Here is a 57,671-nt window from a genome sequence, read left to right on the forward strand (position 1 = left end):
GCAGGGGGGACCCTGTGGGAGAGTAGGACGCCGCCGAACAATTTTTCCGGGAGACCCCCGTGCCTTTGGGCACGGGGGTTTTCTGCGTTCACGGGCAATGGTTCCGCTACACTGAAGGCCCTCAGGGCATCGCCCCCACCGAGGACTTGTACACGTCCAGAGCCGATCGTGGCGTCCGCCCCAGGAGGGTGCGCAGGGCGTTCTGCTCGATCCCCGTACCGTCGAGGAACCCTCCGGCGACGGCCGAGTAGGTGCCGACGAGCATGGGCACCTGGAAGGGGAGGGCTTCACCGGCCGAGTGGAGCTCCGCGCGAGTCGCCGCCAGGGAGCGGGGCCGGTACACCCCGCCGACCGCCTTCGCCAGATCGGCGCCGGTGAGGGGCCGCTCGCCGACGAGTTCGTAGATCTTCCCCGCGTGGGCGCCGGGGGCGGCCACCACCCGTGCGGCCACCTCGGCGAGGTCCGCTCGGGCCACCGCCGCCATCCCGCCCTCTCCCATGGGGGCCACGATCGTGCCCTCCGCGGTGGGGGTCGCGATCGCCGCGAGGAACTCGGCGTAGAGTCCGTTGCGCAATATCGTCCACGTCAACGGGGAACGTGCCAGCCGTCGTTCGGTCCAGCGGTGGGCGAGGGCGAATGGCAGGTGGTCGCCGTCGCCGCTCAGGCTGGTGTAGACGACGTGCTGGACGCCGGCCTTCTCCGCAGCGGCGATCACGGTCTCGTGGCGGGCCAGGACGACGTCGTCCTCGCCGTATCCGGCGGAGATCAGCAGGAGCGTGGCCACCCCGGTGAGATCGAGTGACTCCGGCTCGTCGAAGTCGATGCGCCGCTCGGCCGCGGAGCGAGGGGTGCGCGTGCCGAGCACGACATCAGCGAGGTCGGCCAGTTCGCGGACGACGAGCTTGCCGAGAGCGCCACTCGCTCCGGTGATGAGGATCATGGAAATGCCTTTCCTGTGCAGTGTGTTCTCATCCTCGGGAATGAAAGCGAATCACGTAAGGAGGCACTTCGATGTCAGTGGGGCACACCGGGGTAACCACGTCCGAGCGGCAGGAGCCGGTGATCGTGTGCGAGACACCGCAGGACGAGTGCGGTGTGCGGGACGTGCTGGACCGGCTCGGCGACACATGGTCGGTCTACGTGATCGTCGAACTCGCCTCCGGGATCCGGCGCTTCAAGGAGTTGCAGCGCTCGATACCCGGCAACATCTCGCAGCGGATGCTGACCCTCACCGTCCGGCGCCTCGAGCGCGACGGCCTGGTGACCCGGACCGTGTACCCGACCGTGCCGGCCCGGGTCGAGTACGAACTGACCGAGCTCGGGCACAGCCTCACCCACCTGGTCAGGACGCTGGCCGACTGGTCCATCGCGCACCGTCCGGTCATCGCCGCCGCCCGTCGGGCCTGGGACGAGGCCGACGGGGTGGCCGCTCCGCCGCCGTAAGGGGTGCGGGTCCAGACTCATGGGTGCATGCGGGCGCCCTTGAGGACCTTGTCCACGGCGTTGCGCGGCCCGTACACCGCAAGGCCCACCAGGTCGAGCGCGTCCGCGCCCACGGCCCGGACAGCCGCCCGGTTGTCCCGGTCGTTGCCCGTGGTGAAGAGGTCCGACGTGAACAGGGACGTCGGCAGTGAGCGGGAGAGGGTGCGGGTGTGCGCCGAGGTCATTACCTCCTTCGTCCCCTCGAAGACCAGCACGGGCTGGCGGAACATCGGCAGGTACGGGGTGCCGTCGGCGTCTTCGTACGGATCGCCGACCACCTCCGGCGCCACCGTGCCGAGTCCGCTGACCAGGAAGGCGGTGACGTTCAGCCGCTGCCAGGTCTCCAGGTCCTCGCGGAGCAGGACGGCGATCCTCGTGTCGAAGCGGACGGGCGCGTTCTCGTACGGGGCGACGGCCCCGGCGGCGATCTCGTTCTCGGTGTTCATGCTCCGAGACTCCACGACGCCCGCCCGTCCGGTCTTGTACGTTCTTGGCGTGCCGTCCTCGCAGGAGCAGGAGATCTCTGTGTGGCGCCCGCACGTCCCGGGCGTCGTGGAGGTCCTGCACGCCCACTTCACCGAGCACGCCTACCCCATGCACGTCCACGACGCCTGGACTCTGCTGATCGTCGACGACGGGGCAGTCCGCTACGACCTCGATCGGTACGAGCGCGGCACCCCGCGCGACACCGTGAGTCTGCTGCCCCCGCAGGTCCCGCACAACGGCTCGCCCGCCACGGCGCACGGCTTCCGCAAGCGTGTCCTCTACCTCGACATGACGCAGCTCGACGCGACTCTCATCGGGCCCGCGGTGGACCACCCGGACTTCACCGAGCCGCTGCTGCGTGCTCGCGTCGGGCAGCTGCACGCGGCCCTCGCGCACTCCGGTGACGCGTTCGAGGCGGAGAGCCGGCTGGCCTTCGTGGGGGAGCGGCTGCGCGTGCTCCTGAGCCCCGGACCGGATCGGGGCGATGTGGTGCCCTGCGGCCGGGGCGTGGCCCGTGACCTTCGCGACCTGCTCGACGAGCGGCTGGTGGACGGCCTCACCCTGGCGGAGGCCGCCCGCCTGGTCCACGCCCACCCCACGCATCTGGTGCGGGCCTTCAGCGGCGCGTTCGGCATCGCCCCGCACCAGTACGTGACGTCCCGCCGTGTCGATCTGGCCCGCCGCCTGCTGCTCGACGGGCGGCCGCCGGGGGAGGTGGCGAGTGCCGCCGGTTTCCACGACCAGTCGCACCTCACCCGGCACTTCAAGCGGATCCTGGGCACCACCCCCGGCCGGTACGCCCGCGCCGGGAATGACGCGGCGAGCGGACGGACGGGGGGGCCCGCATGACGTGGCAGACGTGGATCGCCGTCGCCGTGGGCGTCGTGTCCCTCGCCGCGGCCGGGTCCGGATGGGTCAACCGGCCCGGCGGATCCGGCCACGCGGTCCGTCGGCATCGCCTTTACCGTGTCGTCCTCCCTCTGTTCGCCGCCTGGTTCTGCCTGGTGGGCCGGCTGCCCCAGGCGTTCCACGCCTCCTGGCTCGTCTCGGACGTCTGTCGCCTCGTCGCGGTGGCGCCGGTCTTCCTTGTCTTCCTCGCCGCACGGAGCCGAGCTCGCTGAACACCGGTCCGCGCATGAGGACGCGCGCGCCGGGAAGCCCGGACCGGATGGTCCAGGCTTCCTGGCGCGGCAGGGGTGGGGCAGCCGGTCAGGCCGGGCGGAACCAGACCGTGGCCAGCGGAGGCAGGGTCACCGTGATGCTGGCCCCACGGCCGTGCGCCGGTACATCCTCCGGCTTCAGCGGTTCCTCGTTCCGTACGTCGCTGCCGCCGTAACGGGCCGAGTCGGTGTTCAGGACCTCCACCCAGCTCTCGGCCGACTCCGGTACCCCGAGCCGGTAGTCGTGCCGGACCACCGGGGAGAAGTGGCTGACCGCGAGGAGCGGGGAGCCGTCCGCGTCGAAGCGGAGGAACGCGACGACGTTGTCCTCCGCCGCGCCGCCGTCCACCCAGCTGAAGCCGCCCGGGTCGGTGTCGCGCTGCCAGAGCGCGGGCACCGCGCCGTACACCGCGTTCAGGTCGGCGACCAGGTCGCGTACCCCGCGGTGGTCGACGGATGCCTCGTACGCCGGGTCGAGCAGCCACCAGTCGGGGCCGTTGCCCTCCGACCACTCGGCGCCCTGCGCGAACTCCTGACCCATGAAGAGGAGTTGCTTGCCGGGGTGGGCCCACATGAAGCCGAGGTACGCGCGGTGGTTGGCGCGCTGCTGCCACCAGTCACCGGGCATCTTCGAGACCAGCGCCTGCTTGCCGTGCACCACTTCGTCGTGCGAGATCGGCAGGACGTAGTTCTCGCTGTACGCGTACACCATCGAGAAGGTCATCTCGTTGTGGTGGTACCTGCGGTGCACCGGCTCCTTCGCCATGTAGGTGAGGGAGTCGTGCATCCAGCCCATGTTCCACTTCAGCCCGAAGCCGAGCCCGCCGAAACCGTCCGGGCCGGTGTGGTGGGTGGCGCGGGTGACGCCGCTCCAGGCGGTGGACTCCTCGGCGATCGTCACCACTCCGGGGTTGCGGCGGTAGACGGTCGCGTTCATCTCCTGGAGGAAGGCCACCGCGTCCAGGTTCTCCCGGCCACCGTGCTCGTTCGGCGACCACTGACCTTCCTCGCGGGAGTAGTCGAGGTAGAGCATGGAGGCGACCGCATCGACCCGCAGGCCGTCGATGTGGAACTCCTCGCACCAGTAAGTGGCGTTGGATACGAGGAAGTTGCGGACCTCCGTGCGGCCGTAGTCGAACTCCAGGGTGCCCCAGTCGGGGTGCGCCGCACGGGACGGGTCGGAGTGTTCGTACAGCGGGCGCCCGTCGAACTCCGCCAGCGCCCACTCGTCGCGCGGGAAGTGCGCGGGCACCCAGTCCATGATCACACCGATGCCCGCCCGGTGGAGCGAGTCCACCAGGTACCGGAAGTCGTCGGGGGTGCCCATGCGGGAGGTCGGCGCGTAGAAGCCTGTCACCTGGTAGCCCCAGGAGCCGCCGAAGGGATGCTCGGAGACCGGCATCAGCTCCACGTGCGTGAAGCCCAGGTCCTTGACGTACGCCGGGAGTTGCTCCGCGAGTTGACGGTAGGTCAGCCGGGGTCGCCAGGAGGGGAGGTGGATCTCGTACACCGAGAACGGCGACTCGTGCACCGGGCGGTCGCCGCGGTGCTCCATCCAGTCGTCGTCCTGCCACGCGTAGTGCGAGGCAGTGACCACCGAGGCGGTGGCGGGCGGGATCTCGGCGGCGCGGGCCATCGGGTCCGCGCGCAGGGTGTGCGAGCCGTCCGGGCGGCAGATGTCGAACTTGTAGAGCGCGCCCTCGCCGACCCCGGGGAGGAAGAGCTCCCACACCCCGGTCGCCCCGAGCGAACGCATCGGCAGGCCGGTGCTGTCCCAGTAGGTGAAGTCGCCCGCGATCCGTACCCCGCGCGCGTTGGGCGCCCACACCGTGAACCGGGTTCCGGCGACGCCCTGGTGCTCCATGACCCGCGCGCCGAGCGCGGTCCACAGTTCCTCGTGCCGGCCCTCGCCGATCAGGTGCAGGTCCAGCTCGCCGATCGCGGGCAGGAAACGGTACGGGTCCTCGATCTCGACCTCGTTGTCCGCGTAGGCGACCAGCAGCCGGTACACCGGTACGGCCCCGAGCGGCAGCACTCCGGAGAAGAAGCCGTCGCCGTCGTCGAGCAGTTCGGCCCGGAGACCCTGGGCCAGTACCGTCACGGCCCGTGCGTGCGGGCGCAGCGCCCGGACCAGGACCCCGCCGTCGTACAGGCGCGCCCCGAGCAGGTCGTGCGGGGCGTGGTGCTCGCCGGCGAGCAGTCGGCCCCGGTCGGCGTCGTGCAGGGCGGGCGCGGGCCGGACGCCCTCGTCGGATCCGCCGCGCCGGGGACGGGGCGGCACACCGTTCTTCTTCTTGGTCTTGGAGCGCTTCGCCTGGGGCGCAGTGGTGGTGGCCGTGGCGGTGGTGGCGGAGGCCACCGGCTCCGGCCCGGCGGCCGTCTCGGTCGTCACCTGCTGCGGGGCGGGTACGGCCTCGATGGGGTCGGGCGTGTCGCTGGACGGCTTACGGGCGGTCACGGGGAAGGCCTCCTCGGGGTTCGGTCGGGGCGCGGGCGGGGCGGGCGGAAGGGGGAAATCCGTGCGGGCCGTGCGGTCGGGGGCCGGGGGAGGACCCCGTGCGGGCCGGGGCGCCCGCGGGTCCTGCGGGCCGCGCGGCAGGGAGCCGCGCGGACCCGGATCAGGTGGACGCGGCCAGCCGCTGGATCGCGGCCATCGGGACGGGCAGCCAGTCGGGGCGGTGCCGCGCCTCGTACAGCACCTCGTACACCGCCTTGTCCGTTTCGTGGGCGCGCAGCAGCTCGGGTTCGCTGCGGGGGTCGGTGCCCGAGACGTCGGCGTACCCCTCGCAGTACGCGGAGCGGCAGCGCTCCGCCCAGGCATCGCTCCACGGCCGGTGGGAGCGGGCCGCGTAGTCGAAGGAGCGGAGCATTCCGGCGACGTCGCGGACCGGCGGTTGCGGGCTGCGGCGTTCGGCGAGCGGCCGGGCGGGTTCGCCCTCGAAGTCGATCAGTGACCAGAACCCGTCGGCCGCGCGGAGCGTCTGTCCGAGGTGCAGATCGCCGTGGACGCGGTGGGTGGCCCAGGAGCGGCCCCGGTGCCCGAGCTCCGCCACCGCGTCGAAGGCGGCGCGCAGCGCGGGGACGTACGGCAGGAGCGCGGGGACGGCCTGTGCGGTCGACTCCAGCCGCTGGGTCATCCCGGCGACCAGCTGTTCGATTCCGACCAGGCGCAGGTCGGGGCCCGGCAGGGCGGAGGCGAGCGCGGTGTGGACCTCGGCGGTGGCCCGGCCGAGCGCACGGGATTCCGGGAGGAAGTCGCGTCCCTCCGCGAGCGCGCCGAGGGCCAGTTGCCAGCCGTCCTCGGCGCCGCGCAGGAAGGGTTGCAGCACTCCGAGGGTGAGCGGTTCGGGGGTGGTCGCCTCGAACCAGGCGACGGGTGCGGGCACCCGTCCGCAGCCCTCGCCGACGAGGGCGAGCGGCAGCTCCAGATCCGGGTTGGTGCCGGGGAAGACTCTCCGCAGGATCTTGAGGATGTACGCGTCGCCGAAGACGAGCGAGGAGTTGGACTGTTCGGTGTCCAGCAGCCGGGGCGCGAGCCCGGCCGGAATCGTTTCCGCGCGTTCGAAGCGGAGCGCGCCGAGGGGGCCGGGGCGGCGGAACCGCTCCAGCAGGAGACCGGCGAGCCGGGGGTCGTGGAGGCCCTCGTAGACGGTGCGGCCGGCCAGCGGGCCGTCCGCCACCCGTCCGATCAGGGCGGGGGCGAGACTCGGTGGCAGGTCCGCCCTCACCCCCAGCAGGAGTTGGTAGCAGTCACCGGTGGGACGGGCGGGCAGTCCGGGCTGGTGGACCCGGACCAGGAGGTGCAGCAGTCCGGGGCCTGCCGCGGGGGAGTCCACCGGCAGTATCTCGGTGGCGGAGACCAGGGTGAATCCGGCCACCGGGTGGCCCTTGCCGGCGAACCATCGTTGCCGGGGGAGCCATTCGTGGAGCAGTGGGGCGAGGGAGGGCAGCAGTGCGGTCGCTGCCGCGGTGCCCCCCGGCCGTGGGTGGGGTTGCGGGTGGGGGGCTTGTTCGGTGGTGCTTTTCGCCAGGGCGATGTGAGTGGATGCAGCCTCCGACATGGCATCGCGTCCTTTCCCCGGGCACACGGATGCGAGGAGTGTCCCGGATTGCGGCAATGGCTGTCCGGCTGTGCGGGACGTGTCGGCTGAGGATGGTGCGTACGGACTCGAATGGCTCAACAGCCGTCCGGGTCCTCCGGGCGGTGTCCGGCGGATCATGGCCGGGGCACGGCGCCCGATGTGGGTGAGGGTGCCCCGTGCGGGACGGTGGAAACCGTCCCGCAGGAGCCGTGCGTACCTTTCGTCGGGGCACAACGCCCCGGCGGCGTCGCTCAGATGGCGGGAGCTTCCTTCCGCAGGCGGAACCAGTAGAAGCCGTGACCGGCGAGAGTGAGCAGGTAGGGCCACTCGCCGACGGCGGGGAAGCGCACCCCGCCGATCAGTTCGACCGGGTGACGGCCGTTGAAGGACCGCAGGTCGAGTTCGGTGGGCTGTGCGAACCGCGAGAAGTTGTGGACGCACAGCACGAGGTCGTCCTTGTACTCACGGGTGAACGCGAGCACCGCCGGATTGGACGACGGCAGTTCGGTGTACTCGCCCAGCCCGAAGGCCGGATTCTGCTTGCGGATCTCGATCATCCGCCGGGTCCAGTGCAGCAGCGAGGAGGGCGATGCCATCGACGCCTCGACGTTGGTGACCTGGTAGCCGTAGACCGGGTCCATGATCGTGGGCAGGAAGAGCCGGCCGGGGTCGCTGGAGGAGAACCCGGCGTTGCGGTCCGGCGTCCACTGCATCGGGGTGCGCACCCCGTCGCGGTCGCCCAGCCAGATGTTGTCGCCCATCCCGATCTCGTCCCCGTAGTAGAGGATCGGGGAGCCGGGGAGCGACAGCAGCAGAGCGGTGAAGAGCTCGATCTGGTTGCGGTCGTTGTCCAGCAGGGGGGCGAGGCGGCGCCGGATGCCGATGTTGGCGCGCATTCGCGGGTCCTTGGCGTACTCCGCGTACATGTAGTCGCGCTCTTCGTCCGTGACCATTTCGAGGGTGAGCTCGTCGTGGTTGCGCAGGAAGATGCCCCACTGGCAGTTCTTCGGGATGGCCGGGGTCTTGGCCAGGACTTCGGAGACCGGGTAGCGGCTCTCCCGCCGTACCGCCATGAAGATGCGCGGCATCACCGGGAAGTGGAACGCCATGTGGCACTCGTCGCCGCCGGCCTGGTAGTCGCCGAAGTAGTCGACGACGTCCTCGGGCCACTGGTTGGCCTCGGCGAGCAGGACGGTGTCCGGGTAGTTGGCGTCGATCTCCTTGCGGACCCGCTTGAGGAAGCCGTGGGTCTCGGGGAGGTTCTCGCAGTTGGTGCCCTCGCGCTGGTAGAGGTAGGGCACGGCGTCCACCCGGAAGCCGTCGATGCCGAGGTCCAGCCAGAAGCGGAGGGCGGAGATGATCTCCTCCTGCACCGCCGGGTTCTCGTAGTTGAGGTCGGGCTGGTGCGAGAAGAACCGGTGCCAGTAGTACTGCTTGCGCACCGGGTCGAAGGTCCAGTTCGAGGTCTCCGTGTCGACGAAGATGATCCTCGCGTCGGGGAACTGCTTGTCGTCGTCGGCCCAGACGTAGTAGTCGCCGTACGGCCCCTCGGGGTCCGACCTGGACTGCTGGAACCACTCGTGCTGGTCGCTCGTGTGGTTCATGACGAAGTCGATGATGACGCGCATGCCGCGCTGGTGCGCGGCGTCCACGAACTCCACGAAGTCGGCGAGGTCGCCGAATTCCGGAAGCACGGCGGTGTAGTCCGAGACGTCGTAACCGCCGTCTCGCAGCGGCGACTTGAAGAACGGCGGCAGCCAGAGGCAGTCGACGCCCAGCCACTGGAGGTAGTCCAGCTTGGCGGTGATGCCCTTGAGGTCTCCGATGCCGTCGCCGTTGGAGTCCTGGAAGGACCGGACGAGTACCTCGTAGAAGACGGCGCGCTTGAACCAGTCGGGATCGCGGTCCTTGGCGGGGGTGTCCTCGAAGGTGTCGGGAACAGGCTCATTCACGATCATGGTGTGGGTGACCCTCCGGTCGGCGGGGACGGTCGCAGAACGACGATGTGCGCGGGCGTGATACCCGGCTCTAGGCGCACATAGAAGGCCCTGCCCCAGTGATAGGTGTCGCCGGTGAGCTCGTCGCGCACCGGCACGCTCTCGTGCCAGTCGAGGCCGAGGTGCGGCATGTCCAACGAGACCGTGGCTTCCTGGGTGTGGTGCGGGTCGAGGTTGACGACCACCAGAACGGTGTTCGATCCGGAGCGCTTGCTGTAGGCGATCAGCGCGTCGTTGTCGACGGAGTGGAAGTGGACGTCACGCAGCTGCCGGAGCGCCGGGTGGCGCCGCCTGATCCGGTTGAGCGACGTGATCAGCGGAGCCAGCGAGCGTCCCTCCCGCTCGGCCGACTCCCAGTCCCTGGGCCTGAGTTCGTACTTCTCCGAGTGCAGGTACTCCTCGCTCCCCGGGTGTGCCGGGGTGTTCTCGCACAGCTCGAATCCCGCGTACACGCCCCAGGACGGGGAGAGCGTCGCGGCCAGCACGGCCCGGACCTCGAACGCGGGCCGGCCGCCGTCCTGGAGGTAGCCGGGAAGGATGTCGGGGGTGTTCACGAAGAAGTTGGGGCGCATGTACGAGGCGGCGTCGCCGGAGACCTCGGTGACGTACTCGGTGAGCTCCTGCTTCGTGTTCCGCCAGGTGAAGTACGTGTACGACTGCTGGAAACCGATCTTCGCGAGCGTGTGCATCATCGCCGGGCGGGTGAACGCCTCGGCGAGGAAGACCACGTCCGGGTCGGTGCCGTTGATCTTCTCGATCACCTGCTCCCAGAAGACGACCGGCTTGGTGTGCGGGTTGTCCACCCGGAAGATCCGCACCCCCCGGTCCATCCAGAACCGCAGTACCCGGACCGTCTCGGTGACCAGCCCGCGCATGTCCTTGTCGAAGGCGATGGGGTAGATGTCCTGGTACTTCTTCGGCGGGTTCTCGGCGTACGCGATCGAGCCGTCGGGGCGGTGGTGGAACCACTCCGGGTGTTCCTTCACCCAGGGATGGTCCGGGGAGCACTGAAGCGCGAAGTCCAGCGCGATCTCCATCCGCAGGGTGCGGGCGGTCTCCACGAAGTGGTCGAAGTCCTCCAGCGTGCCGAGGTCGGGGTGGACGGCGTCGTGACCACCGTCCGCCGAACCGATCGCCCACGGCACGCCCGGGTCGTCGGGGCCCGCCGACAGGGTGTTGTCCGGTCCCTTGCGGTGGGAGGTGCCGATGGGGTGGATCGGTGGCAGGTAGACGACGTCGAAGCCCATCGCGGCCACCGCCGGCAGCCGTTCGGCCGCCGTCCGGAAGGTGCCGCTGACCAGCCGGGTCTCCTGAGCGGCGGGGACGGGTGCCCCCTTCGGGGAGGTCACCCGGGCCACCGGTTCGCGGCGGGCGCCCTCGGAGCGCGGGAAGAGCTCGTACCACGCGCCGTACAGCGCACGCGGGCGCTCGACGACCAGCGGGAGGGGGCGCGAGGCGGTGACCAGCTCGCGCAGCGGGAAGCGCGCGAGCGGGTCGGCCACCGCCGGGGTGAGGGCCGCCGCCAGCCGCGCGGCGGGCGGGCGGGAGGCGTCCCGCAACGCGTCGACGGCGGCCAGGACCGCCTCCCGGCCGTCCTTCTTCGGGACGCCCGAGGCGGCGCGCTCGTACAGTGCCGCGCCCTCGGCAAGCACCAGTTCGGTGTCGATCCCGGCCGGAACCTTGATCTGGGCGAGCCGCCGCCAGGTGGTCAGCGGGTCGCTCCACGCCTCGACCTTGTACGTCCAGCGCCCTTCGGCGTCCGGAGTGACCTCGGCGCCCCAGCGGTCCGTCCCGGGAGCCAGTTCCCGCAGCGGCACGAAGGGGCCGCGCCGTCCGCTCGGGTCGCGCAGTACGACGTTGGCCGCCACCGCGTCATGGCCTTCGCGGAAGACGGTGGCGGAGACCTGGAAGGTCTCGCCCACCACCGCCTTCGCCGGGCGTCTGCCGCAGTCGACGAGCGGAAGGACGTCCAGGACGGGAATACGACCGATCATGACATCACCTGAAGGCTGGAGCGGGGCGTGCGGGGACGACGGCACGCGCGGCGAGGGCCGCATCCGCGTGCCGCGAGGGTGGGGATCAGTCCTTTGTAGCTGCTCAGCTGTCTGCTGACGGGCTGTGGGCATGGCCGCTCCTGTCCGCGTTCACTCGAATGGCACTCGAATGGCTGGCGTGCGCGGGAATGACGCGCACGCTGCGGGGGTGTGCGCGAGGGCGTGTGCCGCCGGGTCGGTTGTGTATGCCGGTAGGGCGTGTCTGACCATTCCCGCCGGGCGGGCGGCGCCCGGCACGGCACCTCGCGGCGTTGTCGGACTGCCCGAGTACACCCAGTACACGGGCACTCCTCCGCCTTGCGATGCACCGCGCCGGACACCGCCCGCTGATCCGACGCGAATTATCCGACACGCCCTAGCCTTCCCACCGATTTCGCGCGGTCAACCCGGTGCCGTGTTAACTACTGGGTCGTAATCGGATGCCGTGCGCACCCCGCGCCCGGCACCGGGCGTGTGGCGTCACACGAGTCACCGGGTACCCGCGCTCCGGCGACTCGCACCTCCCGGTGGGGTCGCCACCCCGGAAGCCTCTCCCGGCCGGCCCATGCCCACAAGGTCGCCAGAGGTGGTGAATCAGCCATATCGACTCGGCGCGCCCGGGGTTGCCGGGACCACCGGGACCTCTGGGGCGGCCCCCACGCGCACGGTCCGGGGGGCGGCACGCGCGCGCGCCGGACCGCGCGGCGCCCCCGTGCGCCGTGGCCGTAGGGGGCGGTAGGGCGTTACCGTCGTCAGTGGTGGAGCGGCGCACACCGTGGTGCGGCGTCCCCTCGGATTCGCAACTCCCCTGTAAAGGTGGAACGCGTGAAGGCCATTCGTCGGTTCACCGTACGTCCCGTCCTCCCCGACTCCCTGCGACCCCTGCACGACCTGGCGCGCAATCTGCGCTGGTCGTGGCATACCGAGACCCAGGAGCTCTTCCGGTCCGTCGACCCCGAGGGGTGGCGGCCGGAGGATGCCGACCCGGTGCGGCTCCTCGGCTCCGTCTCCGCCTCCCGGCTGTCCGAACTCGCCCGCGACGAGGAGTTCCTCGGCCGCCTCGGCGAGGCCGCCGACGAGCTCGACGGCTACCTCACCGGCCCCCGGTGGTACCAGGACCAGCTCGCCCGGGGCAGCCAACTCCCTGCCTCCATCGCCTACTTCTCGCCCGAGTTCGGGGTGACGGCGGCCCTGCCGCAGTACTCCGGCGGACTCGGCATCCTGGCCGGCGACCACCTCAAGGCCGCCAGCGACCTCGGTGTCCCGCTCATCGGGGTCGGCCTGCTCTACCGGCACGGCTACTTCCGCCAGTCGCTTTCCCGCGACGGCTGGCAGCAGGAGACCTATCCGGTACTCGACCCCAACGAACTCCCGGTCACGCTGCTGCGCGAGCACGACGGCACCCCCGCCCGGGTGGTGCTCGCCCTGCCCGGCGGACGCTCCCTGCACGCCTGCGTCTGGAAGGCCCAGGTCGGCCGGGTGCCCCTCCTCATGCTCGACTCCGATGTGGAGGAGAACGCACCGGGCGAACGCGACGTCACCGACCGGCTCTACGGCGGCGGCAGCGACCACCGGCTCCTCCAGGAGATGCTGCTCGGCATCGGCGGGGTGCGCGCGGTGCGCACCTGGTGCCGGCTCACCGGCGCGCCCGCCCCCGAGGTGTTCCACACCAACGAGGGCCACGCCGGCTTCCTCGGCCTCGAACGCATCCGTGAACTCGCCGGAGGGAAGGAGACTCCCGGCCGACCTGACGGCGAGGGGCTCGACTTCGACGCCGCGCTCGAAGTCGTCCGGGCCGGCGCTGTCTTCACCACCCACACGCCCGTCCCCGCCGGCATAGACCGTTTCGACCGCCAGCTCGTCGCCCGCCACTTCGGCGACGACGGGGAACTCCCCGGAGTCCCCGTCGACCGGGTGCTCGCCCTCGGCGAGGAGACGTACGAGGGCGGCACCCCCGGCATCTTCAACATGGCGGTCATGGGACTGCGGCTCGCCCAGCGCGCCAACGGCGTCTCCACCCTGCACGGTGCCGTCAGCCGGGAGATGTTCTCGGGGCTCTGGCCGGGATTCGACCCGGCGGAGGTGCCGATCACCTCCGTCACCAACGGCGTGCACGCCCCGACCTGGGTGGCCCCCGAAGTGCTGAGCCTGGGCGCCCGGCAGGTCGGCGACGCCCGCGCCAGGGACGCGCTCGCCGGCGGCGAGGTGGCCACCGGGAACGACACCGGCCGCACCGGCACCCCCCGCCGCTGGGACGCCGTGGCGGCCATCCCCGACCGCGAGATCTGGGACCTGCGCCGCGTCCTGCGCGAACAGCTCGTCACCGAGGTCCGCAAGCGGCTCTACGCCTCCTGGCGCAGGCGCGGCGCCGGCACCGCAGAACTCGGCTGGATCGACGGTGTCCTCGACCCGGACGTCCTCACCATCGGCTTCGCCCGCAGGGTCCCCTCGTACAAGCGGCTCACCCTGATGCTCCGCGACAAGGAGCGGCTGACCCGGCTGCTCCTCCACCCGACCCACCCCATCCAGATCGTCGTCGCCGGCAAGGCCCACCCCGCCGACGACGGCGGGAAGCGGCTGATCCGGGAGCTGGTCAGGTTCGCCGACGAGGCGCGGGTCCGCCACCGGATCGTCTTCCTGCCCGACTACGGCATGGCCATGGCGCAGAAGCTCTATCCCGGCTGCGACGTCTGGCTCAACAATCCGCTGCGCCCGCTGGAGGCGTGCGGCACGAGCGGGATGAAGGCCGCGCTCAACGGCAGCCTCAACCTCTCCGTGCGCGACGGATGGTGGGACGAGTGGTTCGAGCCGGACTTCGGCTGGGCGATCCCGACCGCCGACGGCTCCGCGGTGGACGACGACCGGCGCGACGAACTGGAGGCGGACGCCCTCTACGCGCTGATCGAGGACCGGGTCGCGCCCCGCTTCTACGACCGGGGTGAGAACGGGCTGCCCGAGCGGTGGATCGAGATGGTCCGGCACACCCTGGTCGCCCTCGGCCCGAAACTCCTCGCCGGACGCATGGTCCGGGAGTACGTGGAGCGGCTCTACGCCCCCGCCGCGGTGTCGCGCCGGGCCCTCGACGCCCCGGCCGCACGCGACCTCGCGGCGTGGAAGTCGAAGGTACGGGCGGCCTGGCCGCAGGTGGCCGTCGATCACGTCGAGACGGTCACCGACACCGCCGCCACCGGCTCGGCGGAGCTGGGCGCGACCCTCGACCTGCGGGTGAGGATCGCGCTCGGCGGCCTCGACCCTGAGGACGTGGAGGTGCAGGTCGTCGCGGGGCGGGTGGACTCGGGCGACGCACTCGTCGACGCCCAGATCTCCCCGCTGAAGGTGACCGGCACCGGCGACCTGGCGGACCACCGGGTCTACGAGGGGCCGCTCTCCCTGGACCGTACGGGCCCGTACGGCTACACCGTGCGGGTTCTGCCCTCGCACCCGCTGCTGGCCTCCGGGGCCGAACTCGGCCTGGTGGCCCTGCCGGACGCGAGCGTCGGGGAGGAGGCGGGCGGCCCGGTGCTGCGCTGACCGGCGGCACCGGCGGGGGACGCGTGGACGGCCCGGGAAGAGGTGATCTCTTCCCGGGCCGTCCGGTGTTTCTGAGGTGACCCGGCCGGTCCGGAGCCGGTCCGGAGCCGGCCCGGGTCATCCAGGGGCGGAGCGCGTCAGAAGGTGAGCTTGAAGCTGTTGATCTTGCCGGTGTCGCCCGAGGCGACGTCCTGCACCTTCAGCTTCCAGACACCGTTGGCGACCTGCGCCGAGGCGTTGACCGTGTAGGTCGCCACCACGTTGTCGGCCGAGTCGCTCGACGAGGAGTTCTTCAGCCGGTACGAGGTCCCGTTCGGGCCGACGAGGTCGACGACCAGGTCACCGCGCCAGGTGTGGGTGATGTCCACGCCGACCTGGAGGGTGCTCGGGGCGTTGCCGGTGATGCCGGAGACGGTGATCGAGCTGGTGACGGCGGCGCCGGCGTCCGGGATCGAGACGGCGGTGCTGTTGGTGAAGACCGTCCCGGTGGGGGGCGTGGTGCCACCCGGGCGGGTACCGACGTTGATGCCGGCCCAGGCGTTGGCCACCGCGGTGTACTCGGCGCTCGTCGTGCCGTAGAGCTCACCGGCGGCGGCGAGGGTACCGGTACGCGCGGAGGCGTAGTTGGTCGTGGTGGTGAACTTCGTGGTGAGCGCCCGGTACCAGATCTGCAGGGCCTTGTCGCGGCCGATGCCGGTGACGGGGAGGCCGTCCGAGGTCGGGGAGTTGTACGAGACGCCGTTGACGGTCTTGGCGCCGCTGCCCTCGGAGAGCAGGTAGAAGAAGTGGTTCGCCGGGCCCGAGGAGTAGTGGACGTCGGAGCTGCCGATGCCCGAGTACCACGAGTCGTACGAGCCGCCGTCCTTGCTCGGCTTGTCCATGTAGCGCAGCGGGGTGCCGTCGCCGTTGATGTCGATCTTCTCGCCGACGAGGTAGTCGCCCGGGTCGGCCGCGGTGTTGGAGTAGAACTCCACGCCCGCCGCGAAGATGTCACTGGTCGCCTCGTTGAGGCCACCGGACTCGCCGCTGTAGACCAGCCCGGCGGTGGCCGCGGTGACGCCGTGCGACATCTCGTGGGCCGCGACGTCCAGCGAGGTCAGCGGGGCGGCGTTGCCCGACCCGTCGCCGTACGTCATGCAGAAGCAGCTGTCGGTCCAGAAGGCGTTGACGTAGTTGTTGCCGTAGTGGACGCGGGAGTAGGCGGCGACGCCGTTGCCCTTGATGCCGGTGCGGCCGTGGACGTTCTTGTAGTAGTCCCACGTCTCGGCCGCGCCGTAGTGGGCGTCGGCGGCGGCGGTCTCGGTGTTCGTGCCGACCCCGTTGCCCCAGACGTCGTCGGCGCCGGTGAAGAGCGTTCCGGTGCCGGACGAGGTGGCGTGGTTCAGGTTGTACGTCTTGTGGCTGCCGCGCGTGGTGTCCGTGAGGTTGTACGAGCCCGTGGTCCCCGAGGTGCCGAGGGTGACGGTGCCGCTGTACTGCGTGTTGCCGGTACCGGTCTCGATGCCCTGCCACTCGAAGAGCTTGGCGCCCGAGGTGGCGTCCGTGACGACGTGCAGCTCGTTCGGGGTGCCGTCCTCCTGGAGGCCGCCTACCACCGTCTCGAAGGCGAGCTTCGGGGTGCCGTCCGCCAGCCAGACGATCTTGCGCGGGGCCTTGCTCGCCGCGGTGGCCTTGGAACCGTCCGCCGAGGCCGCGCCGAGAGCCTGCTTCTCGGCGGCGGCCGGGGCGATGCCGGCGACCGTGTTCACGGCCTTCAGCTGAGCGGTGGTGGCACGGGAAGCCTTGGTGACCGACTCGGTCGCGCCGGCCGCGCTCTCGGAGACGACGAGGTCGCCACCGAGCACCGGCAGCCCGTCGAGGGTGCGCTCGTAGCGGGTGTGCACCGTGCCGTCGACGTCCTTGACGACGTCACGGACGACGAGCTTCTCCGTGGCGCCGAGCCCGAGTTCCTTGGCTGTGGCGGCCTTGCCGGCGTCGGCCTTGGCGATCAGGGCGGCGCGGGCGGCGGGGGAGAGGGCCTCCGGCAGCGCACCCGGATTGACCTTGCCCGCGACGGGTGACGCCGGGGCCGAGGCGGGGGTGGCGATCGCCGAGGGGGAGGTGACTCCGACGGCGACCAGGGCCGCCGCGGCTATCAGGGCGCCGGTCGCGGTGGTGCGACGGCTGTGCGTGAGTCTCACGCGGACTCCTTCTGCGAGGGGGGTACCGGCGGGCGGTGGCCCGGTCGGCGGTGCAGGCGGTGCGCGGAACGACGGAAGAGTGTCAGTCGCAGCGTGTCCCTGTCAGGAGCGCGTCAATGAATTGGCCAGAATTCGTTCGTTGCCGGGTGGTCGGTGTTCGTTAAGCGGACGTTTCGTCGATCTTGCCCGCGAGTACACCCGCCGACCGCCCAGCGCCGTAACCACCGAGAATGGCGGTCTGCGGCCGCATACGGGGTGTTCGAAAATTTCGGGGGTGGAGGGCGTCGGCTCACGTGGTGAGACGCGCGGGGCGCATGGCTCATAACCGGCCATGCGAAACCCGGCCGGAGTCGTCGGACGGAGCGGTCGGACGGAGCGGTCGGGTGGAGCGGTCGGGTGGAGCTGTCGGGCGGAACCGGCGGACGGAGCCGGCGGAGTCCTCGGACGGAGCGGTCCCGTGCGGGACGGGCCGGGGGCGCCGAAGCCGCGCGACGTCGCTACGGGTGGGCGCGTCTTCCGCGGTGCGCGGTAGCGGCGGGACGGCGGGGCGCGGTGGGGCGCGGTGGGGGCGTGGCCGGGAAGTGCCGTGTGGGCGTGTGGGTGTATGGGCGTGTGGGCGTGTGCGAGTGTCGCGCGGGTGCCCGCATGTCGAATGCCTGGTGTCGCGCGGTCGTACGCACTTTCCACAGCCGAATTCCTGTGGCACGAAGGTGAATTCCCCGTCACGCGATGTCCGGGGAAAGGACGCCACCCCGATCGTGCTGTCGTGCCGTGTCCGTCCCTGTCTTTCGTGGTGGATCGTGCACGATTCCTTGAGTGGTGACAGGAGAACAACAGACCCCGGTCGAACCGGGCGCGCCCCCCGGCCCGGAACATCCGACGCCCCTCGCCTCGGCGGAGGGCGTTCCCGTGCAGGGGCGTACCGAATCCGACCGGATTTCCTCGACGCCCGCTCATTCGGCGGAAGGTCCAGGCCGGGCGGCACCGCCAGGCCCCTTCGGATCGGCGGACGACGACGCTCCGCTCCGCCTCCCGATGTCCCGGGCACAACGTCACGGACGCGCCGTCGCCGTGATCGGGCTGGGGTACGTGGGCCTGCCGACGGCCCTGGCGCTACGGGCGTCGGGGGTGCGGGTGATCGGGATCGACATCGGCGCGGACCGGCTGCGCGACATCCGCGCGGGCGCCGTGGACCTGGGGCCCCGGGACCGGGAACGGCTGACGGACGCGCTGCACGACAGCGCCTTCCTGCTCACCGACGACCCCCGGGCTTCGGCCTGGGCGGACACCGTGATGATCTGCGTTCCCACCCCCGTCGACCGCCATCAGGCACCCGACCTCGGGATGCTCGCAGCGGCCTGCGCCTCGGCGGTCGCGCACGCAGTGTCCGGGCAGCTGCTGGTACTGACCTCCACCAGCTACGTGGGGACGACCCGTGACCTCCTGCTCGCGCCACTCGCCGCCCGGGGGATGAAGGCGGAGACCGACGTCTTCGTGGCCGTCGCCCCGGAGCGGACCGACCCGGGGAGCGCCGGCCACGGCCAGGACCTCACTCCGCGCGTCGTGGGCGGCGCCGGGCGCCGCAGTACCGCCTCGGCCGCCTCGGTGCTCTCCCGCATCTCCCCCTCGGTCCACACGGTCGGAAGTCCGGAAGCCGCCGAGATGACCGCGCTCTGGGAAACCACGTTCCGGGCCGTCAATATCGCTCTGGCGAACGAATTGGCCGACAGCTGCGCCGTTTTCGGACTGGAACCCCGCGCGGTGATCGACGCTGCGGCGACCAAGCCGTACGGCTTCATGCCGTTCTATCCGGGACCCGGGGCCGGCGGTCACCGCATTCCGTGCGATCCGCATTACCTGCTCTGGCAGTTGCGGGCCGAACGCATTCCCTCGCCGGTCGTCGACGCGGCCATGCGAGCCCTCGCGGAACGCCCCGGCCGTATGGCGGGGCTCATCACGGCAAAGCTCGCCGCACGGGGAATTCCGGTCGCCGGAGCGCGTGTCCTGCTGGTCGGGGTCGCGTACGAGCGGGGGGTGGCGGACGTCCGCGAGAGCCCCGCCCTGGAGATCATGGAACTGCTGGCGGACTGGGGGGCGACGGTCGCCTTCACGGACCCGCTGGTGCCCTCCGTGGAACTGCGCGGCGGGACGCTCTCCGGCGTCACCGACCCGTGGGAGCAGCGGTGGGACCTGGTGGTGCTGCACACCGTGCACCCCAGCACCGATCTGAGCCTGCTCGGCCCCGAACACATCGTGCTCGACATCTCCCAGAACCGCAGGGGACACGGAGGCGGCGGGAGGTACCGGGCGGCGCCCGGAGCCACCGGGGCTTCACCCGCCGGAGACGGTGCCGCGCCCGGGGCCGGTGTGCACGGGGCGGAGGCGCACGGGCCGGGCACGGCTGTGCCTGGAGCCTCGCCCACCGGATCGACCACCCCGGCGACACCCGGGGGAGGTACCGCCCCCTGAGGAGCCTGTTCTCCTCGGTGGCCCCGGTCCGGCTGCTCCCTGCCAAGGTCAACCGGACGTTGGTCGAGCTGGGCCGTGCCCTGGTGGCTGACCGTTACCGACAGAGGCGCAGAGCACTCCGGCGCAGAGCACTCCGGCGCTGCGCGCCTCCGGTCTCAGGACCGAATTCCCTCCCGGTCTGAAGACTGGGATTCCCTTCGAAGATGAGGGATGGCGCCCACGATCCCGTTTCGGTCGGTTCAGCGGCCTGTTCCGACCAGCCAGTCGGTGAGCTGAGGGTCGTCGCTCAGAGCGATGAACTGCACCAAACCCCAGTGGTCCTGATGGTTGGGGGCGGCGCGCAAGCGGTCCTGCCAATCCTCCGCATATGCACGCAGAGCGTCGACCATTTCACTGATGGCCTCGTCGAAGGATGCGCCGTCCGCTGCCACCGGGAGCCCGGGGACGAAGATCGACCAACCTCCGGACTCCGCGACAGCCTGTGTCTTCGCCGAGCAGGCCAGTGACAGGCAATGGCGCAGCCGCTCGACGTCCACGATCGCTGCGCGGCCAGTATCCCGGCGCACCGTCGCCACTCGGCCCTCTCCGGCCGCGTCGAGGAGATCCTTGAGGTGCGTGCGTGCCTCGGTGTAGCTCTCGTAGTGCACTGCGGGCACGGCAGCCTCCTCCGGGTTCCCCCTCAGGATGCCAGGGGTTCACTTCTCGCGGCCGCCCATCCGCGCATGGCGGCACGCCTGTGCCCAACTCGCCGCAGGCTTCGATGTCGGAGTCCCGACCGCGTACCGCCACGTCGCCGAGGCCAGCGACCTCCTGGCCGGTTGGGCGCCCTCCCTGGCCCACGCCGCCCCCACCGCGTCTGCTGCTGGAGCCGCCGTCCTGCTGCGCGGCACACTGCTGCCGATCGGTCGTATCGCCGGGGACCCGCCTGTCATTCCGGTCGTTGGTGCTCGCCTCGTTCGCGGGGTGCTCGGTGCCTCCGGGGCCCGCTCATCCCTACGGATGTACGGGCGTACGGGCTCGGAACTCGGGTGCCGGGTCTCAAGGTTCGGGTCTCGGGTGCCGAGTCTCGGGGTTCGAGCGTCGATCACTCTCCTGTCACTCGTTCGAGGGACCGGAAGAGGCGCTCGGCCCGACGCTTGAGCTTCGGGATTCGTGGGTCGGGATGCGAGGTTCGGGATTCGAGCGGTGTTGTTCTTCCGGGAGGTAGGTGGGTGGGTTTGGGGCAACCTCCCCACCTCCCACCCCGTCACGGCCAGCAAGTATGACTAATGGTGAGCGAGTTGCGGCGGAGAGTCACGCGCGCTTACGGTGCCCTCAACGAATCGACCCCGACGCGGTGTTGTAGCACCAGGCCGGGGTCTCACCAAAGATCGCACCCTAAAGAAAGACGATCTCGTGGCTACCCAGCACTTTAGCTCCGACCTGCCCGCCCCCGCAGCTTCGCGCCCGTACCGCAGGGCCAACACCGGCTACGGCAAGCAGTCCGTCTCCGGCCAAGTCGCGCCTGGAGTGCGGGACTTCGCCTCGCTTCCGGAGCGTGAGCGGTATGTCGCCGCCTACGTCGACCACTTGCCCGATGGCGCCGCGATGGACATCAAATCGCTGGCCAAGGACCTGCCCCTGTACGGCCAGATGGCCATCGGTACCGCCCTGCGCGCTCTCGGTGTGGCCGGGCACCTGCGGCGTGTACGCAGGCGGGGAGAGGGGGACGGCCCGTGCCGGTGGGTGACGCTCACCTTCTGGTCGCGCACCGCCCACGACAACGAGTGGTGGACCGCCCGTCTCGAAGGTGAAGCCGCCGCGTCCGAGCAGTCCTGCGCACCCTCCGCCGGGTCGGGCCCCACGTCGGGCCCCACGTCGGGGACCGACCCGGACGTTCCCCGGCAGCGCACCGCCGAAGCGGCCCCCGACCTGCCTCCGTCCTCGGACCGGCCGGGGGAAGCAGGCGCCATGGCCGAGCCCGGCTCGGACCTGCCGGAGCCCCCGGCGCCGGACAGCGCGCAGGTTGCCACCCCACCTGCCGCCCCACCGGCTCCTGATGCTTCTCCGGCCACCGCAGGCCCCTCTCCCGCCTACGTCGCCCTGGCCGAACTCGGGCGCCGCGAGCCTCGCTTGACGCTCTCCGCAGCGGACTGCGAGGCGCTGGAGCCGCTCGCCGCCGCCTGGTTCGCGCGGGGTGTCAACGCCGGGTACCTGACGTCGGCGCTCACCGCCGGGCTCCCCGAGCAGGTCGGATCACCGGTGGGGCTGGTGCGCCGCCGCCTCACCGACAAGATGCCGCCCCGTCTGTCCGCGACCCCCACCCCGCCGCCGGTCCCGGGACCGGGCGCCCCCAGCGCTCCGGTACGGGGGCTCCTGGTCGAGTGCACCGACTGCGGGCGCCCCGCCCGTGCCGAAGCACTCCCGGACGGCCTCTGCCTCCCCTGCCGCACCGCGCACCAGACCCCGGAACCCGCCGACCCGGATGCGGGCCCGGCCGAGCTCGAACGCGACGTACCGGCCCTTGTCGCCGGTCTCCGCAACCTGATGCGGACCCCGTGACCAGCGCCGCCGGGTCGAGTGGCGTGGGGGAAAGGCTCGGGCGTGCCCACCTCTGGGTCACCTGGTCGGCGGCCGGCCAGGTCGGCGGCCGGTGGCTCAGTAGCCGGTGACGTTCCGGAGCACGCCCACCGGCGTGGAACGCGTGAGGAGCCGCTCCAGTGCGGCGTCCCGGGTCAGCCGCTGAACCCACCGGTCTTGACGCCTGCCACGAACGCGGCGAACGAGGTGGCGGAGACGTCTAGTACGGGGCCGTCCGGGTTCTTGGAATCGCGAACGGGGACGGTGTGGTGCGTGGCGACGAGGTCGGTGGCGACCTCGACGCAGTCGCCACCGTTGCTGCTGTAGGAGGCCGTGAACCACTCGGTGGATTCGGTCATCAGGGGTGTCCCTTCCTGCCAGTTCCAGTGGGGCCCCAAGATGCTGCCTGGAAAAGCGCTTTGCCGTGCGACTGATGGTAGGTCGACAAGTGCGTTCAGTGGCAGGCGTGTTGCATTAATTCGGCCACTCATGCGAGGTGCGGACCTGGCGGGCAGCCGAGGAACCCCGAGAACGTGAGGTCTGCGTAGTCGGCCGACCACTCGGGCAGGAGCATCGGGCAGGAGCCCGCCAGCAGACAGCCCCACCGCGCGGGCACGGTGGGGCTGTCTGCTGTCTGCTGTCGGCAGCAGGGGGCGCTCGGCGGTCAGCCGGCGAACCCTTCGGTCTTGACGCCTGCCACGAATGCGGCGAACGAGGTGACGGAGATACCCAGTACGGGGCCGCTCAGGTTCTTGGAGTCGCGGACGGGGACGGTGTTGTGCGACGCGGCAAGGTTGACAGCGACCTCTACGCACTGCCCGCCGCCGCTGCTGTACGAGGACGTGAACCAACGGGGGGACTCGGTCATCACGGGGTGCCCTTTCGTACCTGCTCGATCATGTCCAGAGACGCCGCCTGGGAGAGCGCCTCGGTTTGCAACTGATGGTAGGCCGTCAACATCGGCAGCGCGTAACGGCTTTCCCGCTCAAGGTGTCCGCGTTGGGACGACTCCGCATAGGACATCAGGGAGCGATCGGGAAGCGTCAGGACGGTCACGGGGAGGGTGCAGGCGCGACGCTCCCCCATGGTGAACGGCGCCACCTGTAGCGCGGTATTCGGAAGGTCGGCGAACTCCAGTAGGCGAGCTAGCTGCGCGTCCCAGACGCCCCGCGGACCCACGGGGCGCCGGATGCAGCTTTCATCCAGCACCACGAAAACCAGTGGCGGGCGGCGTCGCACCAGCACTTCCTGCCGCTGCGCCACCAAAGCCACCCGCTCCTCGGCTTGCTCCGGTGTCGCCGCTCCGCGCCTGACCTCGCCCCCTTGGATGGCTGACGCGTAGGCCTGTGTCTGGAGAAGGCCCGGTATTACCCCGACCTCGTACAGCCTGATCTCTGCTGCCCGAGCCTCGTGGGACACGTACTCCGGGAAGCCCTCGATCAGCGATCCCTGCCGGATCTCGCGCCACTCGCGTTCGAACGAGTCGGTGGAGTCCGCTGTACCGAATGCAGCATCAACATCTCTTGAGAAGCCCAGGGTTGGCGATTTGCGGGCAGTTTCCACCGCAGAAATATGCCTGCTGGAATATGCGCCCTTCGCGGCCAGCGCATCCTGTGTCCATCCTCGGTCCTCCCGAAAGCGCCGGAGGCGTGCGCCGTAAGCCGCCTCCGGGCCCGCCTCGGGATTCAACTCTCTCCGGTTCACCATGTCCGCGCGTAACCCTTCCTTCGTGCTCAGCGGGTTGAGGACATCTCAACGATAGGCCACTCTGAGCACCCCTGGTAGCGGAATGGCTACAGAGAGGAGTGGTCATGGTCGTGCCCGGTATTACCTCTCCGCCGCCGGCAGTCGGAACGGTGATGGTGGACACCGGCCGCGACGGCCGTATCGGCGAGTTCCGGGGAGTCGCAGGCCCCTACTGGTCGTTGCGCCCCCTCGGTGGCGGGCTCGAATGGGAGGCCGAACCCGGACTCGTCCGGCCGGCGACCCCGATAGAGCGGCTGCGGGCCGAGAACGCCCGCTGCAACGCCCGGAGTCGGGGTGAGGTGCTGTGAGGGTGCCGCAGCCGGGTGCTCGCACCCTCCCCGAGTCGGCCGTCGAAGGGTCGGCTTGCCAGGGCGGCCAACGGGCCGAGGACATGGCCGAGTCGGCGGCGGGCGGAGTCGAGCGGCGCGACTGATCTTCGAGTGCCTCGCCGAGCGCCGTCAGGGCGCCCGGCGCGTGTGAGACGGAAGCCCCGTGAATCGACGGCGGCCCTTGTGAGCAGAGAGAAAGGGAAGATCCATGTCACGGACCGACAACATCGAACTCCCGACCCCCGCCCGGCGGGTCGGCGCCACCGTCCTGGTGCGCGACCGCACCGGGGCCGTACTGCTGGTCAGGGCCCCCCGCGAGAGCGAGTGGGTTCTCCCCGGCGGTGTGGCGTACGAGGGGGAGACCGTCGCGGAGGCGGCCGCCCGTGATCTGGCGGAAGTGACGGGCCTCGTCCGGAACGTGGTCCTCTTCGCCGCGCTCGACCTGATCCCGGCACCCCGGGGGAGCCGCTCCGCGAACGGGTTCAACGTCGTCGGTGACGGGGGCACGCTGAGCGCCGATGAAGCCGCCCGCGTCGCCGTCCCCGAGGGCGCCGAGGGCCGGGTCGCCGAACTCCGCTGGGTGCCGATGGACCAGGTGGAGATGGTCGCGGCCGGTCTTCTGGCGCGGCGGGTCCGTCAGGCCGTAGCCGCCTTCGAGCACGGGCAGCAGCCGTTGTTGCTGAACGGTCTGGTGGCCGTATGACCCCCTGGGGTCGCCTCCCGGCCCGCCCCGATCGGCTCCTCCTGGCGCCGTAAGCCCAAGGGCCGTAGCCCAGGAGCCGTATCCCAGGAGCCGTAGCCCCAGGAGCCGTGGCCCTCCGTAAAGCCCCGTCCGCCGGTCCTGATGCCCCCGGAGCAGGCGGACGGCCCCACCCCGCTGCACCTGGTCCCCGCAGTGGGGGCAGGGCTTCCCCTGTTCACGACACTCCCGTGAGGCTTCTCGTGCTGCAATGCACCGCTGTACGCCGTATCCCCGAGATCGACGCACTGGTCGCCCTGACCGCCATGGAAGGGGCACCCGGGCAGCCCACAGGCCACCTCTCCTCACTCGATGAGTACACGCTCTGCGAGCTGGGCGAGCACGCTGACGACGTCGAGCACGCCGCCTTCATCGGGGGCGCGGAGGACGGTTCCGACATCGACCTCTGGATGTACTGGAGCCCCGGTTCCCCGGTCAGGTTCGAGGAGTCCCGCTCGTGCCGTGCCCTCATGTGGTTGATCAGCCGGCCCGACAGGGCGGACCGGTGCACGCTGCCACCCGGGCACCCGCCGGGTCATTCCTGGGACGTGACGGACCCGCTCGGTGACCTGCTGGACGAGGCCGCCCGCCGAGCCGTCCGCTCTCTCCTGGAAGAGCGGACGGACGAGCGGACGGACGAGCATGTGGACGACCAGGGAGAAGCCCCGTGACGGAGGCCCTGCACTTCCACTGCAACGTCTCCCGGGACGCGCCATGGGCCGACCTGGTCGACCACCACATGCTGACCGACGTGCCCCGCTCACTGACCTGCGAACTCGCGCGGAACCACGACGGTGACCACGCGGACCACCTCGACTGTCTCGGGCTCGGGCACGGTGACGCCTGGGCGTACTGGACCGACACCGGCCATGTCACGTACGCGGTTGCCCCGCCGTGCCACGTGGCCGACGGGACGCTGCCCGCGATCCACCAGGACCCCTGCCACCTGTACGGCGGCCATCCTCCGGGGCACTCGTGGGACTTCGTGGACATGCTCCACGACTGAGCGCGTATTTCCTTCCAACGGGCCTTTCCTTCCAACGGGCCGACCCCGGTCGGGCCGGTCCGAGCGGCGGAGCCCGGCGCTCAGGCCAGACTCTCCCGCCAGGCCCGGTGCAACCCCGCGAAACGGCCCTCGCCGCCGATGAGTTCGGCCGGGGAGCCGTCCTCCACGATGCGGCCGTGCTCCATCACCAGCACCCGGTCAGCGATCTCCACCGTGGAGAGCCGGTGCGCGATCACCACCGCCGTACGGCCGTGCAGCACCGTGTCCATGGCCCGCTGCACCGCCCGCTCGCCGGGGATGTCCAGGGAGCTGGTCGCCTCGTCCAGGATGATCACCGCCGGGTCGGCCAGCAGCGCCCGGGCGAACGCGACCAACTGGCGCTGCCCGGCGGAGATCCGGCCGCCCCGCTTGCGTACGTCGGTGTCGTAGCCCTCGGGCAGGCTCTCGATGAACTCGTGCGCACCGATCGCCTTCGCCGCCTGCGCGATCTCCTGGGGCGTCGCGTCCGGGCGGCCGATCGCGATGTTCTCGGCGACCGTCCCGGAGAAGAGGAACGCCTCCTGCGTCACCATCACCACACCGCGCCGCAGCTCCGCCGTGCCGAGGTCCCGCAGATCGACGCCGTCCAGCAGGACCCGGCCGTCGCTCGGGTCGTAGAACCGTGCCAGCAGCTTGGCCAGCGTCGACTTGCCGGCACCCGTCGAGCCGACCACGGCCACCGTCTGCCCGGCCGGCAGGGTCAGGTCGAAGCGCGGCAGCACCTCGCCCCCGGTGCGGTACGCGAACCGCACGCCGTCGAAGACGACCTCCCGGCCCGGCTGCTCGCCGCGCAGGGCGGGCAGCTCCACCGGGGCGGCCGGCTCGGGCACGGACGGGGTCTGGGCGAGCAGGCCCGCGATCTTCTCCAGGGACGCGGCGGCGGACTCCCAGGAGTTGAGGAACATCGCCAGCCGGTCGATCGGGTCGTACAGCCGGCGCAGGTAGAGCACCGCCGCCGCCAGCACACCCAGCGCCAGCGTGCCGGAGGCGACCCGGTAGGCGCCCCACAGCACCATGCCCGCGACGGCGATGTTGGCGACCAGCCGGGAGCCGACCACGTAACGGGCCATCTCCAGCAGGGTGTCGCCGTTCGCCCGCTCGTGGCGGCGGTTGAGCGCGTCGAAGACGGCGTCGTTGGACCGCTCGCGGCGGAACGCCCGCACCGGCCGGATGCCGTTCATCGTCTCGGCGAACTTCACGATCACCGCCGCCGTGGCGGTGGACCGCACGGCGTACGCCTTGCCCGCCCGCGCCCGGTAGATCCTCACCAGCAGGTAGAGCGGTACGAAGGAGGCCACCGCGATGGAGCCGATGCCGAAGTCCAGCCAGAGCAGCGTCCCCGAGATGAAGACGAAGGAGAGGACCACGGTGATCAGTTCCTGCAGGCCCTCGCTGAGCAGCTCCCGCAGGGACTCGACGTCCGTCGTCGAGCGGGAGATGAGCCGGCCCGAGGTGTAGCGCTCGTGGAAGTCGACGCTCAGCGCCTGCGCGTGCCGGAAGATCCGGCCGCGCAGGTCCAGCAGTACGTCCTGGTTGATACGGGCCGAAGCCCGGATGAAGGCGTACTGGAGGTAGCCGCCGCCCGCCGCGCAGAGCGCGTAGCCGACGCCCACCGCGATCAGCGGACCGTGGTCGGAGTCCCGGAACGCGGGTACCGCGCGGTCGATCGCGTACGCCACGAGCAGCGGCCCCGCCTGCACGGCGGCCTGCTGCACGAGCAGCAGCACCACGGTCACCAGGACCCGGGCACGCATCGGCCGCAGCAGCGAGACCAGCAGCGCCCGGGTGGCGCCCGGCGGGATGGGCAGAGCGTCCCGGTCGAAGGCGTCGCCGGCCTCCGGGGAGGCGCCGGGGCGGGCCGTTCCCGGGGTGTCGCCGACGGGCGGGGTACCGGAGAGGGTGGCGCCGGGGAGCGGGGTGCCGGTGGAGGGGGTGTCGTCGGCGGACGGGGTGCCCGCGGTGGTGGTACTGGTCATCGGGTCGTGGCCTCCTCGGCTACCGTGACGCCGGGCTTCTCGGCGCCCGACATCAGCCAGGCGTACTCGGCGTTCGCCCGCAGCAGTTCCTGATGGGTACCGACGGCCGCGATCCGGCCGCCGGAGAGCAGCGCGACGCGGTCGGCGAGCATCACGGTGGACGGCCGGTGGGCGACGATCACCGCCGTCGTCTCCTCCAGCACTCGCCGCAGCGCCGCCTCCACCCGCGCCTCCGTGTGCACGTCCAGCGCGGAGAGCGGGTCGTCCAGCACCAGGAACCTGGGCCGGCCGACCACGGCGCGGGCCAGCGCGAGCCGCTGGCGCTGACCGCCCGACAGGCTCAGCCCCTGCTCGCCGACCTGGGTTCCGGTGCCCTCGGGCAGCTCGTGCGCGAAGTGGGCCTGGGCGACGTCGAGGGCACGGTTCAGGTCCTCCTCGTCGGCGCCGTCCGCGCCCATCAGCACGTTCTCCCCGACCGTGGCCGAGAAGAGCGTCGGTTCCTCGAAGGCCACCGACACCAGCGACCGCAGCCGCTCCCGCTCCATCAAGACGATGTCCTCGCCGTCCAGGGTGATCCGGCCGCCGGTGAGTTCGTGCAGTCGGGGCACCAGCGCGGTGAGCGTCGTCTTGCCGCAGCCGGTGGCGCCGACCAGCGCCATCGTTTCGCCCGGCCGGACATGCAGATCGATCCCGGCGAGCACGGGCACGGAGTCCGGGGCCGCGTCCGGGTAGCGGAAGGAGACCCCCTCGAAGACCATCCCGGCGGTCCCGGTCCCGGTCCCGGTCCCGGTCCCGGTCCCGGTCCCGGTCCCGGTCTCGGTTCCTTCCGGGAGGGCGGGGGCGGGGAGCCCGCTCTCCTCCGCCACGTCCATGACCTCGAAGTAGCGGTCGGTCGCGGTCGCCGCCTCCTGGCTCATCGCGAGCAGGAAGCCGATCGACTCCACCGGCCAGCGCAGCGCGAGGGCCGTCGACAGGAACGCCACGAGCGTCCCCGCCGAGAGGTCGCCGTCCGCCACCTGAATGGTGCCGAGGACCAGCGCGGCACCGATCGCCAGCTCCGGCACCCCGGTGATGAGCGCCCAGATGCCCGCCAGCAGCCGGGCCTTGGTCAGTTCGGTGGAGCGCAGCCGGTGCGACAGCTCCCTGAACGCCCGCGCCTGGCTGCGGTGCCGGCCGAAGCCCTTGATGATCCGGATGCCGAGGACGCTCTCCTCGACGACCGTCGTCAGATCGCCGACCTGGTCCTGGGCGGCGCGCGCCGCCAGGGAGTACCGCGACTCGAAGAGGGAGCTGAGGATCATCAGCGGGACCGCCGGGGCGAGCAGCACCAGCCCCAGCGTCCACTCCTGGACGAAGAGGATGACGAACCCGATGGCGATCGTGACGCTGTTGACCAGCAGGAAGGTCAGCGGGAACGCCAGGAACATGCGCACCAGCATCAGATCGGTGGTGCCGCGCGACAGCAGCTGACCGGAGGGCCAGCGGTCGTGGAAGGCCATCGGCAGCCGTTGCAGCCGGTGGTAGAGATCGGTCCGCATGCCCGCCTCGACCCCGGCCAGCGGCCGGGCCACCAGCCAGCGCCGCAGCCCGAAGAGCACCGCCTCCAGGATGCCCAGCAGCAGCAGCCACAGCGCCCCGAGCCAGACCCCGCCCGGGTCGTGGTCGGCCACCGGGCCGTCCACCATCCACTTGAGGATGAGCGGGATGACCAGCCCGAGGCCGGACGCGACCACGGCGACGAGGGCGGCGGCGAGCCAACGGGCTCGCACGGGACGGAGGTAGGGCCACAGGCGCTTGAGGGAACGCACGGTGGACCGGTCCGTGCGTTCGGCGGGATTTTCGGGCATCAGGGGTGATCCTATGTTTCACCACTGACAACCTTCACTGGGTTTTCCGGCCGCTCGGGACTCCGCCCGGGACTCCGCCCGGGCCGCCGCCCGGGCCTCCGCCCCGACCCGGCCCGCCCCCGCCGAGCAGGGACGGAGCCCCGGGGCGTCAGGCCGTCACCCGTAGCAGCAGCACCGAGCGCCCCGGCACGGTGAGCACCGTGCCGCCCGTGTGGAGCGTGCCGGGCGCCGCCGACTGGTCCTCCAGCGAGGTGTCGAGGACGAGTTCCCAGGCGCCGGCCCACGGCGGTCCCGGCAGCCGGAAGCCGGCCGCACCCTCCGCCGCGTGCAGGATCGCCAGGAAGCTGTCGTCCACTATCTGTTCGCCCCGGGCGTCCCGGCCCGGGATGTCCCGCCCCGAGAGGAAGAGTCCGAGCGTCGCCGCGGGCGCGTACCAGTCCTCGGCCGTCATCTCCTCGCCGTGCCGGGTGAACCAGGCGAGGTCCCGCAGTCCGTCCGCGGTCTGGGGCCGCCCCGAGAAGAACGCCCGGCGGCGCAGCACCGGGTGGGCGTGACGGAGCCGCAGCAACCGGGCGGTCAGCTCGGTCAGCCCGCGCCACCCCGGTTCCTCCAGCAGCGACCAGTCCACCCAGCTGATCTCGTTGTCCTGGCAGTAGGCGTTGTTGTTGCCGCCCTGCGTACGCCCCATCTCGTCGCCCGCCACCAGCATCGGCACCCCGGTGGAGAGCAGGAGCGTGGTGAGCAGGTTGCGCAGTTGGCGGCGGCGGAGCGCGTTGATCTCCGGGTCGTCGCTCTCGCCCTCCGTACCGCAGTTCCAGGAGCGGTTGTCGCCGGTGCCGTCGCGGTTGCCCTCGCCGTTGGCCTCGTTGTGCTTGTGGTGGTAGCTCACCAGGTCGCGCAGGGTGAAGCCGTCGTGCGCGGTGACGAAGTTGACCGAGGCGTACGGGCGGCGCCCGCCCCACGCGTACAGGTCGCTGGAGCCGGAGAGGCGGTAGCCGAGGTCGCGCACGTCCGGCAGCGCGCCGCGCCAGAAGTCGCGCACGGCGTCCCGGTAGCGGTCGTTCCACTCGGTCCACAGCGGCGGGAACGCGCCCACCTGGTACCCGCCGTTGCCGACGTCCCACGGCTCGGCGATCAGCTTGACCCGCCGCAGTACCGGGTCCTGGGCGATCACCGCGAGGAACGGGGAGAGCATGTCCACGTCGTGCATCGAGCGCGCCAGCGCCGCCGCCAGGTCGAAGCGGAAACCGTCGACGCCCATCTCCGTCACCCAGTACCGCAGGGAGTCGGTGATCAGCCGCAGTACGTGCGGCTGCACGACGTGCAGGGTGTTTCCGCAGCCGGTGTAGTCGGTGTACCGGCGGGCGTCGGACTGGAGCCGGTAGTAGCCGCGGTTGTCGACCCCCCGCATGGACAGGGTCGGACCCAGCTCGCTCGCCTCGGCGGTGTGGTTGTAGACGACGTCCAGGATCACCTCTATCCCGGCGTCGTGCAGCGCGCGCACCATCCGCTTGAACTCGCCGACCTGCGCCCCGGCGGTGCCGCTCGCGGAGTAGTCGGCGTGCGGGGCGAAGTAGCCGATCGAGTTGTAGCCCCAGTAGTTGTGCATCCCGCGCCGGAGCAGATGGTCCTCGTGCGCGAACTGGTGCACCGGCAGCAGCTCCACCGCCGTCACCCCGAGCCGCTGGAGGTGCTCGATCGCGGCGGGATGCGCGAGACCGGCGTACGTGCCGCGCAGTTCGGGCGGGATGCCGGGGTGCAGCTTGGTGAAACCGCGCACGTGCAGTTCGTAGATGACGGAGTCGGCCCACGGCGTCTTGGGGCGCCGGTCGTCCATCCATTCGTCCTCACCACCCGGGAGATCGTCGTGGACGACGACCCCCTTGGGCACGAACGGGGCCGAGTCGCGTTCGTCGCGCACGGTGTCGGCGACGTGCTGCTGCGGCCAGTCCCGCATGTGGCCGTACACCTCGGGCGGTAGCGCGAAGGTGCCGTCCACGGCGCGGGCGTACGGGTCGAGCAGCAGCTTCGCGGCGTTCCAGCGAGCCCCCGTCCACGGGTCCCAGCGGCCGTGGACCCGGTAGCCGTACCGCTGGCCGGGCCGCACCCCCGGCAGGAAGCCGTGCCAGATCTCGTGGGTCAGCTCGGTCAGCCGGCACCGGGTCTCGTGGCCCGCCTCGTCGAAGAGGCAGAGCTCGACGGCCTCCGCCCCGCCCGCCCAGAGGGCGAAGTTCGTGCCCGCCACCCCGTCCGGGCCCACTCTGAACCGCGCGCCCAGCGGCATGGGCGCGCCGGGCCACACCGGCGGCGGCACGACCCCGGGCGGGCTCCCCGCGGGGGCACCGGAGTGCGGCACACGGGTGGTGTTTCCCGATGGTCCGTCGTCCGCGCGCACCGGTCGTACCGGCTCCTGCACGGCTTCCTGCTCGGCTGCGCTCGACACTCCCGGCCTCCTGCGGCTCGTGGGGACGGGCACGACGGGAGACGCGCACGGCGTCCCGGCCGCGGCCTCCCGGTGAAGTCCTCCCCCCTGTTCTGCCCACCGGGAGGCCCACACTCACGTTTCCCCGGAGCGACCCTCGTCGTTGGGGGGTGCGTGACTCACACAGCGAAGAGAGCACGGACCGGTCCGGCCGCCGTGCTGACATGGGCAGGACTACTGGCGCTCGCGGCCGTACTGACCGGCTGCACCGGGGGAATTCCGTTCCTCAACGGGAAGGCCCGCGCCCCCGAGGACGTGATCCGGGTCCTTCCGGCGGACGGCGCGAAGAACGTCCCGGCCTCCACCCGCATCGAGGTGAAAGTCCCGGACGGGCACCTGGAGAGCGTCGTGGTGGCGCAGATCGAGGACGCCCGGAGCGACCGGATCTCCGGCCGGATCTCCGGGGACGGCCGCCGGTGGGCCCCCACCGGCGGTACCGGACGCCTCCGGCTCGCCGCGAAGTACAGCGTCGACGCGGTGGCCGTGGACGGGGCCGGGCGGCGGTCGGCCCGGCACACCACCTTCACCACGCTCATCCCGGCGCACCACTTCATCGGCTACTTCAAACCGGAGCACCGCTCGACGGTCGGCACCGGGATGATCGTCTCCTTCGACTTCAGCAGCCCCGTCACCCACCGTGCCGCGGTGCAGCGCGCCATCAAGGTCACCGCCGTTCCCGCCGTGGAGGTGTCCGGCCACTGGTTCGGCAAGGACCGGCTCGACTTCCGCCCGGAGAAGTACTGGAAGCCGGGCACCGTGGTCACCGTCGACATCGGGCTGCGGGACGTGGAGGGTTCGCCCGGCGTGTACGGCAGCCAGAACAAGCGCGTCCGCTTCACCGTGGGCCGCTCCCAGATCTCCTTGGTCGACGCGGCCGAGCACACCATGGAGGTGCGCCGGGACGGCGAGCTCGTCAGCACCGTGCCGATCACAGCGGGGGCGCCGAAGACCACCACGTACAACGGGAAGATGGTGGTCAGCGAACTCCACGAGGTGACCCGGATGGACGGGCGGACGGTCGGCTTCGGCGGCGAGTACGACATCAAGGACGTGCCGCACGCCATCCGGCTCACCGAGTCCGGCACCTTCCTGCACGGCAACTACTGGGCGCCCGAGGAGACCTTCGGTTCCGCGAACGTCAGCCACGGCTGCATCGGGCTGCGGGACGAGAAGGGCGGCAGCGGGTCCGCGCCGGCCGGCTGGTTCTTCGACCGCACCCTCGTCGGTGACGTGGTGGAGGTCGTCAACTCCGAGGACCGGACGGTCGCCCCGGACAACGGACTCGGCGGCTGGAACCTCGACTGGAAGAGGTGGAAGGCGGGTTCGGCGGTGCGCTGAGACGGCGCCGGACCCCGAGCCGGACCCCGAGCCGGATTCTCCCGCCGGACCCCGTGCCGGCGTGCTGCCGCGGCAGCCCTGTGAGCACCCCCGTACCCCGTGTCACCTGCGCATGTTCCGGCTGAACTTGGGACTGAACGGTGACATCCGCGGGACCTCTCCGCCGAGAGCCGTGTGGTTCTCTTCTCGATAGGCGCGCATGTTCGACGCGCGGGGGTGTGCGGGGTCCGGTCGGGCCAGGCCGTGCGAGGGGAGACAACCACGATGAGCGGGAAGCCGATACGGGGACGTGCGGCCGGGACCGGCGGGGGAACGCGCGGGCGCCGGGGCCCCGGAATCCTCGCGCTGCTGCTGGGCGCACTGCTCCTGCTGGTGACGGCCTGCGGCGGTTCCGGCGGGAGCGGTGCGGGCAACGGGGCCGGTGCCAAGGGCGGCGGCAGCAAGCAGGTAGAGGAGGACACGACCGCCTCCGAGGCGGTCGTGACCGTCGCGCCGGCGGACGGTGCCGACTCCGTGGAGACCGACGGAGTGCTGAAGATATCCGCCGCCAAGGGCAAGCTGACCACGGTCAAGGTCGCCGACGCCCAGGGCGCCGAGGTACCGGGCACGCTCTCCGCCGACGCCACCAGCTGGACGCCGGAACGCCACCTCGCCGCGTCCACCAAGTACGCGGTGCACGCCATCGCCGAGGACGCGAAGGGCCGGCAGTCCGCCAAGGACACCACCTTCACCACGCTGGTCCCGCAGAACACCTTCATCGGGCAGTACACCCCGGAGGACGGTTCGACCGTCGGCGTCGGCATGCCGGTCTCCATCAACTTCACCCGGGGCATCACCGACCCCGCCGCCGTCGAGAAGGCCATCACGGTCAAGGCGGAACCCAGCGTCCCGATCGAGGGCCACTGGTTCGGCAACGACCGCCTCGACTTCCGCCCCGACAAGTACTGGGCCGCCGGCACCAAGGTGACGGTGGAGCTCAACCTCGACGGCGTGGAGGGGCGGCCGGGCGTCTACGGCAAGCAGGCCAAGACCTTCAGCTTCACCATCGGCCGCAGCCAGGTCTCCACGGTCGACGCCTCCACCCACCGGATGGTCGTCGTCCGCGACGGCAAGACGCTCAAGGACATCCCGATCTCGGCGGGTGCCCCGGCCACCACCACGTACAACGGTCAGATGGTCATCAGCGAGAAGCTCCGGGTGACCCGGATGAACGGTGACACGGTCGGCTTCGGCGGAGAGTACGACATCAAGGACGTGCCGCACGCGATGCGGCTCTCCACCTCGGGCACCTTCGTCCACGGCAACTACTGGGGCGCCTCCAGCATCTTCGGCACCACCAACACCAGCCACGGCTGCGTCGGACTGCGGGACGTGCGCGGCGGATACGACGGCAAGACCCCGGCCGGCTGGTTCTTCGACCAGTCGATCATCGGAGACGTCGTCGTGGTGAAGAACTCCAAGGACAAGGTCATCGCCCCGGACAACGGCCTCAACGGCTGGAACATGGACTGGTCCGAGTGGATCAAGTGACCACACCGGGCGTGTGACACGGGCGACGGGTCCGGTGCCGAGAACGACGGCACCGGGCCCGTCGCCGTTTCCCGTCGTCGCGCACCTGCCAGGAATCGCGGCACTAGCCTGCCCCCATGACCGTAACCCTCGAAGTACAGGACGGCGTCGGCACGATCCGGCTGGACCGGCCGCCGATGAACGCGTTGGACGTGGCCACCCAGGACCGGCTGCGGGAGCTGGCGGAGGAGGCTGCTCGGCGCGACGACGTGCGCGCCGTGGTGATTCACGGCGGAAAGAAGGTGTTCGCGGCCGGAGCGGACATCAAGGAGATGCGGGACATGGACCACGCGGCGATGGTCGTGCGCTCCCGGGCCCTCCAGGACTCCTTCACCGCCGTGGCCCGCATCCCCAAGCCGGTGGTCGCCGCCGTCACCGGCTACGCCCTCGGAGGGGGCTGCGAGTTGGCGCTCTGCGCCGACTTCCGGGTCGCCGGTGCGAACGCGAAGTTCGGCCAGCCGGAGATCCTGCTCGGGGTGATTCCGGGGGCGGGCGGCACGCAGCGCCTCGCCCGGCTCGTCGGCCCCTCGCGGGCCAAGGACCTGATCTTCACCGGCCGGCACGTGCGGGCGGACGAGGCCCTGGCCATCGGTCTGGTCGACCGGGTGGTTCCGGCGGCCGAGGTGTACGAGCAGGCGTACGCCTGGGCCTCGGCCCTGGCGAAGGGGCCGGCGCTGGCGCTGCGGGCGGCGAAGGAGGCGGTGGACGCGGGTCTGGAGACGGATCTCGACACCGGTCTCACCATCGAACGGACGCTCTTCGCGGGGCTGTTCGCCACGGAGGACCGCGAGACAGGCATGCGCAGCTTCATGGAGGACGGGCCGGGGAAGGCCACCTTCCGCTGAACGGGGCCGGCCGGGCCCGGGTGCCGCGTGCGGGTCCGGCCGGCTCGTGAGCCCGCGCGTCGGCCGGTGCGCGTTCATCCGTGCGGGCGGCATCGCCGCTGCCGTTCGGGGCCGCACGGCTGCTGCCGACCGGCGCATCGGCCGACGGCGGCTCTCCGGGACGCCGGTGTTCCGCCGCAGGTCAGCGGGGTTTTTCTCATCATTTTTATGCCAATGGCATATGCCGATCCCCCTACCGGATCCAGCCATTCCGGGGGTGGGATTCCCCCGGAACGGCTCCGGGCCGGCCCCGCTCCGGCCATGATGGGGGGCATGGCGGGCCTGGAGGGTGGGGAACAGCCGCGCGTGCACGGCAGTGCGACCGCGGCGCGGCGGGTATCGGTGTCGGACGACGAACAGGCAATCCATGTACTGGACTTGTACGGCAACCCGACCGACGAGGGCGGGATGCGGCTGCCCTCCCGCCCGGAGTCCGCGGCGACGGCCCGCAGGCTCGCGTCGGCCGTGGTGCTGTGGCAGTGGAAGCTCTCCCCGCAGCTCGCCGAGTACGCCGTCCTGCTCGTCTCCGAACTCGTCGGCAACGCCGTACGGCACACCGGCGCGCAGTACTTCGGTCTGCGCATGGAGCGCCGCCGGGGCATGATCCGGATCGGGGTGCGCGACCCCTCGCGCGGCCTGCCGTGTCTGATGCCGGTGCGCGAGATGGATGTGAGCGGGCGGGGCCTCTTCCTCGTCGACAAGCTCTCCGACCGGTGGGGCGTCGACCTGCTGCCGCGCGGCAAGATCACCTGGTTCGAGATGCGGATCGCCGACCGCTCGGACCGCTAGCGCCGCGCCCGGACCGTCCCCGCGCACGCAGAAGCCCCCGTGTGCCGTGGTGCGGCGACCTGGGGGCTTCTGTGGGGGGCCGTGGACTGGGGGGTGATCCACGGCCGCGTGCAAGACCTGGCTCGGGTCGGAGGAGGTCGTGAAAACGACTATGGCACATCAGCCCCAAGAAGCCAAAGGTGCGATTCGGGCATTAAGGGCAAATGCTCTCTTTTGGTATGTGAATCGTAGGTTTAATTGGCATAGCTCCTGGCATTCAGTGAATGAATATGGGGTTCGCTGGATGAATCGCAGATTTGGGAGGGGTGGCGCAGGTCACTCCCGCTCGCCGGTCCGGGCCGGTCGTCCAGCTCTCCACCGGCCGCCGCAGGAGAGGAGGCATCAGCCCGTTAATCTGACCACCGTCAATCGGACAATCGATAGGGGCGGAAAAGTGGCGGACATCGAGTCGGCACGCAAGGCGTTCGATCATTTCGACCAGAACGGCGACGGTCTCATCACGGCCGCCGAGTACAAGAGCGCCATGGCCCAGCTGGGCGACCCGTTCGTCACCGAGACGGTCGCCCAGGCGATCATCAACTCACACGACGCGAACGGCGACGGTCTCCTCACCTTCGACGAGTTCTGGGCCTCGCAGAACAAGGTCTGAGCCGGGCGGCACAGGGCCTGTGCCGGGCAGGGCGTGCCCCGGCCCCGCGGGGCCGGGGGCCTGGTCCGGCGGAGGGGGTCCCCGGCCCGTCGCGCGGTACGGGGGTCCCGACGGGGGCTCAGCCCGTCGCGCGGTACGGGGGCCAGCCGCGCAGTTCGTCGTCCCGGGGCGCCTCCACCACGGCGGGCGCGCCCGGACCGAACGCCATCACGGGCCGCCGCGGGTCCCAGGCGGCCCATCCCGGATCGCCGGTGGCGGCGAACCGTACCCACGCCGAGTGCATCGCGTCCGCCAGGGCCTGCGGGGCGTGCGGGCCGGCCAGCGCCACCGCGTCCGGGTGGGCCAGGGTGTCGAAGACGAAGCCGATCTCCAGGGCGTGGCAGGCGCCGAGCCGCCGCACCGGGGAGGGCCAGCCGAATTCGTAGAGGTACGTGCGGCCGGGACCGCCCGCCCGCGCGTCCGCGAGGAGGTTCAGGGGCACCCGCAGCAGCAGATCCGTCGCGAGCGCGCCCAGCAGCTCGCCGGGCGTGGCATCCGGGCGGCGGGCCCGGTACAGCCGTGCCGTGGCGCCCGGCACTCCGAACTTCAGCAGCGCCAGCCGCAGTCGGACCCGGCCGACGCTCTCGGTGAGCCCGCTGGGCACGAACCAGAGGCGGTACTCCTCGGTGTTCGTCCCCATCAGCAGGTCCACCCCGCCCGCCGCGCCCTCGCGCAGCGCCACGGCGGGATCGCGGGGGAGCAGATCGCCGTCGACCACGATGTGGAACGCGTCGCGGCCGGTCAGCGGATTCCCGCCGCGGGTCACCTCGCTCTGCGCGGCCAGCAGCGCGGACGGTTCCACGGCCGCCAGCGCGGCGGCCGTCGCCGCCACACCCAGGCGCCGGGCGAGGAGTTCCGTCGTACGGCGTCCCACCTCGGGTGCCGGCGCTTCCGGTGCGCCGCTCTGCAGCACCGCGCGCCGGAACAGCCCCGACGCCCTCGGTGCGGCGAGGAGCGCGGCGATGCTCACCGCCCCCGCCGACTCGCCCGCCACCGTCACGAGCCCGGGATCGCCCCCGAACGCCGCGATGTTCTCCCGTACCCACTCCAGGGCCGCCAGCTGGTCGAGCAGCCCGAGATTGGCGGGGGCGTCCGGAAAGACGCCGAACCCTTCGATCCCCAGGCGGTAGTTGACGGAGACCAGCACCACCCCGTCCCGGGCGAACGCCGTCCCGTCGTAGACCGGGACGGCGGAGGACCCGTGGAGCAGCGAGCCGCCGTGCACCCAGACGAGGACCGGCAGCCCGGTCCACTCCGGTCCGGGCGTCCAGACGTTGAGGTTGAGGCACGCGTCACCGGGCACCTCCGGGTCCGGCAGCAGTGCGTCCAGGGGCGGGTCGTACGGGCGCTTGGGCGCGGTCGGCCCAAAGGCGACGACCTCCCGCACCCCCGGCCACCGCTCAGGGGGTTCCGGCGGCCGGAACCTCCGGGCTCCCACGGGGGCCGCCGCGTACGGAACGCCCCGGAAGACCACCACCCCGTTCTCCCGGGCTCCGCGCACGGCTCCGTGGAGGGTGGTGACGGTCGGGCGGTCGTCCGGATGTCTCTCGCGCATGTGTGCCGGCCCTTTCGCGGGTGCCCTCCAGAATGGGGTACTTCCCCGCCGGAGGCAGCCCGAAGAGCCACCGGGGCGACCGGGCGGCGGAGCCGCCGCACGCGGAGGCCGGGCCGTCACGAGGGGGTGGCCGCCCGCAGGCGTACCCGGGACCCGCCGACGGTGCCCGCAGGAGCCCCCGCGATCCTGGCACGCGGGTGTCGCCCGCCGCCCGCCCCGCCCGCCGGCCCCCGCACGGCGGCACGTCACCACCGGAGCTTCCGCACTTTCCGCACCGCTCCGACCGGCCCGGCGGCCCCGGCACCGTACCCGTCACCGCCTACCCGCCCAACGGTCACGGCCTCCACAACACCTCGGGCAACGTCCGGGAGTGGTGCGCCGACGCCTTCGGCGCGGGCGAACGCGTCATCCGGGGCGGCTCGTACCTCTGCCACGCCTCCTACTGCAACCGCTACCGGGTCGTCGCCCCCTCCCACAACACTCCCGACTCCTCCACCGGCCACGGCGGCTTCCGGTGCGCCCGGGGGCCGGCGGAGCGGTAACTGACCTGTGCCAGTGAAGGGTTGAGTGATTCTCATCGAAGGTTGAGCTCTCTCAGCGAAAGCTGTTCGATGGGCCTCCTTCTCGACGAAGGCCGAGTGATCGACCTTCACCGCCTCCTGCTCGGCGCGGCCCGCGAGCCGGAGCAGGTGCATGTGCCGAACTGCGGATGATCACTGGATCGGGTGATGACCCGTGCATACCGCCCCCCGGCGAAAGGCCGCGACCGATCCTGGACAGGTCAACAGACGTGATCAAAAGGGAGACCGATGGCCGCCGCGGCGCAGGACATCATCACCATCAAGCTCGAGCGCACCTTCGACCAGATGGATGCAGACAAGGACAGCTACCTCGACTGGTCGGACTACCAGAGGCTCGCCGACCGCTACATCCAGGGGTACGGCTTGTCCAAGGACGACCGCCGGGCCAGGGCGCTGCAGACCTTCTGCCAGATCTACTGGCTGGAGTTGTTGCGCCACGCGGGCGTGGACGGGGACCGGCTCACCAAGGACCAGTTCGTCCTCGCCAACCGCCTCGCGACCGTCGACACCAGCCGCCTGAATGTGACCGAAGGCGGTGGCCACGCGATCTTCGACATCGTCGATGTCGACGGCGACGACGAGATCACCAAGGACGAGTTCGCCCGCCTGATGCGGGACGTCTGGAAGGACAACTCACCGGCGACGATGGACCTGTTCACCAAGATCGACACCGACGGGGACGGCGCGCTCAACCGCTACGAGTTCATCCGCGTGATCCGCGAGCACTTCCTGACGAACGACCCTGACGCTCCTGGCAGCATCTTCTTCGGCCACGTCTGACCCACCCGCCGCGGACTCGCTGCCGACTTCGCGCGGCCTCCCGTCGGCCGCCCCCTGCGATCCTCTCCAGCGGGCGGCCGTCGTCGTGCGCACGACCGACTCCGAAACGTCGCGCCGCACATGGGACGGCCACTCAACCTTCGGTGAGAACGCGCAACCTTCGCTGCGACAGTTCAGTAACAGCCGCACGAGCCGTAGCAGCCGCGCGAGCCGTAACAGCCGCACGAGCCGTAACAGCCGCGCGCACGACAGCGCGCCCCGGCCGGTGGTCGACCGGCCGGGGCGCGCTGTCACAAGTGGTCCCGTAAGAGCCCTACTTGAGGTAGACCAGCCCGTCCGTGGTGATGGCGGGACGGCCGCTCGTGCCGACCACGACCAGCTTCACCGTGTGCTTCGCGGCGCTCGACCAGGCGGTCGTCCAGATCGCGTCGCGGTACTTGGTGGTGGTGGACTTCAGGTCCACCGTGGCCGTCTTCTTGCCGTCCACGTAGACGTACACCTGCCCCGAGGTCGAGGCGCGCGAGACGACGAGCGCGGCCGAACGGCCGGTGAACGTCCACGTCATGGTCGCGTTCTTGGCGCTGCTGGAGTACGACTTCCCGCCGAGGTAGCTCGACGAGGACTTCGTGGTCCAGGTGCCCGTCCGGGTGGTGGAGGTCTCCTGGAGGATCACCGGGGTGCCGGTCACGGACGCCGCCGCGGTGTTGCCCGCGCGGTCGTACGCCGTCATCTTCCAGGTCGTCGCCACGGCCGGCTTCGCGGTCAGCGCCGCACTGGTCGCGGTCGCCGCGAAGGTCTTCGCCACCGGAGCGGTGAGCCGGACCTCCTTGAGCGCGATCTGGTCCGCGGCCTTCCATTTCAGTGTGACGGGAACGGCCGTGGTGCTGACCGTGCCGGTACCGAGCGCGACCGAGGGCTTCGTGGTGAAGGTGGGCGCCGTCTTCTCGGCGACCACGGTCGCGGCGGCCGAGAGGGCGGTCTTGCCCGACTGGTGCGTCGCGCGGACCTGCACCGAGTGGGTGCCGACGGCGAGCGGCGCCGGGGCTGAGGTGGCGGTGCCGCTCGTCGTGGCGACGACCTTGCCGTCCACCAGCAGCTCGTTCTTGGCGATCAGCGCGGTCGGGGTCGTCGCCTTCCAGGCGACCTTCACGCTCGACTGCGTGTACGTCGTCGTGCCCGACGCACTGCTCCCGGTGACCGAGGAGATGGCCAGACCGGTCACCGGACCCGCCGCCGCCGAACGGATCGCCCCCAACTGCCCGTAGAGCGCGGTGCCGGGGCACTCGGTGTTGAAGCCGTCGCGGTGACCGGATATCTGGTTGAACGTGTAGGTCTTCCCGGCGGTGTACGAGATGCCGGTGCCGCTCTGCTGCGTCGCGCCGGCCGTCAGCGTCGTCGTACCCGCGGGGTTGCCCTGGTACTGGCCGAGCTTCCACGAGGCGATCCGGGCCACCGCCGTGGTCGCGGCGGTCGAGGCCTTGCTGTCGGTGTAACTGCCGATGACCGCGACACCGGCCGTCTCACGGTTGAAGCCGTAGGTGTGGGCGCCGAACACCGGCTGGTCCACACCGCCCTTGCGGCCCTCGAAGATCGTCCCGCACTTGTCGACGATGAAGTTGTAACCCAGGTCCTTCCAGCCGTTCGACTGGACGTGGAAGGCGTGCAGGCTCCGCATGATGGCGGGAGAGTCCGCGCAGTCGTAGTCGTTCGTCTGCGCGGTGTGGTGCACGAACACGGCCTTGACGGACGTCGTGTACTCCGGCGCCTCGCCGTTGAGCTTCTCGTCCGCGCCCCAGCCGGCCCGGCTGACGATCGGCGGCTTCGGCATCGTGGAGACCGGCCCCGGGGTGACGGTCGGCGAGGGAGAGGCCGTCGTCGGGGTCGGCGCCGGAGTGGTCGGGCTCGCCGACACGCTCGGCGCGCCGGTGGTGGGCGCCGCCGTCGTCGGGGTCGGCTCCGGCGTCGGCTCGTCGGTGGCCGTACCGGGCAGTCCGCCGGTCTCCGAGGTGTCGTCGGTCGGCGTGGGCGCGGGAGTCTCCGGCGTCGGCGTGGTGTCCGCCGGAGTGGGCTCCCCGGTCTCGCCGTCCTCGGTGGATCCCTCGGTCACGTCCTGCGCGTACGCGGCTGTTTCCGCGTCGAGGCCCGTATGTCCGGGGTCGACGGTGTCCAGCCGGAGGCCGGCGGGCAGACCGGCCGAGGAGGTGCTCCCGGAGGTCACCCGGACCTCCACGCCGTTGGACGCCCCTACCCAGCGCGGCTCGGTGGTGCCCCGCACGCCCGCCCGTCCGGTCTCGGTGCGCCCGTCCACGTCGGTCGCCAGCGGCAGCCAGCCCGTCCACTCGCCGGTCGTCGCCGAGCGGGTCCGCGCCTCGACGGTGCCGGAGACCTTGGCCGCCGGGTCCGTCCAGGTGACGCCCAGCAGGCTGAAGGGTTTGGTGTCCTTCTGCTCGTAGTCGGCGGTGGTCCCGTCCGCCGACACCTTGAGCTCGTTCTCGTGCACATCGACCCGGGCCGGGGCGGACCTGGCGTCGACGCCCCCGCCGATGTCGCCGCTGCCGGTGACCCCCTGGAACACCAGGACACCTGCCACCGCCGCCGTGGCGACGGCAGCCGTGGCCCATACTCTTCGCTTCGATCTCACGTTTGATTCCCCGAGGACGATGATGAGAGAGAGCGGCGATCCATCGGTCGGGGTTCTTCCCGGGCGTGTTCGGTGCGCGGTCTCCGCAGTGCGGGACAACCCTCAGGAACCGGCCGACCCTATGGCGCCGGAGGGGTCAGTCTCGCACGAGAATTCACTCGATCAGGTGAACATTCGATCATGTGTAGGTCATGAGATCGGGTTGCTCGGGGTGGTGGTCGCGGGATGCGGCTTCCGGGGTTCCGCCGCCGAAAGTCCGGAAGCCGCACGCCGTGGTGGTCCGTACGCCCGGCAGGCCCTCGGGAGGGTCTCTCCTCAGGACCCCCGGTCCGCACCCGGGGTCCGGTGCGGGGGCCGGGCGGGGCCGGTCACGCCGCGAAGAAGTGGGAGAGCTCGCTCCGTTCCTCGGGCTCCATCAGGTCCGGCCTGGTGTAGCGCTCGGCCCGCGCGTGGTAGTCGAAGTCGCCCCGTACGAGGCCGCGGTAGTCCCGCACGCACCGTTCGAGGGCAACACGTTCCGCGCCCACCATTTCGGCCGCGTCCATCTCCTCGACCAGGTCCCTCTCCGCGCGCCGGACCCGTTCCGCTATCCGGGCGAGCTGGATGGCGGCCTCGTCGACCGCTTCCTGGAGGGTGCAGCCGCGGTCGCGCTGGATGAGGCGGACGGTGTTGTGTTCGTAGCCCATCGCCGCCTCCTTCTCGAAGGAGCAGATGTCGTTGCAGAGACCCGAGTGATCGGTCACCGCGTCCCGGAGCGCGATGTACGCGGGAAGGCTCCGGGCCGCGTCCGTGAGGTCGATGCCGGCCGTGATCTCGTGGAGATCGAGGAAGGGCTGCATCGCCACGGAGTCCCGCCGGTGCTTCGTGAACTCGGCCCGGGTCGGCACCTTCCCGGCGGCGCGCTCGACCGCTTCGGCGTAGTACGTCCAGAGCCAGGCCACGGTGTCCCTGCGGAACTGCCGTACCCATGCCGTCGAGCGCTCGCGGTAGGTGCGGTTCCGCAGTTCCTCCAGGGTCACTTCCATCGCCGAGTGCGGTACGGCCCCGTCGAGCACCTCCACGAGGCGGGTGATGGCGGTCCCGCACATCCGGGGATCACGCCCGGCGGGTCCGTCGTCGAATTCGTCGTCCACCAGGAAGGCCCAGAAGAGCCATTGACAGAAGAGGTCGAGATGTTGCTGGGAAGCGGACGGGAAGATGAGGGAGATCCACAACTCCGGTCGAGTTCTGATCATTTTCTTCCGGGCCACCGGTGAGAGTTCCACGCCATGGAAGTCCGCCCATTTCCAGGCGGCCTCCTTGGTCATCTCCAGACCCGGATTGCATCCGGCACTGGCGAACGGCATATGAAACGCCGGTAACGCGATGTGGCTCATTGGTACCCCTCGTCAAGACGGTGTGGATGGAGGGTGGGTTCGGAGAGCAGTCCTGGTGCACACGGAGTGCTAAGTCGTGAGGAATCGATGGAACCGGGCGTACCGGCTCCCGTCTTCTTTGGCCAAGGCATCACCCTGCGGGTTGTTGGGGTGGCGATGTTCCTCCCTCTCCTTCGTTGTCGGCCCATACCGCCGAACGGGTGTATTCGGAGGGCGGGCGGAACCGGACTTCCCCACCGCCACGTCACCATGCGTGACGCCCAGTCAACCCCGGGCGGGCAGCTGACGGAAGTCGCCTGTGACCGAAATTGTATGGTGCCGCCGAACGCTGGTGGCTTTATGAGCAGTTGTTGACCGTCATCGTCCACTCCATGGCATCTCGGCTTCCGTGTGCGGGCTTCTCCGTACCTGGCCGGGCGGCTTGTCGCGCGCCTTGTATCCGATGTCCGGACAACTCCAAGCCGTTCCCCGGAATTCGACGTTCCACGGCCGGAAGCCTTGGGAATGCGGCCCTCCGGCGCCCGTCAGCAGCCCGTCCAGCACCCGCCCGCCGCTCTTCCCGGCCCTTCCTCCGTCCGTACGCCTCCCGATGGCGCGAGCCCGCCGGGCATCCCAAGGTGGGGTGAGGCGAAGTCGTGTTCGAAGGGCGGTGGTGGAGCGGTGCCGGACGACGACCTGCCGCCGGTGGTCCCCGCGGGCGACCCGGCACCCCCCGCTCTGCTGCACGCCCTGGTGACCGCCCCCGTCATCCGCACCTACGTGGTCGACCGGGATCTGCGCATCGTCCGGGCCGGTGCGCTGACCTTCGGCGAGGCGCCGGAGCAGGTGGTCGGCCGGCTGCTCACCGACGTGTTCCGGCTGGCGGACCCCGCAGCCGCCGCGCGCGCCCTGGAAGCGGGCGCCCTGGGAGCGGGCGTTCCGGAGGCGGGCGTCCCGGAGGCAGGTGTCCCGGCGGCCCCCGGGACTCCGGCGGCCCAGCCTCCCCGGCCGTCGGGCCCCGCCCGGCCGTCGTCGGAGCCCGCCCGCCCGGCGTACCCCGAGGTGGGAGACGCCGGGCCCGTCCGTGTCGCCCGGGCGTACCGCACCGACCCGGCCGGCACCCACCGCACCTTCGCCGTCGCGTTCCACCCGCTGGCCGCGGACCCGGACAGCGGCGCAGACACCGGCGCGGACGCCGGCGCGGACACCGGGGCGGACGGCAGCGCGGACATCGGGGTGCTCCCGGGCGCCGCCGACTCCGGTGCCGCGGCGCTGCTGGTGATGGCCGCCGACATCACCGCCCAGGAGCGCAACGCCGCCCGTGCCGCGGCACTGGACGCCGTGCGCGAGCGCGTGGGCCAGTCCCTCGACCTCGCCGTCACCTGCGAGGAACTCGTCATGGCGCTCGTCCCCGGCTTCGCCGACATCGCGGTCGTGGAGATCGTCGACGACGTGCTGCGCGGCGCCGACGCCCCCGCCGGCCCGCCCGCCCGCGGCACCCCGCTGCGCCGCATCGCGTTCCGGGGCCCCCTCGGCAAGGGCGGGGCCGCCCACCCGGTCGGCGACGTACGGGAGATGCCGCACCCGACCCCGTACTCCCTCTCGCTCGGCGACCTCCGCCCCCGCCTGGTGCGGCTCACCCCCGGTCTGCCGTGGTACGAGACCGACCCCGACCGGGCCAAGTCGATCGAGGAGTCCGGGTCGCACTCGATGATCGTGGCGCCCTTGGCGCTGCGCGGTACCGCGCTCGGCGTGGTCAGCTTCTACCGGTGCGCCGGGAGCGAACCGTACGACGAGGGCGACCTCGCCTTCGGGGTGACGCTCGCCGCGCACACCGCGCTGAGCGTCGACAACGCGCGGCGCTACGAACGCGACCACACGGTCGCCTCCACCGTCCAGCGCAGACTGCTGCCGTCCGGCCCGGCGTCCCCGATCGCCGTCGACACCGCCCACGTCTACCTGCCCGGACGGAACAGCGGCAGCTGGTTCGACACCATCTCCCTCTCCGGCGCGCGGACCGCCCTCGTCGTCGGCCGGGTCGACGGCCAGGGTGTCCAGACCGCGACGACCATGGGCCAACTGCGCACCGCCGTCCGCACCCTCGCCGCCCTCGATCTCTCGCCCGAGGAAGTCCTCGCCCGCCTCAACGACATCGCCGTACAGCTCGCCGAGGAGCGGGCGGCCCTCCCCGTCGGCGACGCGCTGCGCCACCGGCCCCTCACGGCGACCTGCCTCTACGGGGAGTACGACCCGTTCACCCGGCTCTGGACGGTGGCCCGGGCCGGGCAGCCGGTTCCCCACATCGTCCGTCCCGACGGCACCCCGCAACCGTTCGACCTGCCCGAGGGGCCACCGCTCTCCGCGACCGAGAAGGCCCCCTTCGCCACCGCCGAGATCCCCCTCGAACCGGGCAGCCTCCTCGTCCTGCACAGCGGCGGCAGCAACCTGCGCGACCGCCCGGGACTCCGCCCCGTGGACGAGGTCCTCGCGCCGCCCGACCGTGACCTGCGGGAGATCGGCGACGCGATCATGTACAACTACCCACCCGTCGCCCACCCGGACGGCGCGGTACTGCTCCTCGCCCGCCCCGCCGAGGTCAGTCCCGCCCAGGTCGTCACCATCGAACTCGACAGCGACGCGGGCGCCCCGGCGAAGGCGCGGAACGCGACCCGTGCGCACCTGGCCGAGTGGAAGGTCGCCAAGGACGCGCTCTACGCGGTCGAACTCATCGTCAGCGAGCTCGTCACCAACGCCGTGCGCTACGGCACCCCGCCGCTGTCGCTGCGCCTGGTGCGCACCCACAGCCTCACGTGCGAGGTCCGCGACGCCAGCCTCGTCGCTCCCCATCTGCGGCACGCCCGGGTCGGCGACGAGGGCGGCCGGGGCCTGTTCATCATGTCCCAGCTCGCCTCCCGCTGGGGTACCCGCTACACCCACGACGCCAAGATCATCTGGGCCGAGGTGGAGCTGTAGGGAGGCTCCGTCGCAGGTCACGGAGGCGTCGGGGTGCTGGGCAGCCGGTCGCCGGGGCGACACCCCCTGCCCCGGTGGCCCGAGATCCAGTGGAACGCCTTCCCGCTGAACACGGACGGCGCGACCACCGCGTGGAGCCACCTGCTCCGGCAGCAGGAGTGGTGGCACGTCGCCGTCGTCAACGACGGCAAGCTCAGCAAGCTCTACGTGAACGGGTGCGAGGAGGGCCGCAATCTCATCTCCGAGGCGGTTGGCCTGACCTCGTTGGCGAGATCGTCTCAAAGATCGCCCGCATGGCACGATGACCGCCATGTCAGGTCAGGTCTGGGTGTCCCTCATATCGCTGGGCGGCGTTGTCCTCGGCGGCTCGTTGTCCTACCTCGTCCAGCACAGGACTCAACTCTCGGCGGAGCGCGCTGAACACCAACGGCAGCAGATCGCCTTGTCGGAGACCCGGCGCGGGGAACGGCTGGCGCTGCTGGAGCGGTTCATCGAGGTGGAGGCCGAGGCGGAACGGTCCGCCTTCAGTCGCCCTTCCGAGTGGGGGGACACCGATGCCTGGTTCCTCACGACCCGGGACGTCATGAACAGGCTGTGGGTCGCGGAGCGGCTCATCCGCATCCAGTTCCCCCTGCCCGTGCACGACGCGGCACGCGCGTACTTCCTCGACCTCAACCGGACGGTGTGGGAGGGCTTACCCGACGGCGAGAGCGTGCGCGACTACTTGGAGGAGAACCGGCTGGCGTTTCTGGACGCGGCCCGCGCGGTCATGGGGTAGCACGCCGCCGACCTCGAAGATCGTTTACGGGGCGGTCCTCAGCATTCGGAGATTTGTCGGCAGTCACGGAGTGGGGGAGGAACGTGCGGGAACTCGGTCCGTCCGAGGCAAGACTGCTCCGCGCGTGGGCGCAGGGGGTGGGGGGCGGTCGGCGCGCCACATCCGTGCCCGAGGTTCTGGAACGATGCCTGGCCGTGCGGGCCCAGGACCTGCGGGCGGCGACGCCCGGGGTCAGGGTGCGCGGCTCGGGGCTGACCCTGGCGGACGTGCACCTGGCGTTCGGTGCCGAGCCCACTGTGGTGCGGAGCTGGTTCATGCGGGGCACGATCCACCTGGTCCCCGCCCCGCCCCGCGGGTGAGCGCCGCTACCGTGAACTGGGGCTCGGGCAGGCCGAGCTGGCCCTAAGGGAGCGGGTGATCACCGAGGCTCTCGCGGACGGGCCCCACACCCGGGACGAGCTCGGAACTCTTCGACGACGCTCCGGACGACACCGGTGCCGAGGCCCCGGCCAGGGAGGCCCTCGACGCCGAGGTCCACGACATCGCCCGCTTCCTGACCGCGTGACCTCGCGCCGACCAGCCCCTTCTGCGGTCCCGAGCGACGCACCGGCCGAAGGAGTGACGAGGGAGGCGACCTCCCGCGTAATGGGTATGTTGACATAGCTGTAGTTCGATACTTATATTGTCCGTATGACTGCCGTCAGCGCGTCCGCTCAGGACCTCAGCCGTGTCGCCTCCGCGATCACGGCCGTCCTGCCCGCGCTGAATCGGGCCCTCGAGCGACGCCTCGCCCAGGACTTCGCACACCCCAAGCCGCCCGAGGGGCAACTCGCGCTGCTGCGGCTCGTCGGTGAACGCGACGGGATCACCGTGCGCGAGGCTGCCGAGGCGCTGCTCGTCAGGCCCAACAATCTGAGTGCGATGGTCTCCCGGCTGATCGCGGAGGGCCTGCTCGAGCGCAGGCAGGACTCCGCCGACAAGCGGGTCGCGCATCTGCATCTGACGCGCGAGGCGACGCGCCGGGTCGAAGAGGTCCAAGCGCTCATGGACGGCTACGTCGTCGCCGCGCTGAGCGTCCTCACCGACGGCGACCTCGGTGCCATCGGCTCCGCCCTCGGAGCCCTCGACGCACTGACGGGGCACATTCACCCTGCCGGCCACTGATCCCGCGCGCAGCTGACCGCTGACGCGCCGGACAGGCATCAACTCCTCTGAGAAACAAGGCACTTCCATGTCCTCGTCCACCTTCGTGGATCACTCCGCCGTGCCCGCACACTCCCCGCCGGACGCCGCCCCTCGCGGCCGCCGGTCCAACCCCTGGCTGACGCTGGTCGCGGTCGCCTTCGGCCTGTTCATGGTGGGGCTCGACGGTAGTGTCGTGTCGATCGCCAATCCCGAGATCGGCCGGGACCTGGGCGCCTCCACCGCTGATCTCCAGTGGGTCACCAACTCCTATCTTCTCGCCCTGGCGGCCGCGCTGATCCTTGGCGGCAAGCTGGGCGACCGCTTCGGCCGGCGTACCTTCTACATGATCGGCGCGGCCGGATTCACTGCCGCGTCCGTGGCCATCGGCCTGATGGGGTCGATCGAGGGAGTCATCGCCTTCCGCGCCGTCCAGGGCTTCTTCGGCGCCCTGTTGATGCCGAACACGCTCGGACTGTTGCGTGCGGTCTTCCCGCCGAAGAAGTTCGGCATGGCGGTCGGGATCTGGGCGATGGTCTCGTCCGTGTCCACGGCACTGGGCCCCATCGTCGGCGGTCTGCTCGTCCAGCACGTCAGCTGGGAGTCCGTCTTCTTCATCAACGCGCCCATCGGCATCATCGCGCTCATCGTCAGCGCCCTCGTCCTGCCGCAGAGCAAGAACTCGACGGGCCATCACCGCTTCGACCTCGTCGGCGTCGCACTTCTGGCGCTGGGCATGCTGGTTCTCGTCTTCGGTGTGGTCAAGGGCGAGGCGTGGGGCTGGACTTCGGGCTCCACGTTCGGCACGATCGGCGGCGGTCTCGTGATCCTGCTGGCCTTCGGGTGGTACGAGACCCGAATCGGTCATCCCCTGCTGCCGATGCGGCTGTTCCGCAACCCCGTGCTGGCCATCGGAACGGTCATCACTGCCATCAACTTCTTCGCCCTGCTCGGCGTGATCTTCTTCGTGATGCTGTACCTGCAGAACGTCCATGGCTTCACGCCCGTCGAGGCCGGTATACGCACCCTGCCTCTGAGCCTGGCCTCCGTCGTCGCCTCGCCCGTCGGTGCGAAGCTCACCGAGAAGTACGGTGCCCGCCTCACCATGCCCCTCGGCATGGTGCTACAGGCCGGTGCGGCCTTCGCGATGCTCGGCTGGGGCGTGCACTCCTCCTACTCCGCCCTGTGGCCGCCATTCATCGCGCTCGGGCTCGGCGTCGGCATGGTGATGGCCGCCTCCTCCGACGCGATCGTCGGCAACGCGCCGGTCAAGGACGGCGGAGTGGCCGGTGGCCTTCAGGCCACCGCACTGCAGATCGGTGGCGCGCTGGGCACCTCCGTACTGATCTCCCTCATCAGCAGCAAGGTCGGCTCGACACTGACCGGCGAGCTGAGCACCGCCGGGGTGCCCGCGCCCGTGGCCAAGGGACTGCTGGAGGCTAAGGACGCGGTGGCGATGGGTGTTTCACCCGTCTCCGGTGACATGCCGGCCCAGTTGAAGTCCGCCGTGATCGAGGGGAGTGGGCAGGCGTTCATGAACGGTGTGCACACTGCCTCGCTCGTCACCGGCGTGCTGTGTGTCCTGGGCGCGGTCGTCGCGGTCGTGGGTGTACGGCGTAACCCTGAGGCCGTCCCTCACTGAGAGCTGACGGGCGTGGCCCGGCCGGAGCCGCGAGCACGCGTGGGGACGGACGGCTCGCACCTCCGGCCGGATTCGTGATCACCCGCCGTCAGGCGCTGGTCAGCTGCCGGCCGAGGAAGATGTCCTCCAGGGGCTCCGGTGGACCGTTTGTCGGCGGTCTGCGGTCGGCGGTCGGCGGTCGGCCGGAGCCCGGCCGGGCTCAGCCCAGCGACGCTGTGGCGTCGGACGGAGCGCGCTCGGAGCCTTCCGCCTCGGCGGAGCGCGGCGTGCGCAGCACGAACGCGGCGACGAGTACCGAGACGGCCACGAAGACGGCACTGAGCCCGTAGGCGAGCCGGAATCCACTGGTGAGCGCGTCCACCTCGCTCTCGTGGTCCGAGAGGAGCGACGCCGTCCGGGAGGCGGCCACGGTCGCCAGTACGGCGGTGCCGAGCGAGGCGCCGACCTGCTGGGTGGTGTTGACCAGGCCCGAGGCGATGCCGGCGTCGCGGGGCGAGGTCACCGACATGGCCTGCCCCATCAGAGCAGGCATGGCCGCGCCGAAGCCGAGGCCCAGCAGGACGAACGCCGGCACGATGTCGACCACGTACTGCCCGTCGGTGGGCACCCGGGCCAGCAGCGCGAGGGCTGCCGCGACGAGCAGGAGACCGCCGAGGAGCACGGGGCGGGCACCGAACCGCTGGTTCAGCCGTGCCGCCAGGCCGAGCGAGACCACGGCGATCGTCACCGGCGCCGGCAGGAAGGCGAGGCCGGTCTTGAGCGCGTCGTAGCCCAGCACGTTCTGGAAGTACAGGGCAGTGCAGAACTGGTAGCCGAAGAGCCCGGCGACCATCAGCAGCATGATGATGTTCGCTCCGGAGATGATCCGCGAGCGGAAGATGTGCAGCGGCAGCAGGGGCTTGGCCGCCCGCGCCTGCCGCACGACAAAGGCGGCGAGCAGCACCAGCGATGCTGCCAGCATGCCCAGCGTGCGGGCGTCGCTCCAGGTGTAGTCCTTCGCCTCGACGATCGTGAAGACGAGCAGCATCAGCCCGCCGGTCACCAGCAGGGAACCCGTGATGTCGGCACCCTCGCGGAGTCCGATCCCGGGAAGTCCTGGGACCGCCCGCAGTGTCAGGACGACGGCCACGATTCCGATCGGCACGTTGACCAGGAACACCCACTCCCAGCCGAGGCTCTGGGTGAGTACACCGCCGAGGATGAGCCCCACCGAAGAGCCCGCGGCAGCGACGAAGGCGTACGCCGCCAATGCCCTGGCTCGTTCCCCGGCGTCCTGGAAGAGCGTGATGATCATGCCCAGGGCGACGGCGGAAGCCAGGGCGCCACCGACGCCCTGGACGAAGCGGAACGCCACCAGGGCCCAGGGCGCGGAGGCGAGCCCGCAGGCCAGGGAGGCCGCGGTGAACACCACCAGTCCCACGGCGAAGACCTTCTTGCTGCCCAGCAGGTCACCCAGCCGTCCGGAGAGCAGCAAGAGACCCGCGAAAGCGATCAGATACGAGTTCACCACCCAGGCCAGGCCGGACTGGCTGAAGCCGAGGTCCTGCTGGATCGTCGGCAGGGCAACGGTGACGATGGAGCCGTCAAGGATGATCATCAGATTGCCGACGCAGAGAATACCCAGCGCCAGCCAGCGTGATGTGGATGGCTCGGAGGTCGACGGGGCGGGCGTGGTCATGTGGTCTTTCCTTCACGAGGTTCACGAGGTTCATGAGGTTCACGAGGTTCACGAGGGCCGGAGGATTCACGGGTGCCTGAGGACGAGAACCACGGGACGGGTGGAGAGGCCGGGCACGTCGGCATCCGCCCGTTCGCCATGGGCCACTACTTGTTACAGCAGCCATCATGTGTGACCATCGCGGGCGTCGTAAGGAGGCACTTTCATGTCCCAGGGGAACATTCGTGTAATCCATGAACCTGCGGACGGGCGCCCGGTCTGCACTGTCCTGGAGGCGCTGAACCGCATCAGCGGCAAGTGGGCGATCAGCATCCTGCTCAATGTCAGCCACGGCCCCGCCCGTTTCACAGAGCTGGAACGGGCAGTGCCCGGAATCAGCCGCCGCATGCTCACGCTGACCCTGCGCAACCTCGAACGCGACGGGCTGATCGTGCGCACCGTGTACGCGACCGTGCCACCGAAGGTCGAGTACCGGGCGACCAGCATGGCCGTCGAGCTGTACAGCTCGCTGGCGGCCCTCACCGGCTGGGCCGAGCGCCATCGCGAGGCGATCGCCGACTCCCGCGAGACGTACGACCGGGAGCACGGCCGACCGCCCGAGGCGGACACCGATCGCTGACGCCCCGTCCCGCCGGACTTCCACATCTGTCCCAGGGGGTTTCCAGGGACATTCCGCCGCGTAAGCAGGGAAGGCCCTGACAGCGCTGAAAGAATACGAACGCGCTGGTCAGGGCCCATCTGCTTAGCACTCGATGATGTTCACGGCGAGCCCGCCCCGCGCCGTCTCCTTGAACCGTGCGGGACATCGTCGCAGCGCACCTTTGCTGGTGGCGCGTCGACAACGGCACCGCGTTCCGCATGCTGACCGTGGTCAACGAACTACTCACCAACGTCTTGCAGCACACCCATGCGGACGCCGACGGGTGCCGGATGGCCAGCCTGCTTCTCCAGAAGGTGCCGGACGGCGTCACCGCCATCGTTCGCGTCCATGAACCGCTGTCCGCCGCTGTTCTCGTCGCCGCCCCTCCTCGACGAGGAGGGGCGTGGGCTGATACTGCTGACTGCTCTGGCCGACGACACGTCCGTGTCCGTGACCCCAGCGGGCAAGGACGTGTGGGTCTTCATAGCGGCCCCGTAACCGACCGAGCGCTTGTAGCCCGCCGATTTTTGCGGTTTGCGTGGGGGCCGGGTCACGTCCACGTAGTGGCTGAGCTGTTCCAACTACGTGTGCCGACTGTCCCTGCGAGCAGTGGGTCTGCGAATGCGATGACTAGGCCGACCACGTCAGTGAAGAGATTCGGATAGCCAGCAGAGGAGGGTCCCTGGCGACGGCGCCAGGCGGCGTAGGAGGATTGGCGACGCTCGGCGAGGTCGGTGATCACGGCGCTCAGGGGCTTCAGCTCAATGTCGCGGTGGGTTGCGGTGGCCGTCAGCGCCGCGGCCAGTTCTTTGCCGTTGAGATTGTTGAGCGTCAGCAGGCGGTAGAGGTCCGCGTAATCCCGGTCGCGGGTGTTGAGATCGCCGAGCGAGATGGCGGTGGAGAGCTTCTCGGCGATGACAGTGGCGAGCGGGTAACCGAAGAGTTGGAAGCTGTCCGTGGTGAGCTGCTGCGGGTAGTCGATGGTCTGAGGTCCGGGAGTGACGGGATCGCCGAAGCTGATGTCCAACTGCAGCTTGAGACGTGCACGGGCGATCGATGCGACCATGGACAGTCGCACGCCGTGATACTCGTCCTCCTCTCGGATGGGTACGGTTCTGAGTGTGGTGGAGTCGTATGCCACGCCGTCGTCGACCTCAGTGGTGGCGATCGCGGCGATTCTGCGGATGATCTCGGTTTCCTCGCCGGAAAACGCGCGGCCAAGGATGTCGATGTCACGGGTCATCCGGCGGGCGCCGAACTGGGCGAGCAAAAGGCCGCCCTTGAGGATGAAGTGCTCGCGGCCGAGGGGGGATGCTGCCAGGCGGTAGAGGAACCGTTCGAGTACGTACTCGACCATGACCTCGTCCGTTGAACGGTCGTTGCGACGAGCCAGATTGCGCAGGTCGTTGTAGATGCGGCCTGCGGTGGTACCCCGATGTGGGTTGACCATCAGGCAAGCACCGCCTCAACAGCGGGACGGATGACGGAAAGCGCGCCCAGCTCGCGGGCGATGAGTTGGAGTTCGCCGACCCCGCTCCGTCCGCTGCTACGCAGGTAGCGGCCAAGTGCGGACAAGGCCATGGTCTCCCCGATTTTGCCACGGTGGCGCATCGCGTCGACGACGCAGCGGGCGGCGTTGTATGTAGGAATGGTCTCTCCCGGTGCGGCCTCGAACCGTTCGACGCCGAGGCTGAACGTCTTCGCCGCGTACTGGGCCACCACAGTCGGGGGATAAGAGATCGTGGGACGGCGTGTTCCGCGTGGTACGGCGATGTGCACGGCGCTGGGGATGTCGTCGATCAGCTCGTGCACAGCCAGGGCGGACTCTCCGCACAGGACAGCGCGAGGCGCCCGCATACACACGGCCAGTAGGTCTGCGTATGCGGTCTCTGGCGCGGCTGTCCGCCGGTACACGCCACGGGAGAGTTCGTCGATCTCTCCTTCGGTGACCAGGTAGGCCAGATCACGAGCGGAGAGCAGGGCGCGACGCGCCTGCGCGGTCGTGAACGTCGGGGAGAGGCATGCCAACCGCTGCTCCAGGCGCGAGATTTCCGCAGCACTCATGTATTGAATGATACCCCTCCGATGAGGAGCGGGGATCGATTTGATGCATACAGATGGCGGGGGTGGAGTTCCCGTCGTTGGTTATATGTTGCGAACCTGCAGGTCAGACGCCCATGCAGGGGGGGTTCCCAGGGGCTTCCACATCTGTCCCAGGGGGTTTCCAGGTACTTTCCGCCGCGTAAGCAGGGAAGGCCCTGACAGCGCTGAAAGAATACGAACGCGCTGGTCAGGGCCCATCTGCCTAGCACTCGATGATGTTCACCGCGAGCCCGCCCCGGGCCGTCTCCTTGTACTTGACGGACATGTCGGCACCCGTCTCCTTCATGGTCTTGATGACCTTGTCCAGGGAGACCTTGTGGGTGCCGTCGCCGCGCAGGGCCATCTTCGCCGCGGTGACGGCCTTGACGGCCGCCATGCCGTTCCGCTCGATGCAGGGGATCTGGACGAGCCCGCCGACCGGGTCGCAGGTGAGGCCGAGGTTGTGTTCCATGCCGATCTCGGCGGCGTTCTCGACCTGCTCGGGGGAGGCGCCGAGGACCTCGGCGAGTGCGCCGGCGGCCATGGAGCAGGCGGAGCCGACCTCGCCCTGGCAGCCTACCTCGGCGCCGGAGATCGAGGCGTTCTCCTTGAAGAGCATGCCGATCGCGCCCGCCGCGAGGAGGAAGCGGACGACGCTGTCGTCCTTCTCCTCCGGGGTGGCGCCGCCGGCCGCGAAGTTCATGTAGTAGTGCAGGACCGCCGGGATGATGCCGGCCGCGCCGTTGGTGGGGGCGGTGACGACCCGGCCGCCGGCTGCGTTCTCCTCGTTGACCGCCATGGCGTAGAGGGTGATCCACTCCATCGCGTGGACCTGCGGATCACCCTCGGCCCGCAGCTGGCGGGCGGAGTTCGCGGCGCGGCGGCGGACCTTGAGGCCGCCGGGGAGGATGCCCTCGCGGGACATGCCACGGCTGACGCAGGCCTGCATGACGCGCCAAATCTCCAGCAGACCGGTACGGATCTCCTCCTCCGTGCGCCACTCCTTCTCGTTCTCCAGCATCAGCGAGGAGATGGAGAGCCCGGTCTCCCGGGCCAGGCGGAGCAGTTCGTCGCCGGTGCGGAAGGGGTGGGCGAGGACGGTGTCGTCGGGGATGATCCGGTCGGCTCCGACCGCGTCCTCGTCGACGACGAACCCGCCGCCCACCGAGTAGTACGTCTTCTCCAGCAGCAGCGCGCCGGTCTCGTCGTACGCGTGGATGCTCATGCCGTTGGCGTGGTACGGGAGGGCCTTGCGGCGGTGCAGGACCAGGTGCTCGTCCGCGTCGAAGGGGATCTCGTGCGCGCCCAGCAGGCTGATGCGGCCGGTGGTGCGGATCTGCTCGACCCGGGCGTCGGCAGCCTCGACGTCCACGGTCCGGGGGGACTCGCCCTCCAGGCCGAGGAGGACCGCCTTCGGCGTGCCGTGGCCGTGGCCGGTCGCGCCGAGGGAGCCGTACAGCTCGGCGCGTATCGACGCGGTCGGTGCGAGCAGGCCCTCGTTCTTCAGTCGGCGTGCGAACATCCGCGCGGCCCGCATCGGGCCCACCGTGTGCGAGCTGGACGGTCCGATGCCGATCGAGAACAGGTCGAAGACCGAAATGGCCACGGGGAAGACTCCTAGCTGGCGGACGCCGTTGTCCACCGGCGAAACGAAACGAAACGAAAAGTGGGGGTGTGCGAGGGGCGGGGGCCTGGGGGAGGGCCCTGTACGGAACAGGCCCTGGGGGAACGGCCCCGCGCGGAACGCGGCGGGGCACCGCGCTCACCTTCCAGTGTGCGCGATGCCCCGCCCGACCTGCGAAGAACGCCGGTGGGAGTGCCCGTGGAGGGGCGGCCGCTACTTCTTCAGGCCGGGGTACAGCGGGAACTTCTCGGCCAGCGCGACGACGCGGGCCTTCAGGTCGTCCGCGTCGTACGCGGGCTTCAGGGCCGAGGCGATGATCTCCGCCACCTCGGTGAAGTCCTCGGTCCGGAAGCCGCGGGTGGCCAGGGCCGGCGTACCGATGCGCAGACCGGAGGTGACCATCGGCGGGCGCGGGTCGTTCGGGATGGAGTTCCGGTTGACCGTGATGCCGATCTCGTGGAGCCGGTCCTCGGCCTGCTGTCCGTCGAGCTCGGAGTTGCGCAGGTCGACCAGGACCAAGTGCACGTCGGTGCCGCCGGTGAGGACGGAGACGCCCACCTCGGTGACGTCCGGCTGGATCAGGCGCTCGGCGAGGATGCGGGCGCCGTCCAGAGTCCGCTGCTGGCGCTCCTTGAACTCCTCCGTGGCCGCGACCTTGAACGACACGGCCTTCGCCGCGATCACGTGCTCCAGCGGGCCGCCCTGCTGACCCGGGAAGACCGCCGAGTTGATCTTCTTGGCGAGTTCCT

General features: G+C 70.7%; 46 protein-coding genes and 1 pseudogene (1 of these 47 running past the window's edge). 25 read left to right on the forward strand and 22 right to left on the reverse strand.

Going from position 1 to position 57,671, the window contains the following annotated elements:
• Positions 1–121 precede the first annotated feature (121 nt).
• Positions 122–940: an NAD(P)H-binding protein gene (locus ACFYPN_RS20465; protein WP_358763504.1), complete on the reverse strand. Its 819-nt coding sequence runs from the start codon at positions 938–940 to the stop codon at positions 122–124.
• Between the two features lie 71 nt (positions 941–1,011).
• Between ACFYPN_RS20465 and ACFYPN_RS20470 the strand changes: the two genes are divergently transcribed.
• The gene (locus tag ACFYPN_RS20470; protein WP_358763503.1) at positions 1,012–1,443 is read left to right on the forward strand and encodes a helix-turn-helix domain-containing protein; all 432 of its coding nucleotides are present in this window, start codon (positions 1,012–1,014) and stop codon (positions 1,441–1,443) included.
• Positions 1,444–1,460: 17 nt separating this feature from the next.
• Here the strand turns inward: ACFYPN_RS20470 and ACFYPN_RS20475 are convergent, their stop codons facing one another.
• On the reverse strand, positions 1,461–1,928 hold the full coding sequence (locus ACFYPN_RS20475; protein ID WP_358763501.1) for a DUF2000 domain-containing protein: 468 nt from the start codon (positions 1,926–1,928) through the stop codon (positions 1,461–1,463).
• On the opposite strand from ACFYPN_RS20475, the gene ACFYPN_RS20480 reads away from it, so the two are divergent.
• Positions 1,927–2,817: an AraC family transcriptional regulator gene (locus ACFYPN_RS20480; RefSeq protein ID WP_358763508.1), complete on the forward strand. Its 891-nt coding sequence runs from the start codon at positions 1,927–1,929 to the stop codon at positions 2,815–2,817. The two genes, ACFYPN_RS20475 and ACFYPN_RS20480, sit on opposite strands and share 2 nt — an antisense overlap.
• Entirely contained in the window at positions 2,814–3,089 is a 276-nt protein-coding gene (locus ACFYPN_RS20485) for a hypothetical protein (RefSeq protein WP_358763499.1), read from the forward strand. Before ACFYPN_RS20480 ends, ACFYPN_RS20485 begins: the two co-directional genes overlap by 4 nt.
• A gap of 88 nt (positions 3,090–3,177) precedes the next feature.
• Here ACFYPN_RS20485 and glgB read toward each other — a convergent pair whose 3' ends face one another.
• The 4 genes from glgB to ACFYPN_RS20505 all read right to left on the reverse strand — a co-directional run bounded on the left by glgB (position 3,178) and on the right by ACFYPN_RS20505 (position 11,201).
• Entirely contained in the window at positions 3,178–5,586 is a 2,409-nt protein-coding gene (gene glgB, locus ACFYPN_RS20490) for a 1,4-alpha-glucan branching enzyme (RefSeq protein WP_358763497.1), read from the reverse strand.
• Between the two features lie 160 nt (positions 5,587–5,746).
• Positions 5,747–7,189: a maltokinase gene (locus ACFYPN_RS20495; RefSeq protein ID WP_358763495.1), complete on the reverse strand. Its 1,443-nt coding sequence runs from the start codon at positions 7,187–7,189 to the stop codon at positions 5,747–5,749.
• Positions 7,190–7,461: 272 nt separating this feature from the next.
• Positions 7,462–9,168, reverse strand: a complete 1,707-nt coding sequence (gene treS / locus ACFYPN_RS20500) for a maltose alpha-D-glucosyltransferase (RefSeq protein WP_358763493.1) — start codon at positions 9,166–9,168, stop codon at positions 7,462–7,464.
• Positions 9,165–11,201 carry an alpha-1,4-glucan--maltose-1-phosphate maltosyltransferase gene (locus ACFYPN_RS20505; RefSeq protein WP_389299891.1) on the reverse strand — a complete coding sequence of 679 codons (2,037 nt, stop codon included), beginning with the start codon at positions 11,199–11,201 and terminating at the stop codon, positions 9,165–9,167. Before ACFYPN_RS20505 ends, treS begins: the two co-directional genes overlap by 4 nt.
• Before the next feature lie 864 nt (positions 11,202–12,065).
• Between ACFYPN_RS20505 and glgP the strand changes: the two genes are divergently transcribed.
• Complete coding sequence (glgP, locus tag ACFYPN_RS20510) at positions 12,066–14,771, forward strand: alpha-glucan family phosphorylase (RefSeq protein ID WP_389299893.1); 2,706 nt, start codon at positions 12,066–12,068, stop codon at positions 14,769–14,771.
• A 137-nt stretch (positions 14,772–14,908) separates the two neighbouring features.
• On the opposite strand, the gene ACFYPN_RS20515 is transcribed toward glgP, so the two are convergent.
• Entirely contained in the window at positions 14,909–16,951 is a 2,043-nt protein-coding gene (locus ACFYPN_RS20515) for a M4 family metallopeptidase (RefSeq protein ID WP_358763487.1), read from the reverse strand.
• Positions 16,952–17,986: 1,035 nt separating this feature from the next.
• Here ACFYPN_RS20515 and ACFYPN_RS20520 point away from each other — a divergent pair.
• Complete coding sequence (locus ACFYPN_RS20520; protein WP_389299896.1) at positions 17,987–19,420, forward strand: nucleotide sugar dehydrogenase; 1,434 nt, start codon at positions 17,987–17,989, stop codon at positions 19,418–19,420.
• A 239-nt stretch (positions 19,421–19,659) separates the two neighbouring features.
• On the opposite strand, the gene ACFYPN_RS20525 is transcribed toward ACFYPN_RS20520, so the two are convergent.
• Positions 19,660–20,076 (reverse strand): prevent-host-death protein, encoded by a 417-nt coding sequence (locus ACFYPN_RS20525; protein WP_389299898.1) that lies wholly within the window; start codon positions 20,074–20,076, stop codon positions 19,660–19,662.
• 739 nt (positions 20,077–20,815) lie between these two features.
• Here ACFYPN_RS20525 and ACFYPN_RS20530 point away from each other — a divergent pair.
• Positions 20,816–21,961: a MarR family transcriptional regulator gene (locus ACFYPN_RS20530; protein ID WP_389299901.1), complete on the forward strand. Its 1,146-nt coding sequence runs from the start codon at positions 20,816–20,818 to the stop codon at positions 21,959–21,961.
• A gap of 173 nt (positions 21,962–22,134) precedes the next feature.
• On the opposite strand, the gene ACFYPN_RS20535 is transcribed toward ACFYPN_RS20530, so the two are convergent.
• The 3 genes from ACFYPN_RS20535 to ACFYPN_RS20545 all read right to left on the reverse strand — a co-directional run bounded on the left by ACFYPN_RS20535 (position 22,135) and on the right by ACFYPN_RS20545 (position 23,686).
• Complete coding sequence (locus ACFYPN_RS20535; RefSeq protein WP_358763483.1) at positions 22,135–22,338, reverse strand: DUF397 domain-containing protein; 204 nt, start codon at positions 22,336–22,338, stop codon at positions 22,135–22,137.
• 305 nt (positions 22,339–22,643) lie between these two features.
• Complete coding sequence (locus ACFYPN_RS20540; protein ID WP_389299905.1) at positions 22,644–22,847, reverse strand: DUF397 domain-containing protein; 204 nt, start codon at positions 22,845–22,847, stop codon at positions 22,644–22,646.
• A complete protein-coding gene (locus ACFYPN_RS20545) occupies positions 22,847–23,686 on the reverse strand; it encodes a helix-turn-helix transcriptional regulator (protein ID WP_358763481.1) in 840 nt (279 codons plus the stop codon). The genes ACFYPN_RS20540 and ACFYPN_RS20545 overlap by 1 nt, the downstream gene beginning before the upstream one ends.
• A 104-nt stretch (positions 23,687–23,790) precedes the next feature.
• Between ACFYPN_RS20545 and ACFYPN_RS20550 the strand changes: the two genes are divergently transcribed.
• The 5 genes from ACFYPN_RS20550 to ACFYPN_RS20570 all read left to right on the forward strand — a co-directional run bounded on the left by ACFYPN_RS20550 (position 23,791) and on the right by ACFYPN_RS20570 (position 25,799).
• Positions 23,791–24,033 carry a hypothetical protein gene (locus tag ACFYPN_RS20550; RefSeq protein WP_358763480.1) on the forward strand — a complete coding sequence of 81 codons (243 nt, stop codon included), beginning with the start codon at positions 23,791–23,793 and terminating at the stop codon, positions 24,031–24,033.
• A gap of 2 nt (positions 24,034–24,035) precedes the next feature.
• The gene (locus tag ACFYPN_RS20555; RefSeq protein WP_358763479.1) at positions 24,036–24,158 is read left to right on the forward strand and encodes a hypothetical protein; all 123 of its coding nucleotides are present in this window, start codon (positions 24,036–24,038) and stop codon (positions 24,156–24,158) included.
• Between the two features lie 104 nt (positions 24,159–24,262).
• Positions 24,263–24,757 (forward strand): NUDIX hydrolase, encoded by a 495-nt coding sequence (locus ACFYPN_RS20560; protein ID WP_358763478.1) that lies wholly within the window; start codon positions 24,263–24,265, stop codon positions 24,755–24,757.
• A 239-nt stretch (positions 24,758–24,996) separates the two neighbouring features.
• Complete coding sequence (locus ACFYPN_RS20565) at positions 24,997–25,464, forward strand: hypothetical protein (RefSeq protein ID WP_358763477.1); 468 nt, start codon at positions 24,997–24,999, stop codon at positions 25,462–25,464.
• Positions 25,461–25,799: a hypothetical protein gene (locus tag ACFYPN_RS20570; protein ID WP_358763475.1), complete on the forward strand. Its 339-nt coding sequence runs from the start codon at positions 25,461–25,463 to the stop codon at positions 25,797–25,799. The genes ACFYPN_RS20565 and ACFYPN_RS20570 overlap by 4 nt, the downstream gene beginning before the upstream one ends.
• Positions 25,800–25,879: 80 nt before the next feature.
• Here the strand turns inward: ACFYPN_RS20570 and ACFYPN_RS20575 are convergent, their stop codons facing one another.
• The 3 genes from ACFYPN_RS20575 to glgX all read right to left on the reverse strand — a co-directional run bounded on the left by ACFYPN_RS20575 (position 25,880) and on the right by glgX (position 32,017).
• Positions 25,880–27,814, reverse strand: coding sequence for an ABC transporter ATP-binding protein (locus tag ACFYPN_RS20575; RefSeq protein WP_358763473.1), 1,935 nt, complete (start codon positions 27,812–27,814; stop codon positions 25,880–25,882).
• Positions 27,811–29,661, reverse strand: a complete 1,851-nt coding sequence (locus ACFYPN_RS20580) for an ABC transporter ATP-binding protein (RefSeq protein WP_389299911.1) — start codon at positions 29,659–29,661, stop codon at positions 27,811–27,813. The genes ACFYPN_RS20575 and ACFYPN_RS20580 overlap by 4 nt, the downstream gene beginning before the upstream one ends.
• 148 nt (positions 29,662–29,809) lie before the next feature.
• Complete coding sequence (gene glgX / locus ACFYPN_RS20585; RefSeq protein ID WP_389300254.1) at positions 29,810–32,017, reverse strand: glycogen debranching protein GlgX; 2,208 nt, start codon at positions 32,015–32,017, stop codon at positions 29,810–29,812.
• A 240-nt stretch (positions 32,018–32,257) separates the two neighbouring features.
• On the opposite strand from glgX, the gene ACFYPN_RS20590 reads away from it, so the two are divergent.
• From ACFYPN_RS20590 to ACFYPN_RS20610, 5 genes are all read left to right on the forward strand, one after another.
• Complete coding sequence (locus ACFYPN_RS20590; protein WP_358763467.1) at positions 32,258–33,481, forward strand: Ig-like domain-containing protein; 1,224 nt, start codon at positions 32,258–32,260, stop codon at positions 33,479–33,481.
• 264 nt (positions 33,482–33,745) lie between these two features.
• On the forward strand, positions 33,746–35,011 hold the full coding sequence (locus tag ACFYPN_RS20595) for an Ig-like domain-containing protein (RefSeq protein ID WP_358763465.1): 1,266 nt from the start codon (positions 33,746–33,748) through the stop codon (positions 35,009–35,011).
• Positions 35,012–35,127: 116 nt separating this feature from the next.
• Positions 35,128–35,895 (forward strand): enoyl-CoA hydratase-related protein, encoded by a 768-nt coding sequence (locus tag ACFYPN_RS20600; RefSeq protein ID WP_358763463.1) that lies wholly within the window; start codon positions 35,128–35,130, stop codon positions 35,893–35,895.
• A 300-nt stretch (positions 35,896–36,195) separates the two neighbouring features.
• Positions 36,196–36,723: an ATP-binding protein gene (locus ACFYPN_RS20605; RefSeq protein WP_389299915.1), complete on the forward strand. Its 528-nt coding sequence runs from the start codon at positions 36,196–36,198 to the stop codon at positions 36,721–36,723.
• 433 nt (positions 36,724–37,156) lie between these two features.
• Positions 37,157–37,372: an EF-hand domain-containing protein gene (locus tag ACFYPN_RS20610; protein WP_358763506.1), complete on the forward strand. Its 216-nt coding sequence runs from the start codon at positions 37,157–37,159 to the stop codon at positions 37,370–37,372.
• A gap of 118 nt (positions 37,373–37,490) precedes the next feature.
• Here ACFYPN_RS20610 and ACFYPN_RS20615 read toward each other — a convergent pair whose 3' ends face one another.
• Positions 37,491–38,966, reverse strand: a complete 1,476-nt coding sequence (locus ACFYPN_RS20615) for a carboxylesterase/lipase family protein (protein ID WP_389299918.1) — start codon at positions 38,964–38,966, stop codon at positions 37,491–37,493.
• Positions 38,967–39,223: 257 nt separating this feature from the next.
• Between ACFYPN_RS20615 and ACFYPN_RS20620 the strand changes: the two are divergent.
• Positions 39,224–39,508, forward strand: a pseudogene (locus ACFYPN_RS20620) (formylglycine-generating enzyme family protein); the annotation flags it as partial.
• A 267-nt stretch (positions 39,509–39,775) separates the two neighbouring features.
• Positions 39,776–40,327, forward strand: a complete 552-nt coding sequence (locus ACFYPN_RS20625) for an EF-hand domain-containing protein (RefSeq protein ID WP_358763459.1) — start codon at positions 39,776–39,778, stop codon at positions 40,325–40,327.
• 313 nt (positions 40,328–40,640) lie between these two features.
• Here ACFYPN_RS20625 and ACFYPN_RS20630 read toward each other — a convergent pair whose 3' ends face one another.
• Entirely contained in the window at positions 40,641–42,968 is a 2,328-nt protein-coding gene (locus ACFYPN_RS20630) for a peptidoglycan recognition protein (RefSeq protein WP_389299922.1), read from the reverse strand.
• Positions 42,969–43,336: 368 nt separating this feature from the next.
• The gene (locus ACFYPN_RS20635; protein ID WP_358763455.1) at positions 43,337–44,314 is read right to left on the reverse strand and encodes a terpene synthase family protein; all 978 of its coding nucleotides are present in this window, start codon (positions 44,312–44,314) and stop codon (positions 43,337–43,339) included.
• A 690-nt stretch (positions 44,315–45,004) separates the two neighbouring features.
• Here ACFYPN_RS20635 and ACFYPN_RS20640 point away from each other — a divergent pair.
• The 5 genes from ACFYPN_RS20640 to ACFYPN_RS20660 all read left to right on the forward strand — a co-directional run bounded on the left by ACFYPN_RS20640 (position 45,005) and on the right by ACFYPN_RS20660 (position 50,898).
• Entirely contained in the window at positions 45,005–47,296 is a 2,292-nt protein-coding gene (locus ACFYPN_RS20640; protein WP_389299925.1) for a SpoIIE family protein phosphatase, read from the forward strand.
• A gap of 301 nt (positions 47,297–47,597) precedes the next feature.
• The gene (locus ACFYPN_RS20645) at positions 47,598–48,074 is read left to right on the forward strand and encodes a hypothetical protein (RefSeq protein ID WP_389299928.1); all 477 of its coding nucleotides are present in this window, start codon (positions 47,598–47,600) and stop codon (positions 48,072–48,074) included.
• 194 nt (positions 48,075–48,268) lie between these two features.
• Positions 48,269–48,433 (forward strand): hypothetical protein, encoded by a 165-nt coding sequence (locus ACFYPN_RS20650; RefSeq protein ID WP_389299931.1) that lies wholly within the window; start codon positions 48,269–48,271, stop codon positions 48,431–48,433.
• Positions 48,434–48,764: 331 nt separating this feature from the next.
• Complete coding sequence (locus tag ACFYPN_RS20655) at positions 48,765–49,238, forward strand: MarR family winged helix-turn-helix transcriptional regulator (RefSeq protein ID WP_389299934.1); 474 nt, start codon at positions 48,765–48,767, stop codon at positions 49,236–49,238.
• 67 nt (positions 49,239–49,305) lie between these two features.
• A complete protein-coding gene (locus tag ACFYPN_RS20660; RefSeq protein WP_389299937.1) occupies positions 49,306–50,898 on the forward strand; it encodes an MFS transporter in 1,593 nt (530 codons plus the stop codon).
• Positions 50,899–51,097: 199 nt separating this feature from the next.
• Here the strand turns inward: ACFYPN_RS20660 and ACFYPN_RS20665 are convergent, their stop codons facing one another.
• Positions 51,098–52,576, reverse strand: coding sequence for an MFS transporter (locus ACFYPN_RS20665; protein ID WP_389299940.1), 1,479 nt, complete (start codon positions 52,574–52,576; stop codon positions 51,098–51,100).
• A 205-nt stretch (positions 52,577–52,781) separates the two neighbouring features.
• Here ACFYPN_RS20665 and ACFYPN_RS20670 point away from each other — a divergent pair, with 205 nt between their 5' ends.
• The gene (locus tag ACFYPN_RS20670; RefSeq protein ID WP_389299943.1) at positions 52,782–53,195 is read left to right on the forward strand and encodes a winged helix-turn-helix transcriptional regulator; all 414 of its coding nucleotides are present in this window, start codon (positions 52,782–52,784) and stop codon (positions 53,193–53,195) included.
• A 369-nt stretch (positions 53,196–53,564) separates the two neighbouring features.
• Positions 53,565–53,714, forward strand: coding sequence for a hypothetical protein (locus ACFYPN_RS20675; RefSeq protein WP_389299945.1), 150 nt, complete (start codon positions 53,565–53,567; stop codon positions 53,712–53,714).
• Positions 53,715–53,766: 52 nt separating this feature from the next.
• Here ACFYPN_RS20675 and ACFYPN_RS20680 read toward each other — a convergent pair whose 3' ends face one another.
• The 4 genes from ACFYPN_RS20680 to glyA form a co-directional block, all read right to left on the reverse strand.
• On the reverse strand, positions 53,767–54,666 hold the full coding sequence (locus ACFYPN_RS20680; RefSeq protein ID WP_389299948.1) for a nucleotidyl transferase AbiEii/AbiGii toxin family protein: 900 nt from the start codon (positions 54,664–54,666) through the stop codon (positions 53,767–53,769).
• Complete coding sequence (locus tag ACFYPN_RS20685; protein WP_358762735.1) at positions 54,666–55,280, reverse strand: type IV toxin-antitoxin system AbiEi family antitoxin domain-containing protein; 615 nt, start codon at positions 55,278–55,280, stop codon at positions 54,666–54,668. The genes ACFYPN_RS20680 and ACFYPN_RS20685 overlap by 1 nt, the downstream gene beginning before the upstream one ends.
• 241 nt (positions 55,281–55,521) lie before the next feature.
• Entirely contained in the window at positions 55,522–56,904 is a 1,383-nt protein-coding gene (locus ACFYPN_RS20690; protein WP_389299951.1) for an L-serine ammonia-lyase, read from the reverse strand.
• 231 nt (positions 56,905–57,135) lie between these two features.
• Positions 57,136–57,671, reverse strand: the 3' portion of a protein-coding gene (glyA, locus tag ACFYPN_RS20695; RefSeq protein ID WP_358762739.1) for a serine hydroxymethyltransferase. It continues 727 nt past the right edge of the window; the window shows 536 of its 1,263 coding nt (coding positions 728–1,263); its start codon lies off the right edge, out of view — the gene reads right to left on this strand; the stop codon is at positions 57,136–57,138.

The sequence above is a fragment of the Streptomyces sp. NPDC005576 genome (assembly GCF_042871745.1).
Lineage (GTDB): Bacteria > Actinomycetota > Actinomycetes > Streptomycetales > Streptomycetaceae > Streptomyces.

Coding starts and splice junctions, on each gene's coding strand:
- ACFYPN_RS20465 (WP_358763504.1), bottom strand. CDS start 940: ATGATCCTCATCACCGGAGCGAGTGGCGCTCTCGGCAAGCTCGTCGTC.
- ACFYPN_RS20470 (WP_358763503.1), top strand. CDS start 1,012: ATGTCAGTGGGGCACACCGGGGTAACCACGTCCGAGCGGCAGGAGCCG.
- ACFYPN_RS20480 (WP_358763508.1), top strand. CDS start 1,927: ATGCTCCGAGACTCCACGACGCCCGCCCGTCCGGTCTTGTACGTTCTT.
- ACFYPN_RS20475 (WP_358763501.1), bottom strand. CDS start 1,928: ATGAACACCGAGAACGAGATCGCCGCCGGGGCCGTCGCCCCGTACGAG.
- ACFYPN_RS20485 (WP_358763499.1), top strand. CDS start 2,814: ATGACGTGGCAGACGTGGATCGCCGTCGCCGTGGGCGTCGTGTCCCTC.
- ACFYPN_RS20495 (WP_358763495.1), bottom strand. CDS start 7,189: ATGTCGGAGGCTGCATCCACTCACATCGCCCTGGCGAAAAGCACCACC.
- treS (WP_358763493.1), bottom strand. CDS start 9,168: ATGATCGTGAATGAGCCTGTTCCCGACACCTTCGAGGACACCCCCGCC.
- ACFYPN_RS20505 (WP_389299891.1), bottom strand. CDS start 11,201: ATGATCGGTCGTATTCCCGTCCTGGACGTCCTTCCGCTCGTCGACTGC.
- ACFYPN_RS20520 (WP_389299896.1), top strand. CDS start 17,987: ATGTCCCGGGCACAACGTCACGGACGCGCCGTCGCCGTGATCGGGCTG.
- ACFYPN_RS20535 (WP_358763483.1), bottom strand. CDS start 22,338: ATGACCGAATCCACCGAGTGGTTCACGGCCTCCTACAGCAGCAACGGT.
- ACFYPN_RS20540 (WP_389299905.1), bottom strand. CDS start 22,847: ATGACCGAGTCCCCCCGTTGGTTCACGTCCTCGTACAGCAGCGGCGGC.
- ACFYPN_RS20545 (WP_358763481.1), bottom strand. CDS start 23,686: ATGGTGAACCGGAGAGAGTTGAATCCCGAGGCGGGCCCGGAGGCGGCT.
- ACFYPN_RS20550 (WP_358763480.1), top strand. CDS start 23,791: ATGGTCGTGCCCGGTATTACCTCTCCGCCGCCGGCAGTCGGAACGGTG.
- ACFYPN_RS20560 (WP_358763478.1), top strand. CDS start 24,263: ATGTCACGGACCGACAACATCGAACTCCCGACCCCCGCCCGGCGGGTC.
- ACFYPN_RS20575 (WP_358763473.1), bottom strand. CDS start 27,814: ATGACCAGTACCACCACCGCGGGCACCCCGTCCGCCGACGACACCCCC.
- ACFYPN_RS20580 (WP_389299911.1), bottom strand. CDS start 29,661: ATGCCCGAAAATCCCGCCGAACGCACGGACCGGTCCACCGTGCGTTCC.
- ACFYPN_RS20595 (WP_358763465.1), top strand. CDS start 33,746: ATGAGCGGGAAGCCGATACGGGGACGTGCGGCCGGGACCGGCGGGGGA.
- ACFYPN_RS20600 (WP_358763463.1), top strand. CDS start 35,128: ATGACCGTAACCCTCGAAGTACAGGACGGCGTCGGCACGATCCGGCTG.
- ACFYPN_RS20605 (WP_389299915.1), top strand. CDS start 36,196: ATGATGGGGGGCATGGCGGGCCTGGAGGGTGGGGAACAGCCGCGCGTG.
- ACFYPN_RS20615 (WP_389299918.1), bottom strand. CDS start 38,966: ATGCGCGAGAGACATCCGGACGACCGCCCGACCGTCACCACCCTCCAC.
- ACFYPN_RS20625 (WP_358763459.1), top strand. CDS start 39,776: ATGGCCGCCGCGGCGCAGGACATCATCACCATCAAGCTCGAGCGCACC.
- ACFYPN_RS20635 (WP_358763455.1), bottom strand. CDS start 44,314: ATGCCGTTCGCCAGTGCCGGATGCAATCCGGGTCTGGAGATGACCAAG.
- ACFYPN_RS20645 (WP_389299928.1), top strand. CDS start 47,598: ATGACCGCCATGTCAGGTCAGGTCTGGGTGTCCCTCATATCGCTGGGC.
- ACFYPN_RS20655 (WP_389299934.1), top strand. CDS start 48,765: ATGACTGCCGTCAGCGCGTCCGCTCAGGACCTCAGCCGTGTCGCCTCC.
- ACFYPN_RS20660 (WP_389299937.1), top strand. CDS start 49,306: ATGTCCTCGTCCACCTTCGTGGATCACTCCGCCGTGCCCGCACACTCC.
- ACFYPN_RS20665 (WP_389299940.1), bottom strand. CDS start 52,576: ATGACCACGCCCGCCCCGTCGACCTCCGAGCCATCCACATCACGCTGG.
- ACFYPN_RS20670 (WP_389299943.1), top strand. CDS start 52,782: ATGTCCCAGGGGAACATTCGTGTAATCCATGAACCTGCGGACGGGCGC.
- ACFYPN_RS20675 (WP_389299945.1), top strand. CDS start 53,565: ATGAACCGCTGTCCGCCGCTGTTCTCGTCGCCGCCCCTCCTCGACGAG.
- ACFYPN_RS20680 (WP_389299948.1), bottom strand. CDS start 54,666: ATGGTCAACCCACATCGGGGTACCACCGCAGGCCGCATCTACAACGAC.
- ACFYPN_RS20685 (WP_358762735.1), bottom strand. CDS start 55,280: ATGAGTGCTGCGGAAATCTCGCGCCTGGAGCAGCGGTTGGCATGCCTC.